The following is a 44,090-nucleotide window of genomic DNA, read 5'->3' on the forward strand; positions in this document are numbered from 1 at the left end:
CTTTTGGCGAGTGGCTGATGCCCTCAAGCAAGGCGCCGCGACGAGTCATAGCCAGCTATGGCGAGGAGCGGCAACGCAGCATGAGGGCATCAGACGCCGCCATAAGTGAGCAGAATGGGTGAGACGGGACACCTTACATTTTCGGCATGCCGCCGCCGGGCAACATTCCGCCCATGCCGCGCATCATTTTCGCCATTCCGCCTTTCGCGGTGAATTTCTTCATCATCTTTTGCATCTGCTTGTGCTGCTTGATCAAGCGACCGATGTCCTGCACTTGAGTGCCGGAACCCATGGCGATACGGCGTTTGCGCGAACCGCTGATCAGCTCAGGGTCGCGGCGCTCGGCCGGGGTCATGGAGTTGATGATGGCTTCCATCTGTTTGAATTGTTTCTCTGCGGCGTTCTGGGCATTGCCCATTTGCGACAGGTTGACGCCGCCGATGCTCGGCAGTTTGTCCATGAGGCCGCCGAGGCCACCCATGTTTTTCATCTGTTGCAGCTGATCACGGAAGTCTTCGAGGTCGAAGCCCTTGCCCTTCTTCAGCTTCTTGGCCAGTTTGTCGGCCTTGTCTTTGTCGAGGGTCGCTTCGGCCTGTTCGATCAGGCTGAGCACGTCGCCCATGCCGAGAATGCGCGAGGCGATACGCTCAGGGTGGAACGGATCGAGCGCTTCGCTCTTCTCGCCCATACCGATGAACTTGATCGGCTTGCCGGTGATGGCGCGAACCGACAGCGCAGCACCGCCACGGGCATCGCCGTCGACTTTGGTCAGGATCACACCGGTCAGCGGCAGCGCATCACCGAAGGCCTTGGCCGTGTTGGCCGCATCCTGACCGGTCATGGCGTCAACCACGAACAGGGTTTCGACCGGGTTGATCGCAGCGTGCAGCGCCTTGATCTCGCCCATCATCTCTTCGTCGATGTGCAGACGACCGGCGGTATCGACGATGACCACGTCGATGAATTTCAGTTTTGCTTCTTTAATAGCAGCTTGCGCGATGTCGACCGGCTTCTGGCTCAGGTCGGACGGGAAGAAGGTCACACCCACTTCACCGGCGAGCATTTCCAGCTGCTTGATCGCCGCAGGACGATAAACGTCCGCCGACACGACCATGACCGACTTCTTCTTGCGCTCTTTCAGGAAGCGCGCCAGTTTGCCGGCGGTGGTGGTTTTACCGGCACCCTGCAAACCGGCCATCAGAATGACGGCGGGCGGCACGGCGCTCAGGTTCAAGTCTTCGTTGGCCGCGCCCATCAGGCTTTCGAGTTCGGCCTGGACGATCTTCACGAACGCCTGGCCCGGCGTCAGGCTGCGCGACACCTCGGTGCCGACAGCGCGCTCCTTGACCGAATTGACGAAGTCCTTGACCACCGGCAGGGCGACGTCGGCTTCGAGCAACGCCATGCGCACTTCACGCAGGGTGTCTTTGATATTGTCTTCGGTCAGCTTGGCCTTGCCGGTGACATGGCGCAGCGTCTGCGAGAGACGGTCGGTTAAGTTTTCAAACATTGCGCGATCCTTTCAGGCCCTGTGTAGACCGGGATAATGGCGGCCCAGACCGGAATCAACATGTGCTCGGCGAGCCTGCGGCGTGGGCAGGTCGCGGATTATAGCGAAGACTGCGGCTGGCGGACACCTCGCCGTCAGCTTCCTGAGTCTTTCGTGCCATGGCGGTTCTATGCCAAACTCAGCCCCTTTCGGGCTTGCCTAACAGGATTTATGCTCCCCTTGTCACCCAGTTTGCTGACCACCCTCGCCGCCGCCCTTCTATACGCCGCTGCGACTCTCTATCAAGGCACGCGTCTGGCCGCCGGTGCCAAGGCGAACAAGCGCCTGCTGGTTTCCCTCGGCGTGCTCGCCGTGGTGGCCCAGTTCGCCAGCCTGTTCACGCATTTGCTGACGCCGATTGGCCTGGGCCTGGACTTTTTCAGCGCCTCCAGCCTGATCTCGGCGGCGGTGATCGCCCTGACCTTGATCGCCTGCTCACGGATTCCGGTGGAGAACCTGCTGGTGCTGCTGTTCCCGCTCGGCGCGGTCACGGTGTTGCTGGCGCAGTTCGCGCCGACCGGCACTGTGCAGATCATCGACGAAGAACCGGGCATCCTCGCGCACATTCTATTGTCGCTGCTGGCCTACGGCATGTTCACCATCGCGGTGTTCCAGGCCTTGCTGGTGCTGGTGCAAGATCACCAGCTCAAGCACAAACACCCGTCCGGACTGATCAAGAACTTCCCGCCGCTGCAAACCATGGAAAGCCTGTTGTTCGGTTTCCTCTGGGCCGGCTGGACGCTGTTGTCGCTGTCGCTGATCTCCGGCTGGCTGTTCGTCGAGAACCTGTTTGCCCAGCATCTGGTACACAAAACCTTGCTGGCGTGTCTGGCCTGGATCGTGTTCAGCGTGCTGCTGTGGGGCCGCAACCGTCTCGGCTGGCGCGGTCACAAGGCGATTCGCTGGACTCTCGCCGGTTTCTGCCTGCTGATGTTGGCGTATTTCGGCAGCAAACTGGTTCGTGAATACATCCTGCACATCTGACGGGCGGCATAAATGGACGGTTTGCCCATAGGGCCGATGCTCGCGGTATTTGTCCTGCTGATTCTATGGTCAGGGCTGTTTACCGCCGTCGAAATCGCGCAGCAGCATCTGCTCGCGCAACGCACCGCCTCGCGCGCCAGCGATAAACCGCTGGCGAAGCTGAGCTTCCCGCTCGACAGCCTGATTCTCTGCAACACCTTGTGCCGAGCACTCGCGGTGATCATCGCGACGTTGCTGGCGATTTTCCTCTGCGAAGAAAACGGCCCTTGGGCGGCCTGCCTGGGTGCCGGTGCGGTGTTGCTGGTGTTCGCCGATTATTTCCCACGCACCCTCGCCCAACGGTATCCGGATGCCGTGCTGGCCTTCGGCAATTCGTTGTTGGCGGTTCCGCTGAAGATTGTTTACCCACTGGCCTGGCTGTTCAGCCGTGTCAGCGTTTTGCTGGTCCGCCCGTTCGCGCGCAAGCCGCAAGTGGTGCAGCAGAGCGACGACGACGCGCCCGGCGATCGTCGTGATGACCCGGAGCACCCTGTTCACGCACACCCGGTTTCGGGAATTCATGCGCTGGACAACATCACCGTCAACGACATTCTGGTGCCGCGCAGTGACGTCGACGGCATCAACCTCGACGATTCGATTGAAGAGATCATCGAGCAACTGCGCCAGAACAAGCGCACGCGTCTGCCGATGTTCCACAGCGACATCAATCAGGTTGAAGCGGTGCTCAATACCCGCCAGATCAGGCATCTGCTGAACAACGGCGATCTGACGCTAGAGGCGTTGTTGGCGGCGAGTTACGAGCCGTATTTCGTCCCGGAAAGTACGCCTCTGCAATTGCAGTTGCTGAATTTCCACAAACAGCAGCGGCGCCTGGGCATGGTGGTCGATGAGTACGGCGAAGTGCTCGGCATTGTGACGCTGGAAGATATTCTTGAAGAGATCGTCGGCGAGTTCGAGAGTGAGCACAGCCTGGAGAACCCGCACATTCATCCGCAGGCTGACGGGCGGATGGTGATTGATGGCACCGCTTCGATTCGCGAATTGAACAAGTGCCTGGGCTGGCATTTGCCGAGTGATGGGCCGAAAACGCTGAACGGGTTGGTGACTGAGGCGCTGGAGACGATTCCCGAGAGTGCGGTTTGCTTGAAGATCGGGCGCTATCGACTGGAGATTCTTGAGACTGAGGAGAATCGGGTGAGCAAGGTGTTGATCTGGCATACCTCGTCTGTGCCTGCTTTGGTGCCGGCCCGATAGAAGATCAAAAGATCGCAGCCTTCGGCAGCTCCTACATTGGAATGCGTTCCAAATGTTCCAAATGCCCCAAATGTTCCAACTGTTCCAACTGTTCCAACTGTTCCAACTGTAGGAGCTGCCGAAGGCTGCGATCTTTTGCTCTTGTTCAATTGTTAGCCCCCTTCCTATAATCAAATCCGCTTACCCAAGCGTTGCCAAACCGCGTGCTTACCCCGCACCAGACCGGTTTCGGCCATTTCCGCTGTACTCCGGCGACTGTTCCTACCTGAAACAGCGACCGCGCCTCATCCCACATCCCTGGGTGTTCGACCATAATAATTCGCTCCAACGGAGCTCATGACTGTCAGGGATCACCGCATGACGACCAGTACCGCTTTCAGCGACACCGCGCCTGCCCAACCGACCAACTCCGCCACCCGCGTGGCGACGGCGAGTTTTATCGGCACCGCGATCGAGTTCTACGACTTCTATGTTTACGCCACGGCGGCTGCGCTGGTGATTGGGCCGGTGTTCTTTCCGCAGACGTCCGGCACGGCGCAGATGCTTTCGGCGTTTCTTACTTTTGGCATCGCTTTTCTGGCCCGACCGCTGGGCTCGGCGCTGTTCGGCCACTTCGGTGACCGCATCGGGCGCAAGTCAACGCTGGTTGCTTCGCTGCTGTTGATGGGCGTGTGCACGACGCTGATTGGCGTGCTGCCGGGTTACGCCACCATCGGTGCGTGGGCACCGATTCTGTTGTGTGTGCTGCGCTTTGGTCAGGGCCTGGGATTGGGCGGCGAATGGGGCGGTGCTGCGTTGCTCGCCACGGAAAATGCGCCGAAAGGTAAACGCGCGTGGTTCGGTATGTTTCCGCAACTCGGCCCGTCGATTGGTTTTCTCGCGGCCAATGGCTTGTTTCTGACTTTGGCCATGACCCTGGACGACGAGCAATTCCGCAGCTGGGGCTGGCGCATTCCGTTCCTGCTCAGTGCAGTACTGGTGATGGTGGGCCTGTATGTGCGCCTGAAACTCCACGAAACGCCGGTCTTCGCCAACGCCATCGCGCGTCAGGAACGAGTGAAAGTGCCGCTGGTTGAACTGTTCAGCCAGTATTGGGCACCGACCTTGTTGGGCGCGGCGGCGATGGTGGTTTGCTATGCGCTGTTCTATATCTCGACGGTGTTTTCCCTGAGTTACGGGGTTTCCACGCTGGGTTATAGCCGCGAGACATTCTTGGGATTGCTGTGCTTTGCCGTACTGTTCATGGCGGCTGCGACGCCATTGTCGGCTTGGGCCAGCGATCGTTATGGGCGTAAACCGGTGCTGATCATCGGTGGCGTGCTGGCGATTCTGTCCGGGTTCTTGATGGAACCATTGCTGACGCAAGGCTCGACCTGGGGCGTGGCGCTGTTTCTGTGCATCGAGCTGTTTTTGATGGGCGTGACGTTTGCGCCGATGGGGGCGCTGTTGCCTGAGTTGTTTCCGACGCATGTGCGTTATACCGGCGCTTCGGCGGCGTATAACCTGGGCGGGATTGTCGGGGCCTCGGCGGCGCCGTTCTTTGCGCAGAAACTGGTGGCGATGGGTGGTTTGAGTTATGTCGGCGGGTATGTGTCGGGGGCGGCGGTGCTGAGTTTGATTGCGGTGCTGTGCCTGAAAGAGACGCGGGATAACGATCTGAATCGGGTGGCCTGACAGACCGCCATCGCGGGCAAGCCTTGCTCCTACAGATCAGCGTCGCAACGCGACCTTATGTAGGAGCAAAGCTTGCTCGCGAATGCCGCGACCCGGTTTAGAGTTCTACGACAACAGCCTGAGCAGCACGGGTCGCCTTGGCACGCGCAGCCTCGATCGACTCATCCCGCGCCAGCGCCACGCCCATACGGCGCTGGCCATTCACTTCTGGCTTGCCGAACAGACGCAACGCCGTATCCGGCTCGCTCAACGCCGCACCCAGATTGGCGAACGCTGTCTGGGTCGACTGCCCTTCCACCAGAATCACCGCCGAAGCCGAAGGCCCGAACTGACGGATCAACGGCACCGGCAGGCCCAGAATCGCGCGAGCGTGCAACGCGAACTGCGACAGATCCTGGGAAATCAACGTGACCAAACCGGTGTCATGCGGACGCGGCGAGACTTCGCTGAACCACACCTGATCACCCTTGATGAACAGCTCAACGCCGAACAGGCCACGGCCACCCAGCGCCTCGGTCACGGCTTTGGCAACGCGCTCGGATTCAGCCAGGGCAATCGGGCTCATGGCTTGTGGCTGCCACGATTCCTGGTAGTCGCCCTTCTCCTGACGGTGACCGACCGGCGCACAGAACGTGGTGCCGCCGATATGGCGAACGGTCAGCAGAGTGATTTCGTAGTCGAAATCGATAAAGCCTTCGATGATCACCCGACCTTTGCCGGCGCGACCGCCCTCTTGCGCGTAATCCCAGGCTTTCTGCACGTCATCAGTGCTGCGCAGCAGGCTTTGGCCTTTGCCCGACGAGCTCATCACCGGTTTGACCACGCATGGAAAACCGAGGTCTTCGACGGCTTTGCTGTAGTCCTCGAAGGTGTCGGCAAAATGATACGGCGAGGTCGGCAGATCCAGCTCTTCAGCGGCCAGACGACGGATGCCTTCGCGGTTCATGGTCAGTTGCGCAGCGCGCGCGGTCGGGATCACGGTGAAGCCTTCGGCTTCCAGTTCGACCAGGGTGGCGGTGGCGATGGCTTCGATTTCCGGCACGATGAAGTGCGGCTTCTCGGCTTCGATCACCGCGCGCAGGGCGGCGCCGTCGAGCATGTTGATCACGTGGCTGCGATGGGCGACTTGCATGGCCGGCGCGTTGGCGTAGCGGTCAACGGCGATCACTTCAACGCCCAGGCGCTGCAGCTCGATCACCACTTCCTTGCCCAACTCACCACAGCCACACAGCAATACGCGGGTCGCGGTTGGCGACAACGGAGTTCCGATACGGGTCATCTCAGGTCCTCAAAGCAGCGGATCATCGAGGAAAGCGACGCCAGACGCGCTTTCCATGGGGAGAAAGCGCGGCATTTTACATGAACCCGAGGCTTTGGCTTCAGCTGGCGACGGCCTGTTTGCGATCGCGCCAGGCCATGATCAGCCAGACGACGGTCACACCGGCGAATTTCGACAGCAGTGCGGTGATGATCACCGGTGGCGTCATGGCGTCGATCATGCCGAAAAAGATGAAGGTATCGAGAGGAATGCTCAGCGCCGAGCTGATCCACAAGCGGTCGCGCAACGGACGTTTGGTGATGCTGAACACCAGCCAGTCGATGATCTCGGAGACCGCGAATGCCGTGGCGCTGGCCAATGCGATGGAGGGGTCGGAGGTGACGTAAGACAGCACCAGCGCCGCCAGCATCGCCGCGATTGCACCGTGACCGAAACGGATTTGCACCATGTCGCGCAGCACGAACACCAGACCGCCCCAGGCCGACCAGATGATGTCCAGGTGCGGCGCGGTGGAGAAGGCGAAGTTGATCAGCACGACACTGCTGATGTAGGCGATGAGGAAAATCATGGGGGCGACCTGGCAGATTGGCGCACAGATTACTGGAGCGGTAGATCAAGAGCCACCCCCTCACCCCAACCCTCTCCCCCAAGGAGGGCGAGGGGGAAAGGGAGCCGATCTTCATGATGTTCAAGACCTGAGTTCGACGCGGTATTTTCAGGTCGGCGTGACTCGTCCAAACGACCCGGTCAGTCCCCTCTCCCTCTGGGAGAGGGCTAGGGTGAGGGCATACTCATGCCGATCACGACTTCGACGACGGCATCATCCACACCAACCCACTCGCCTTCGCCCGCTCATGACACAACCCCAGCACCACCCGGCGCTCGTCATTGTTCATGCGGCTCCAGCGGGTAATCTCTTCCACCGTGCGCTGGCAGCCAGTGCAGATATCATCCTCATCCAGCGCACAAATATTCACGCATGGCGAGGCAACCGGTCTTTCTGGCGTGTTCATTCTTCCTGCTCAACCAGATCACGCGCATAACGCTGGGAGTTATGCACATAGTGCGCGGCGCTGGCTTCAAGCATCTTCTTCTGCGGCTCGGTCAGCTCACGTACAACCTTGCCCGGCGAGCCCATCACCAGCGAACCATCCGGAATTTCCTTGCCCTCACCAATCAGCGAGTTGGCGCCAATGATGCAGTTCTTGCCGATCTTCGCGCCGTTGAGAATCACCGCGTTGATACCGATCAGGCTGTAATCGCCAACGGTGCAGCCATGCAGCATGGCGTTGTGGCCAATGGTCACGCCGGTGCCGATGGTCAGCGGATAGCCCATGTCGGTGTGCATCACGGTGCCGTCCTGCACGTTGCTGTTCTTGCCGATCAGGATCAGTTCGTTGTCGCCGCGTAGCACAGCGTTGAACCAGACGTTGGCGCCCTCTTCCAGTTTGACCTTGCCTACCAGCACGGCATTGGGGGCGACCCAGCTCTGCGGGTGGGTCTCGACACGGGCGTCGCCCAAGCGGTATTTCATCTTGTTTTCCTCAGGGCTCACGGTGATGGCCATTCGAACGATGGCTTAGGTGTTAATAAAGCTTTTAGGCGGAGTATGCAGACTGATCTTGGCGTCATAGAGCAGATTGATCAACTCGACGATCATGATTGCGGTCAGGCCCCAGATCTTGAAATCGCCGTAGCGATAGCTCGGCACGTACCAACTGCGACCTTGATAGTCGATGCGATGGGTGTGTTCGCGGGGGTCTTTGCGGAAGAATTCCAGCGGCACGCTGAACACCGCAGCGATCTCGGCATCGTTGGGCTGATACTCGACGAAATCGGGGATTACGCCGACATAAGGCGTGACCTTGATGCCGTGCAGGGAGATCAGCGGGCTGAGCGGCCCGATGACTTCGACCAATCCTGGCGGCAGGCCGATCTCTTCTTCCGCCTCACGCAGGGCGGTGAAGATCAGATTCGGGTCTTCGGGATCGCGGCGTCCACCGGGGAAAGCCACTTCGCCGCCATGGGTCGAGAGCCCGCTAGCGCGCAGGGTCAGAACCAGTTCCGGTTGGTCACTGCGGGTGATCGGCACCAGAACGGCGGCCTCGGGGAAACGTTTGTCGGTCTCCAGCGTGCGCGGTGTGTGGTTGCTTACCCTATGCAGTAGCTCGTCCAGCATGAGTGTTCTCGATCGGTGCCTTACCCTGCATCATGCACCAATCATTGCAGCCGCCCAAGCCCCCGAATCTCGCCATGTCGCGAAACGACAACTTGCCGACCGACACCGCTGCACGCCAAGATAGGCGCAGCATTCAGGAAGCCCAGCATGAAATTTTGCAGCCACTGCGGTAACCCGGTCACCCAGCGCATTCCCGAAGGCGATTCGCGGCGGCGATTTGTCTGTGACAGCTGTCAGACCATTCACTACCAAAACCCCAATATTGTCGCCGGTTGCGTGCCGACCTGGGGCACGAAAGTGCTGCTGTGCCGCCGCGCCATCGAGCCGCGCCTAGGTTACTGGACGTTGCCTGCCGGGTTCATGGAGAACGGAGAGACCATCGAACAGGCCGCTATCCGCGAAACTGCCGAAGAAGCCTGCGCCCGCGTGCGTAACCTGAGCATCTATACGCTGATCGACGTGCCACACATCAGTCAGGTGCATGTGTTCTTCCGCGCAGAACTGGTTGATCTGGACTTTGCCGCCGGCCCCGAGAGCCTCGAAGTGCAACTATTCGACGAAGCCGACATTCCATGGGACGAGCTGGCTTTCAGGACGGTGGGGCGTACCTTAGAATGCTTCTTCGCTGATCGGCGGGTTGAGGTGTATCCGGTGCGTTCGGAATCGATTCCGCCGTTGGTGCAGCCGGTGATTGTCGGTTAGAAGATCAAAAGATCGCAGCCTGCGGCAGCTCCTACACAACACTTATCTGCGTCACTCCTTGGGGAATCGTTTCAATGCGCTGGTTGCTTGCCCTGTTCTGCCTGTCGTTCGTTAGCGTCTCCCAAGCGTCCTTCGTGACCACCGTGACGCCGGCGAATACCCCGCTTATCGAAAAAGTCCTGGTGCTCAAATCGGCGCATCAACTGCAGTTGATCGCCGACGGCAAACCGCTGAAGACCTATCGCATCTCATTGGGCAAGGGCGCGAAAAAAGGTCCGAAACTGATTGAAGGCGACAAGCGCACGCCGGAAGGCTTTTATTGGATCGACTGGCGCAAGACCAGCGACAAATTCAACCTGTCGATGCACATTTCCTACCCGAACATCAGCGACTCGGCCCGCGCCCGGCGTGAAGGCGTCGAGCCTGGCGGGATGATCATGATCCACGGCACACCGGATTCCGAAGAAACCCCGGAAGACCTGTTCCACACCCTCGACTGGACCGACGGCTGCGTCGCCATGCGCAATGTGGATATGCGCGAAGTGTGGAGCCTGGTGCCGGACGGCACGATGGTCGAAATCCGCCCTTAACGACTGACCGCTGGTCACTCGCAAAAAAATAAATCAAAAGATCGCAGCCTGCGGCAGCGCCTACAGAGGTGATACCACTTCAACGTGTAGGAGCTGCCGCAGGCTGCGATCTTTTGCGTTTACACCCCCACCTCTAATACCACTTAGAACCACCCTCCTCCAAAGCCTCGATCCACAAGGGTTTCCGGCGCTGTCACCACGTTGACATGGTATTCAAGTGGTATTAATTTTCGCTGCATTCACGGGCGACAACCACTCCAATACCCGCACCGGACACCGACATGAACGACCTTCAGGCCTTGCGCCCTGACGACCAACAAGCGACGCCGTTGTACCTGCAACTGGCGCGCAATCTGGAATCGGCGATTCATGCCGGCCAGTGGAAAGCCGAACAGGCGATGCCGTCCGAGCGCAACCTCAGCGAGTTGCTCGGCATCTCCCGCGTCACCGCGCGCAAAGCCCTCGAAGTCCTTCTCGATCAAGGCCTGATCCGTCGCCTGCAAGGCTCCGGCACCTTCATCACCCCACGCCTCGAACAACCGCTGTCGCGCCTGTCCGGTTTCAGCGAGATGCTGCGCTTGAAGGGTTTTGTACCCAGTTCGAAATGGCTGGAGCGCGAAATAACCCTGCCGACCCACGAAGAATTGATCCGCCTCAGCCTGTCGCCGAACGACAAGGTCGCGCGCATGAAGCGTCTGCGCAAAGCCGATGACACAGTTATGGCCATCGAGATGAGCACCCTGCCCGCCTCGATCATGCCCAAGCCACAACTGGTCGGCGATTCCCTCTACGAATACCTCGACGGCATCGGCAAACCGATTGTCCGCGCCTTGCAGCATATTCAGGCGATCAACGCCTCGGACGAGTTCGCCGCGCTGGTCGGCATCGCTCCCGGCACCGCGATGCTGCTGATGACCCGGGTCGGCTACCTCGAAGACAACACACCGATCGAAGTCACCGACACCTATTGCCGCAACGACTACTACGACTTTGTTGCAGAGCTTCGCCGCTGATCAGCAGCCAAGCCAAACGAGAGAAGCGAAATGTCTGAAGACAACATCCTCACCGCCAGCGGCTGGATTCGCGGCCGGCTGATCCACGAACACGGCAAAGTCGTGTCGATCGAAGGCGTGCCTTGCGATCCGGCAACCAATGACCTGCCGTATTTGCTGCCCGGTTTCATCGACCTGCACGTGCATGGCGGTGGCGGCAAAGACATCATGGAAGGCGCCAGCGCTTTCCAGACCATCACCAAAACCCACGTGCGTTTCGGCACCACCTCGCTGCTGGCCACCACCATGACTGCGCCGAGTGCCGAGATCTCCAGCGTGTTGAAGGAAGTCGGAGAGTTCTGCGAACAGCGTCCGAAAGGTGCCGCCCGAGTGCTCGGTGTTCACCTCGAAGGCCCGTACATCAACCCCGGCAAACTCGGTGCACAACCGAACTTCGCCCATACCGCGTTGATGGCCGAAGTCGAAGAATATCTGGCACTGGCGCCGATCCGCGTGATCACCATCGCTCCGGAAATCGCCGGTCACGACGGTTTGATCCGCGAACTCAGCAGCCGGGGCGTGCGCATGCAGATCGGCCACACCCTCGGCAGTTACGAGGAAGGCGTTGCTGCAATGGAGGCTGGCGCGACCAGTTTCACTCACCTCTACAACGCCATGAGCCCGTTGCATCACCGCGAGCCGGGCATCGTCGGCGCAGCACTGGCCCACGCCAAATTCGCTGAGCTGATTCCGGACTTGCTGCACGTGCATCCCGGCGCCATTCGGGTGGCCCTGCGCTCGATCCCTTGCCTGTATTGCGTCACCGATTCGACCGCTGCCGCCGGTATGCCCGACGGTGAGTACAAGCTCGGCAGCCACACCGTGACCAAATGCCTGGGCGGCGTGCGCCTGCCCGACGGCACCTTGGCCGGCAGCACACTGACCATGGATCAGGCGCTGCGCAACCTGGTGAAGATCGGTTTGCCGATCGCCGAGGCTTCGCAGCGTCTGTCGCAATTCCCCGCCGACTACCTCGGCATCACCGAACGCGGGCGCCTTGCACCAGGTGCCTGGGCCGACTGCGTGCGGCTCGATCGCTCACTCACACTGACCGCCGTCATGGTCGAAGGAGAAGACATTGACTTCAAAAATGCTTGAGGAGGCGCTGTCCTCGTTCGAGGCCGTGCAAGCCCAACTGCAACAGCTCGACCCGCAAATGATCGAGATCGCCGGGCGCCTGCGCCGTCAGCCGCCGCAAGTGGCGATGACCGTTGCGCGCGGCAGCTCCGACCACGCGGCGAGCTACTTCGCTTACCTGACCATGCAGCAACTGGGCGTGCCGGTAGCGTCGTTGCCGATGTCGGTGGTGACCATGCAGCAAGCGCCGTTGAAGGTCAGCGGTCAGGTCGCGTTCGCCTTTTCGCAATCGGGGCAGAGCCCGGATCTGGTCAACAGCCTGCGTCTGCTGCGCAAGCGTGGCGCGCTGAGCGTGTCGATGGTCAACGCCGCCGATTCGCCACTGGAAGCTGCGTGTGAGTTCAGCGTGCCACTGCTCGCCGGGACTGAAAGCAGCGTCGCCGCGACCAAGAGTTTTATCGCCACCCTCAGCGCCAGCGCCCGTTTGATCGCGCACTGGAAAGAGGACAGCGAATTGCTCGAGGCCGGTAACGCCCTGCCTGAAGGTTTGCGCGAAGCGGCAAAACAGGACTGGAGCGTGGCCATCGAAGCGTTGCGCGATTGCGAGCGTTTGATGGTGATTGGGCGTGGTGCCGGTTTCGCCATCGCTCAGGAAGCGGCGCTGAAATTCAAGGAAACCTCGGCGATTCAGGCCGAAGCGTTCAGCAGCGCCGAAGTGCGTCACGGCCCGATGGCGTTGATCGACGAACATTATCCGCTGCTGGTTTTCGCACCGCGCGGTGCTGAACAGGCTGGTTTGTTGAGCCTTGCGGCAGAAATGCGCCAACGCGGCGCCCGCGTATTGCTGGCCGCGCCGGATGACGTGAGCGAACGCGACCTGACACTGACCCGCGCCGAACACCCGGCGCTCGATCCGATTCTGGCGATCCAGAGTTTCTACGTGATGGCGGCAAGTTTGGCCGTGGCCCGTGGCATGGATCCGGATCAGCCGCGCCACCTGAGCAAAGTAACCCGCACGCACTGACACCCGTTGATCGATGCATAACCCTATCGGCGGACGCGAAAACCGCTGATTGATGCACAACCCTGTCGGCGGACGCGAAAACCGCTGATGGGTGCACAACCCAATCGGCGGACGCAAAACCGCCGGCTGATGCACAACTCTATCGGCGGACGCTAAACCGCCGATTGATGCACAACCTCTGTAGGAGCTGCCGAAGGCTGCGATCTTTTGATTTTGATTTACAAAAAACAAGATCAAAAGATCGCAGCCTGCGGCAGCTCCTACAGGGGATATCGAACCGAGATTTAACCGATGAGACCGAGCCATGCACAACAACAATAAAGAGCTGACCCTCAGCGCCCCGCTCAGCGGCCCGGTGCTCACGCTCGCCAAAGTCCCGGACGCGGTGTTCGCCAGCGGCGCCATGGGCGACGGCATCGCCATCGACCCGATCAACGACACGCTGTACTCGCCGTGCGCCGGGGTGATCATCCACGTCGCGCGCACCGGCCACGCACTCACCGTGCGTGCCGACAACGGCGCGGAAATCCTCCTGCATCTGGGCCTCGACACCGTTGAACTGAACGGCGAGGGTTTCTCGATGCTGGTCAAGGAGGGTGTTCGCGTAACCAAGGGTCAGCCGTTGTTGCGCTACGACCTGGACAAGGTCGGCCAGCAATGCAAAAGCCTCGTCAGCCTGTTGATCCTGACCAACAGTCAGGATTTCCAGGTACGCCCGATCACGCTTAAAGCGGTGAAAGTCGGCGAACCGTTGCTGCACATTGTGGCGCGCAATGGTTCGGCAGCGAGCGCCGAAGTCGTCGGTGGGCCAGAGGTTCAGGGTCATGTGTTGGTGGCTCATCGCGGCGGTTTGCATGCGCGCCCGGCAGCGCTGATTCGGCAGACCGCGCAAGGTTTCAAAAGCCAGTCGCAACTGCACTTCGCCGGTAAATCGGCGCCGTGCAACAGCCTGATCGGTTTGATGGGCCTGGCGGTTGGCGAGCAGGACGAAGTGCAGGTCAGCTGTCAGGGGCCGGATGCTGAGGCGGCGCTGCAAGCGTTGCTCACGGCGTTGGCCACGGCATTGCCGGATGATCATCACGCGGCGGCACCGGTCAGTGTTGCCCCTCTTAAACGCCCGGCCGAGGCTGGCGTGTTGCACGGGGTTTGCGCTGCGCCGGGATTCGTCGGTGGGCCGCTGTTTCGCTTGAACGCGATCAGTTTGCCAGCGGATGCGGGCAACCATGATCCGCTGCAACAACAGCAGCTTCTCGACACTGCGCTGACTCAGGTACGCAGCGAAATCGACGGCACCCTCGCCCAAGCGAAGAAGCACAAGAATGCCGACGAAGAAGCAATCTTCGCCGCGCATTTGGCGTTGCTGGAAGACCCGGCGCTGCTCGACGCGGCACAGCAATCCATCGAACAAGGCACTGCGGCGACTCACGCCTGGAGCCAGTCGATCGACGTGCAGTGCGAAGTCTTGCAACACACCGGCAGCGCGCTGCTGGCTGAGCGCGCCAATGATCTGCGCGACCTCAAACAACGCGTGCTGCGTGCGTTGCTCGGCGAAGCATGGAATTACGACGTGCCGGCCGGCGCCATCGTTGCCGCGCATGAGCTGACGCCATCGGATCTGCTGCAACTCAGCTCGCAAGGCGTCGCCGGTTTGTGCATGGCCGAGGGTGGCGCGACATCGCACGTCGCAATTCTCGCTCGCGGTAAAGGTCTGCCGTGCATGGTGGCGCTGGGTACGGCGCTGCTTGATCAGCCGCAAGGTCAATCGGTGGTGCTCGATGCCGATGGCGGTCGTCTGGAACTGACGCCAACTACTGAACGCTTGGCTGAAGTTCAACAGGCGCAAATCGATCGCCAGCAACTTCGCGACGCGCAGCAGGCCAAAGCTCACTTGCCAGCAGAAACGCGAAATGGCGTGCACATCGAAGTCGTCGCCAATGTCGCCTCCAGCGCTGAAGCGGCAGATGCATTTGCCAACGGCGCCGATGGCGTCGGTCTGCTACGCACCGAGTTTTTGTTCGTCGACCGGCAGACTGCTCCGGACGTGGAAGAGCAACGCAGCGCCTACCAAGCTGTGATCGATGCGATGGGCGATAAGTCAGTCATCATCCGCACCATCGACGTCGGCGGCGACAAGCAACTCGATTACCTGCCGCTGCCGATCGAAGCCAACCCGGTGCTCGGTCTGCGCGGCATTCGTCTGGCTCAGGCCCGTCCGGAAATCCTCGATCAGCAACTGCGCGCGCTGCTGCAAGTCAGCCCGCTGCGTCGCTGCCGAATCCTGTTGCCAATGGTTACCGAAGTCGACGAACTGCTGCACATTCGCCAGCGCGTAGAAGCGCTGTGCCTGGAGATGAACATCGCTCAGCGTCCAGAAATCGGCGTAATGATCGAAGTCCCCGCCGCCGCATTACAGGCCGAACAACTCGCCGAACACGCTGACTTCCTCTCCATCGGCACCAACGATTTGTCGCAATACACCCTGGCCATGGATCGCGATCACGCCGGTCTGGCCGCCCGCGTCGACGCCCTGCACCCGGCGCTGCTGCGCCTGGTCGCCATGACCTGCGAAGGCGCGGCGGTGCACAAGCGTTGGGTCGGCGTCTGCGGCGCCCTCGCCTCTGATCCGCTGGCCACGCCAGTGTTGATCGGTCTGGGCGTTACCGAATTGTCGGTCAGCCCGGTGCAGATCGGTGAAATCAAGGATCGCGTGCGCCAGGTGCACGAAGCCGAATGCCAGCGCCTCAGTCGCGACCTGCTCAAGTTGAGCAGCGCCGCCGCCGTGCGCCACGCCTGTCACCAACATTGGCCTCTGCGCTAACAAAAACAACAAGGACAAACGCCATGTACCAACTCTTTATCGAAGGCCTGCAACGCCTCGGCCGCGCGCTGATGCTGCCGATCGCGATCCTGCCGATTGCCGGCCTGCTCCTGCGTCTGGGTGACACTGACCTGCTGAACATCGCGATCATCCACGATGCCGGCCAAGTGATCTTCGCCAACCTGGCAATGATCTTCGCCATCGGCATCGCCGTCGGTTTTGCCAAGGACAACAACGGCACCGCCGGCCTTGCCGGGGTGATCGGTTACCTGGTGATGATCTCAACGCTGAAGGTGCTCGACTCGACCATCAACATGGGCATGCTCGCCGGCATCGTCGCCGGCCTGATGGCCGGCGCGCTGTACAACCGCTTCAAGGACATCAAGTTGCCGGAGTATCTGGCGTTCTTCGGTGGCCGGCGGTTTGTGCCGATTGTTACCGGGTTTGCAGCGGTCGGTCTGGGCGTGGTGTTCGGCTACATCTGGCCGCCGATCCAGCACGGCATCAACGCTTTCGGCGCCTTGATGATGGAAAGCGGCAGCATCGGCGCGTTCGTGTTTGGCGTGTTCAACCGCCTGCTGATCGTCACCGGCCTGCACCACATCCTCAACAACATGGCGTGGTTTGTATTCGGCAACTTCACCGACCCGACTACCGGCGCATTGGTGACGGGCGACCTGTCGCGCTACTTCGCCGGCGATCCGAAGGGCGGCCAGTTCATGACCGGCATGTTCCCGATGATGATCTTCGGCCTGCCGGCGGCGTGCCTGGCGATGTACCGCAACGCCCTGCCGGAACGCCGCAAAGTCATGGGCGGGATTTTCCTGTCGATGGCGCTGACTTCGTTTTTGACCGGGGTGACTGAACCGATTGAATTCGCCTTTATGTTTCTGGCACCGCTGTTGTATCTGCTGCATGCGTTGCTGACCGGGTTGTCGATGGCGATTACCAATGCGCTGAACATCCATCTGGGCTTCACCTTCTCCGGCGGCTTTATCGACATGATTCTCGGCTGGGGCAAGTCCACCAATGGTTGGCTGGTGTTTCCGGTTGGGTTGGCTTACGCGGTGATCTACTACTTCGTCTTCGACTTCTGCATTCGTCGCTTCAATCTGAAAACGCCGGGGCGTGAGGATGTGGCCGTTAGTGAAAAAGCCGTACTGACTGAAAACGAACGGGCCAGTGCTTACATCAAGGCGTTGGGCGGCGCTGAAAATCTGCTGACGGTTGGCGCCTGCACCACGCGGTTGCGGCTGGAGATGGTTGATCGCAACAAAGCTTCGGATGCTGATCTGAAAGCGCTGGGTGCGATGGCGGTTGTGCGACCAGGTAAAGGTGGGAGTTTGCAGGTTGTGGTCGGGCCGATGGCGGACAGCATTGCGGATGAGATTCGTCTGGCGATGCCTGCATTGGGGCGTGCTGTTTTGGTTGAAACCGCTGTTGTTCATGAGCCGAAAGTTATGGCCGTTGCCGGTTCCGAGGCGCAGCAATGGCTGAATGCATTGGGCGGCGGCGACAATGTGCTGCAACTGGATTGCATTGCGATGACACGAATTCGCCTGCAATTGGCGGATGGCAAGGCGTTGTCCGAGGCGCAGTTGAAGGATCTGGGGTGTCACGGTGTCAGCCAGTTGGATGGCGGGGTCTGGCATTTGCTGGTGGGGGATAAAGCGGCGAGTTTAAGTGGGGCGTTGGAAGCGCTGGTCAACCGCAGCGAGGTCAGTGCCAAAGTCTGACCCCACACATCACCCATGTAGGAGCTGCCGCAGGCTGCGATCTTTTGATTTTGCTTTTTACAATCATAAGCAAGAGCAAAAGATCGCAGCCTCGTTTCACTCGACAGCTCCTACAGGGAAGCTATCTATCCGAAGAGTCAGGTCGGCCATCAGGCCATCAGGCCGTCATCGCTGGCGAGCCAGACTCGCACAGGTTGCGCATTGTTCTCCTTGTGGGAGCAAACCTGCTGGCGATGAACGATGACGCGGTCGTCAGGTTTGTGGATCGACTCGATCCAGTGCGCGGTTTACTGCGAGTTCGGCGAGCATGATGATTTGCTGGATGGCCAGTGCGGTGCTGCGTTGCAAGCCGCCTAGCTCGGTTGCGAAGTTGCTGGCCATGGCGTTGGCTGAGGCCAACGATTCACAGGCGTGGGCGAGCAGGCTTTCGGTGTCGACGCTGGGGTGGACGAGGAACATGGTGCTCGGTTGTCGGGGTTTGGCGGGTTCAGGGCTGAGGTAGAAATCGAGGGCGCGTTTGATGGCTTCGCGGTTTTTTGCCAAGTCTTCGGCCCGGATGGCGGCTTCGAGTGGGGTGGTGGTTTCGGGGGGTGGATCGGGGATCAGTTTGTCCATCGAACAAGTCCTTTAAGTTTGCAGCCACTTGCTCCCGATCTCACTCGAAGAAGAGGTGGCAGCCATGTACGGAGTGAGATCACCGATAGAACCCCAAAACCGGCCGGACCGAAGTCCGCCCGCACATAGCCGCCATAAGGAATTGCTGACAGCGTTAGCTGGCCGCAATTATGGGGGCACTTGTCTGGGGATCCAAATCGGGTATCTCACCTCCCGGTCGCTGAATTGGCAGCGACAGGCAAAGACTAGAGAGCGCGCGTCCGACGGACAACCTGAAAACCTTGTGGGAAGACTCTGTTATTTCTACACATATCTAAACAGACCAAAGCAAACCCTCACCCTAGCCCTCTCCCAGAGGGAGAGGGGACTGACCGAAGTGTTTGGTGGATCTACGCCGACGTGAAATACCGAGTCGAATTCAGATCCTGAAACAGATCAAGAGCCCCTCACTCCCCCCTCTCCCAGAGGGAGAGGGGACTGACCGAAGTGTTTGGTGGATCTACGCTGACGTGAAATACCGAGTCGAATTCACATCTTGAAAAGCCCACAAATCGGCACCCTCTCCCCCCGGAGAGGGCTGGGGTGAGGGGCAGCTCCAGCACAAATCAAAAGTCGAACCCCGTGCTCCTCACCACTCAATAGGCCGAGTGTCAGCTCGCCTGCTCTTGATCTTGATACACAGGCCCCGTCGGCAGGCTGAGTGGAGGGATTTATCCGGGGGTGGGAGCGCAGCGACCGTTTGGCGCAGCCAAATGCATCGAGAGGAGGTGCAGCGAAGCAAACCGTAGGCGATGCGCCCGGATGAATTGCGGAGCGAAGGAACCCCGAGCTTTAGCGAGTGGGCCGAACGTTGGGGCAAGCCTTTTTGGTTACTTTTGAGGCGTTTGTCAAAAGTGACCCGCCGTAAGGGCGGAACCCTAAGTAGCCATTACCGCAGCAATGGATTGTACTCGGTCAGTCAGAACATTATTGCCTGAGCCGGCGCCTTCGCGAGCAGGCTCGCTCCCACATTAAAAACACCATCACCCGGAAAATCGTAAGCAACAAAAAACCCGCAGACAATCACTCATCTGCGGGTTTCTTGTTTCAGCAGCAAGGAAGATCAGAAATCGTCCAGCCGCCACACCTCATAAGCCGGTGTCTCGTAGGGATGACTAAGCTTCAAAGCCGCCACAACAGCAACAATCAACTCATCCACCACCACAAGCTCAACCTTCCATTCCTCAACCCGCTCAACCTGCCCCGCCTCGCCAATAAACGGCTGACTCCCGTCCAAAGGTCGAAACTGGCCCAGACCAAGCACCTGCCAGGCACAGTGGTCATAGTCACCGATCCGCCCACCACCGGCAGCGAACACAGCCCCTTTGACCACCTCGACATGACTGTCAGGAACAAAAAAGGCGAGCTTGTACACAGGCCTTAGTTAACCCAGACCCGCGCGTTACGGAACATACGCATCCACGGTGCATCTTCGTTCCAGTCTTCCGAACGCCACGAGTTCTGCACGGCACGGAACACACGCTCCGGGTGCGGCATCATGATCGTCACACGGCCATCACGGCTGGTGAGACCAGTAATCCCGCGCGGCGAACCGTTCGGGTTAGCCGGATACTTCTCGGTGACCTTGCCATGGTTGTCGACGAAACGCATCGCCACGCAACCCGACAGATCGGCTTCCAGCAGTGCTTCTTCGCTGGAGAACTCGGCGTGACCTTCACCGTGAGCAATGGCGATCGGCATACGCGACCCGGCCATGCCCTGCAGGAAGATCGAGTTCGATTCCTGAATCTGCACCATCGCCACGCGCGCTTCGAACTGCTCGGAGCGATTGCGCACGAAGTGCGGCCAGAACTCGCTGCCCGGGATCAGCTCGTGCAGGTTGGACATCATCTGGCAACCGTTGCACACGCCAAGGGTGAAGCTGTCGTTACGCTCGAAGAAACCCTGGAACGCATCGCGGGCACGGCTGTTGAACAGCGCCGACTTGGCCCAGCCTTCACCGGCGCCGAGCACGTCGCCGTAGGAGAAACCACCGCACGCCACCAGACCTTTGAACTCGTTCAGGTCGACACGGCCGGCGAGAATGTCGCTCATGTGTACGTCGATCGCGTTGAAACCAGCGCGGTCGAACGCAGCGGCCATTTCCACCTGACCGTTGACGCCCTGCTCACGCAGCACGGCAACCTGTGGGCGAATGCCTTTCTTGATATAAGGCGCGGCGATGTCCTGGTTGACGTCGTAGCTGAGCTTGACGCTCAGGCCCGGATTGTCTTCTTCCAGCAGCACGTCGAATTCTTGCTCGGCGCAGTCGGCGTTGTCACGCAGACGCTGGATCTGGTAGCTGGTTTCAGCCCAGGTACGTTGCAGCAGACGACGCTGGCCTTCGAACACGGTGTCACCGTTGAAGGTGATGTTGATCTGGCCATTGTTGATCGGCTGACCGATCACCGACACGCAGTCGCCCAGACCGGCCGCGCTGAATTGCGCGAGGATGTCTGGCGTGGCGTCCTGACGAACCTGAATCACCGCACCCAGTTCTTCGTTGAACAGGATGGCGGCGATGTCGGCGGTGGTTTCTGCCAGACCGTCGAGGTTCAGGCTCAGACCGCAGTGGCCGGCGAAGGCCATTTCCACCACGGAGGTCAGCAGACCACCGTCGGAACGGTCGTGGTACGCCAGCAAGTGACCGTCGGCGTTGAGGCCCTGAATCACCGCGAAGAAGGCTTTCAGGTCTTCAGCGTCATCAACGTCCGGCGCGTGTTTGCCGAGTTTGCCGTGGGTCTGAGCAAGGATCGAAGCACCCATACGGTTCTGACCGCGACCGAGGTCGATCAGGATCAGGTCGGTGGTGCCCTTGTCCATGCGCAGTTCCGGGGTCAGGGTCTGACGGATGTCAGCCACTGGCGCGAAACCGGTCACGATCAGCGACATCGGCGAGGTCACGGTTTTTTCTTCGCCGTTATCGTTCCAACGGGTGGCCATGGACATCGAGTCCTTGCCCACCGGAATGGTGATACCCAGCTCAGGGCACAGTTCCATACCGACCGCTTTCACGGTGTCGTACAGACGCGCGTCTTCGCCCGGGTGGCCGGCAGCGGACATCCAGTTCGCCGACAGTTTGATGTCGGAGATCTTGTTGATGCGCGACGCGGCAATGTTGGTCAGGGTTTCGCCGATGGCCATGCGGCCCGACGCCGGGGCGTCCAGCAGAGCCAGCGGAGTGCGCTCGCCCATTGCCATCGCTTCACCGGTGTAAACGTCGAAACTGGTGGCGGTGACGGCAACGTCGGCCACCGGAACCTGCCATGGGCCGACCATTTGGTCACGGGCCACGAGGCCGGTGATGGTGCGGTCGCCGATGGTAATCAGGAAGCTCTTGCTCGCCACGGCCGGGTGATGCAGAACGCGTTCGATGGACTCGCTGATGTCGAGGTTCGACGGATCGAAGTCATCGCCCATTTCAGCTTCGCGAACCACCGAGCGGTGCATGCGCGGGGCCTTGCCCAGCAACACTTCCAGTGGCATGTCCACCGGGTTATTGCCGAAGTGGCTGTCGGTCACGGTCAGTTGCGGCTCGGCAGTCGCCTCACCCACTACGGCAAACGGGCAGCGCTCGCGTTCGCAGATCGCCTGGAAGCGCGCGAAGTCTTCAGGGCCGACGGCCAGAACGTAACGTTCCTGGGATTCGTTGGACCAGATTTCGTGCGGGGCCATGCCCGGCTCGTCGTTGGGAATGTTGCGCAGTTCGAAACGGCCACCGCGGTCGCCGTCGTTGACCAGTTCCGGGAAGGCGTTGGACAGACCGCCCGCGCCGACGTCGTGGATGAAGCTGATCGGGTTTTTGTCGCCCAGCTGCCAGCAACGGTCGATGACTTCCTGGCAACGACGCTCCATTTCAGGGTTTTCACGCTGTACGGAAGCGAAGTCGAGATCCGCCGAGCTGGTGCCGGTGGCCATGGAGGAAGCCGCGCCGCCACCCAGACCGATCAACATCGCCGGGCCGCCGAGGACGATCAGCTTGGAGCCCACGACGATCTCGCCTTTCTTGACGTGTTCTTCGCGGATGTTGCCCATGCCGCCGGCCAACATGATCGGCTTGTGGTAACCACGAACTTCGTCACCATGCGGGGTGGTGATCGACTGTTCGAAGGTACGGAAGTAGCCAGTCAGGGCCGGACGACCGAATTCGTTGTTGAACGCGGCGCCGCCGAGCGGGCCTTCGATCATGATGTCCAGGGCGGTAACGATGCGCTCAGGCTTGCCGTACGGCACTTCCCACGGCTGTTCGAAGCCCGGGATTTGCAGGTTCGATACGGTGAAACCGGTCAGGCCAGCCTTTGGCTTGGCGCCACGGCCGGTTGCACCTTCGTCACGGATTTCGCCGCCGGAACCGGTCGATGCACCCGGGAACGGAGCAATCGCGGTCGGGTGGTTGTGGGTTTCAACCTTCATCAGGATGTGCACCGGCTCCTGCACCGCGCCGTACTGGCGGGTCTCAGGGTTCGGGAAGAAACGGCCGGCGACGTTGCCGACGATCACCGAGGCGTTGTCCTTATAAGCCGACAGAACGCCTTCGCTGTGCATCACGTAGGTGTTCTTGATCATGCCGAACAGGCTTTTTTCCTGGTTCTCACCATCGATATCCCAACTGGCGTTGAAGATCTTGTGACGGCAGTGTTCGGAGTTGGCCTGAGCGAACATCATCAATTCGATGTCGTGCGGGTTGCGCTTCAAGCCGTTGAAGGCGTCGACCAGATAGTCGATTTCGTCTTCAGCCAGGGCCAGGCCCAGCTCGGTGTTGGCTTTTTCCAGAGCAGCGCGACCGCCACCGAGGATGTCGATCGCGGTCAGCGGCTTCGGTTCGGCGTGGCTGAACAGACCGGCGGCCTGTTCGAGGTTGGCCAGCACGATTTGCGTCATGCGGTCATGCAACACGTCGGCAATCTGCTGGGCTTCGGCGTCGCTGAACTGACCGGCAACGTAGAAGGCGATACCGCGTTCCAGACGCTGGATCTTGCTCAGGCCGCAGTTGCGGGCGATGTCGCTGGCCTTGCTCGACCATGGCGAGATGGTGCCGAAACGCGGCAACACCAGAAACAGACGACCGGTCGGCTCTTGTACCGGAACGCTTGGGCCGTACTTCAGAAGGCGCGCTAGCACCTGCTGTTCGTCGCCGGTCAGGACGCCGGTGACTTCGGCGAAGTGAGCGAATTCAGCATACAGGCCACTGACAGCTGGAACCTTCTGGCTCAGTTGCTCAAGGAGTTTGCTGTGGCGAAAGGCAGAAAGGGCAGGAGCGCCGCGCAGGATCAACATCTTCGGGACAGCCTCGGGAAGGGGTGTGCTTTGAGGCCGTGCATTCTAGCCTAAACCGCCCTCAACATCACCCGAAACGCTACGCACGGTTGCACTCGGGTATCAATCTGTGTTTCCGACTCCGGAGTCAGGTAAATCAGCGATTTGAGACCTGCTTATTTTTACTGTAACAAAAACCCGCGAAGCCCCGTGCTTGCTGGGTTTCGTGCGATTTTGTGACGACCAACAGAGTCATCCTGCACTGTCGAGATATGGCGCCAGTGGCCGTTTGCGTATACTGCGCACATGTTTTTCCCAACGGCTTTGCGTCCGCGGTACGCCAAATGGCTGATCGCAACCGGACTCTTCCTGATGCTCAGTGGCTGTGTTGATAAACCCAACACGCTGGAGCGCATAAAGGAGGATGGTGTGCTGCGCGTAATTACACGCAACAGCCCCGCCACCTACTTTCAGGATCGCAGCGGTGAAACCGGCTTCGAATACGAGCTGGTGAAGCGCTTCGCCGACGATTTGGGGGTCGAGCTGAAGATCGAGACCGCTGACAACCTCGACGACCTTTTCAATCAGATCGGCAAACCCAACGGCCCGGTACTCGCCGCCGCCGGTCTGGTCAGCAGCGAGCATCGCAAGCAACAGGTGCGTTTCTCCCACTCTTATTTAGAAGTCACCCCGCAGATCATTTATCGCAACGGCCAGTCGCGCCCTACCGACGCCGGCGATCTGGTCGGCAAGAAGATCATGGTGCTCAAGGGCAGCACCCACGCCGAGCAACTGGCGGAGCTGAAAAAGAAATTCCCCGGCATTGAATACGAAGAATCCGACGCGGTTGAAGTGGTCGATCTGCTGCGCATGGTCGATGAAGGCCAGATCGACCTGACCCTCGTCGACTCCAACGAAGTGGCGATGAACCAGGTGTACTTCACCAACATCCGCGTCGCCTTCGACCTTGGCGATGCCAGCAACCAGAGTTGGGCCGTGGCCCCGGGCGAAGACAACAGCCTGCTCAACGAGATCAACGCGTATCTGGACAAGGTGCAAAAGAATGGCACCCTGCAACGCTTGAAAGATCGCTACTACGGCCACGTTGACGTACTCGGTTACATGGGCGCGACCACCTTCGCCCAGCACTTGCAGCAGCGCCTGCCGAAGTACGAACAGCACTTCAAGAATTACGCGAAGAAAGAGAAAGTCGACTGGCGCCTGCTCGCGGCGATCGGTTATCAGGAATCGCTGTGGCAGCCGACGGTCACCTCGAAAACCGGAGTGCGCGGGCTGATGATGCTGACGCAGAACACCGCGCAGGCGATGGGCGTGTCGAACCGACTTGATCCGAAGCAGAGCATCATGGGCGGGGCGAAATACCTGGCTTATATGAAGGATCAGCTCGACGATTCGATCAAGGAACCGGATCGCACCTGGTTCGCCCTGGCGGCGTACAACGTCGGCAGCGGTCACCTCGATGACGCGCGCAAACTGACGGCCAAGGAAGGGTTGAACCCGGACAAATGGCTGGACGTGAAGAAGATTTTGCCGCGCCTGTCGCAGAAGCAGTGGTACAGCAAAACCCGTTACGGCTATGCCCGGGGCGGCGAACCGGTGCATTTTGTGGCGAACATTCGTCGTTATTACGACATTCTGACCTGGGTGACGCAGCCGCAGCTTGAGGGCGACCAAGTGGCTGAAGGCAATTTGCATGTGCCGGCCATCGACAAGTCAAAACCCGCGCAAGAACCTGCCCCTCTTTAAAAGCAAAAGATCGCAGCCTTCGGCAGCTCCTACAGGGTTATGTGTACACCTGTAGGAGCTGCCGAAGGCTGCGATCTTTTGATCTTAGCCCTTGAGAGCAGCAGCCAGTATCAGCGCTTTCATCTCGGACACAGCGGACTTGAAGCCCACGAACAACGCATGCGCCACCAGCGCATGGCCGATGTTCAGCTCGTTAATCCCTTTGATCGCCGCCACCGCCTCCACGTTGTGGTAATGCAGGCCATGACCGGCATTGACGATCAGCCCCTGCGCCAGACCAAACGCCACGCCATCCGCAACGCGCTGCAGTTCTTCAGCCACTTCCGTCGGCGTTTCAGCATCGGCATAACGCCCGGTGTGCAGTTCGATCGCCGGTGCGCCAACGCGCTTCGATGCTGCAATCTGCCGCTCATCAGCATCGATGAACAGCGACACTTCGCTGCCAATCTTCGACAGACGCTCAACCGCAGCCTTGATCCGCTCTTCCTGCCCCGCTACATCCAGACCACCCTCGGTCGTCAGTTCCTGACGGGTTTCCGGCACCAGGCAGATGTGCGCCGGACGGATACGCTCGGCGAACGCCATCATTTCTTCGGTGACGCCCATTTCGAAGTTCATGCGGGTCTGCAGCACGTCTTTAAGCAAGAGCACATCGCGCTCCTGAATGTGCCGGCGGTCTTCACGCAGGTGCACAGTGATGCCATCAGCGCCCGCCTCTTCCGCGTCCAGCGCAGCCTTGACCGGATCCGGGTAGCGCGTACCACGGGCCTGACGCAGGGTGGCGACGTGGTCGATGTTCACGCCAAGAAGAATGCGATTGCTGGTGGTCACGGGTGCGCGCTCCTGAAGAAAAAGATTCGGCGCACAGCATACACGGGGCTAGGGCTTGCGAAACAGCTCGCGACTGACGAGGGGGCGACCGCCCAAGTGAACGGCGAGGGCTTGGCGCATCAGGCGCTTGGCTGCGGAGAGTGCGCCCGGTGCAGTCCAGTCGGCTTCGGCCATGGCGAGCAATTCGACGCCGTTGAACAGGCCGGGTTGCAGCAGGAAAACGCGCTCCAGGCCGGCATCCACTTGCAGGCGATAGAGGCCGTCTTCGACTATCGGTTCGCCGTGGATATCGGTGTTCAGCGAGAAGCCATAACCGAGATCATCCAGCAAACGCCATTCGAAGGAACGCAGCAGCGGCTCCAGCGGACGGCCTTCGGCCAACGCCAGCAAGGTCGCGGCGTAGTGATCGAAAACGCCCGGGTGCGGGTCTTCGGCGGGGAGCAAACGGATCAGCAGTTCATTGAGATAGAGTCCGCTGAACAGCGCCTCACCATTGAGCCACGCCGAGGTGCCGGCACTTTCCATGCGCCCGACATTCTTCAGCTCGCCCTTGCCGCGAAACTCGACTTCCAGCGACACAAACGGCCGCGCCAACGTCCCGGCCTTGCCCCGCGCACTGCGCAACACCGCCCGCAGCCGACCTTGCGGCGTGAGGAAATCCACCAAGGCACTGGTTTCGCGATAGGCGCGAGAGTGCAGGACGTAGGCGGGTTGGGCGGGAGGTGGGGTTTGCGACATAAACATTGTTTCCCGATCAGGGATTGCAAAAAAGATCGCAGCCTTCGGCAGCTCCTACAGGTGTACGTCATGTAGGAGCTGCCGAAGGCTGCGATCTTTTGATCTTCGAATCGCTTACAGGTCGCCGTAACCCAGCGAACGCAGTGCACGCTCGTCGTCGGACCAGCCGCCCTTCACCTTCACCCACAGGTTGAGCATGATCTTGGAGTCGAACAGCAGCTCCATGTCCTTGCGCGCTTCGGTGCCGATGCGTTTGATGCGCTCGCCCTTGTCGCCAATGATGATCTTCTTCTGACCGTCACGTTCAACGAGGATCAAGGCGTGGATGTGCAGGGTTTTGCCCTGCTGCTTGAACTCTTCGATCTCGACAGTGATCTGGTACGGCAGCTCGGCGCCCATCTGGCGCATGATTTTCTCGCGCACCAGTTCGGCGGCGAGGAAACGGCTGCTGCGGTCGGTGATCTGGTCTTCCGGGAAAAAGTGATCGTTCTCCGGCAGGTGATCGGCGATGACTTTTTCCAGCGCGTCGAGGTTGTGGCCGTGTTGTGCGGAAATAGGAATGATCTGCGCGTTCGGCAGTTGTTCCTGCAACCAACTCAGGTGCGGCATCAGCTCGGCTTTGTCTTCGATGCGATCGGTCTTGTTCAGCGCGACGATCAGCGGGCCGGTCACGTACTGCACGCGTTCCAGCACCATCTGGTCTTCATCGGTCCACTTGGTGCGGTCAACGACGAAGATCACCACGTCGACGTCTTTCAACGCGGCCGAAGCGGTTTTGTTCATGTAACGGTTCAGGGCCTTTTCGCCACCCTTGTGCATGCCCGGGGTGTCGACGTAGATCGCTTGCACGTCACCCTCGGTTTTGATCCCGAGCATGTTGTGGCGAGTGGTCTGCGGCTTGCGCGAAGTGATCGCGAGCTTCTGGCCGAGGATGTGGTTCAGCAGCGTCGACTTACCGACGTTGGGACGGCCGACGATGGCAACATAGCCACAGCGAGTTGCGTTTGTATCAGTCATTGCCATTCTCCACGCCCAGGGCAATCAGTGCTGCAGCGGCCGCTACCTGTTCGGCAATACGACGGCTGACACCCTGACCTCGGCTTTTTTCATTCAGTAAGACAACTTCGCACTCGACGAAGAAGGTTCGGCAGTGCGGCTCGCCCTGGATATCCACCACTTCATAGCGTGGCAGATCGCAACCGCGCGATTGCAGGTGTTCCTGCAGGCGGGTTTTCGGATCCTTGTTGGTGTCGACCAGCGTCAGACCTTCGAACTCGCCAGCGAGCCAGGCCAGGACGCGTTCGCGCGCCATGTCCATGCCGGCATCGAGGTAGATCGCGCCGATCAAGGCTTCGAGGGCATCGGCCAGAATCGATTCGCGACGGAAACCGCCGCTCTTCAGTTCACCGGAACCCAGTCGCAAGTAGTCGCCAAGGTCGAAACCGCGCGCCAGTACGGCCAGCGTCTCACCTTTTACCAGACGTGCGCGCAAACGCGACAATTGGCCTTCGCGGGCCAGCGGGAAGCGATCGAACAGCGCCTCGCCAGCGACGAAGTTGAGGATGGCATCGCCGAGGAATTCCAGGCGTTCGTTGTTGCGCCCGGCAAAACTGCGGTGCGTCAGGGCCAGCAGCATCAGCTCCTGATCCTTGAAGGTGTAACCGAGCTGTCGCTCGAGACGGCTTAATGAGGCGCTCACGGTTTACCCACGCTGTGTTCAAAGCTGGATTCCACCGCCATCGCCGGGATACGGCGCGGGCCTGGGACAATTAACGCTGTGTTCAAAAATTACATCCTGAATATCGTTGGCTTCATGCCCCGGAGCCGATTGTGTCGACGCCAGAAATGCATTCGGCGCTGTGTTCAACAGCGCCGTGTGTGATTACTTGATCAGGCCAACCCGCGAGAAATTCGGCAGGTGACTGAGTTTCGGTTCCGGCCAGCTCATCCAGACCGCGAAGGCCTTGCCGACGATATTCTGGTCGGGAACCATGCCCAGCAGATCCTTGGGAATCTTTGGATCATCCCAGTAGCGACTGTCGTTCGAGTTGTCGCGGTTGTCGCCCATCATAAAGTAGTGCCCGGCAGGCACTGTCCACGAACGATCCGGGGTGGCGCGGTAGCGGCTCATTTCCTTGCGGATCAGGTGCTCGGCAGCGCCGAGTTTTTCCTTATAGAGCTCGGCACTGCCCAGGGTGCCCGGCTCGGAGCCGATCATCTGTTCAGCAATCGACTCGCCGTTGACGAACAAATGCTTGTCAGCGGTGTAGCGAATCGTGTCGCCCGGCAGACCAACTACACGCTTGATGTAGTTGACGTTCGGGTCGCTCGGGTAGCGGAACACCATGACATCGCCACGCTGTGGGTCACCGACTTCGATGATTTTCTTGTCGATCACCGGCAGGCGGATCCCGTAAGAAAACTTGTTCACCAGAATGAAGTCGCCGACGTCCAGGGTTGGCTTCATCGAACCGGACGGGATCTGGAACGGTTCCACGAGGAACGAACGCAGCACCAGCACGATGAACAACACCGGGAAGAACGACTTGCCGTATTCAACCAGCAGCGGCTCTTTGTTGAGTTTCTCGACCACCACGACATCTGGCTGACCGACACTGCCCTGATAAGAGGCAATGGCGGCACGCCGACGCGGTGCAAGGATCAACAGATCAAGCAACGCCAACAGGCCGCAGACGAACACGGCGATGACCAGCAACAGCGGGAAATTTAGTGACATAGGACCTAACTATCCAACCTGAGCACTGCAAGGAAGGCTTCTTGTGGAATTTCCACGTTGCCGACCTGCTTCATGCGTTTTTTACCGGCCTTCTGCTTTTCAAGCAGTTTTTTCTTACGGCTAACGTCACCGCCGTAGCACTTGGCCAATACGTTCTTTCTGAGCGCCTTGACGGTTGTCCGTGCCACGATCTGACCGCCAATGGCGGCCTGGATCGCCACGTCGAACATCTGACGAGGAATCAGTTCTTTCATCTTCTCGGTCAACTGGCGACCTTTGTAGTGCGAGTTGTCACGGTGCACGATCAACGCCAGAGCGTCGACCTTGTCGCCGTTGATCAGCACGTCCAGTTTCACCAGATTAGCCGATTGGTAACGATCGAAATGGTAATCCAGCGAAGCATAGCCGCGGCTGGTGGATTTGAGACGGTCGAAGAAGTCGAGCACCACTTCGTTCATCGGCAAGTCGTAAGTGACCTGCACCTGATTGCCGAGGAACAGCATGTCGACTTGTACGCCACGCTTCTCGATGCAAAGGGTGATGACGTTACCCAAGTGTTCCTGCGGCACCAGGATATTGGCGCGCACGATTGGCTCGCGCATGTCTTCGATCGACGACACATCCGGAAGCTTGGATGGGTTGTCGACGTAAATTGTTTCACCGGTCTTCAAAACCAGTTCGAAAATTACCGTTGGCGCGGTGGTGATCAGATCCAGGTCGTACTCGCGCTCGAGGCGCTCCTGGATGATTTCCATGTGCAGCATGCCGAGGAAACCGCAACGGAAGCCGAAGCCCAGTGCGTCGGAGCTTTCCGGGGTGTATTGCAGCGACGAGTCGTTGAGGGTCAGCTTCTGCAATGCTTCGCGGAAATCCTCGAAGTCGTCGGAACTGACCGGGAACAGACCGGCGTAAACCTGCGGCTGGATGCGTTTGAAGCCAGGCAGCACTTCAACGTCCGGGGTCGAACTCAGGGTCAGGGTGTCACCGACCGGTGCACCGTGAATGTCTTTGATGCTGGCGATGATGAAGCCCACTTCGCCGGCCTTCAGGTCAGCAGTAGCGGTGTGCTTCGGGTTGAACACGCCAACGCTGTCGACCAGATGGATCTTGCCGGTGGACTTGACGAGGATCTTGTCGCCCTTCTTCACGCGGCCATGACGCACACGCACCAGGGAGACAACGCCCAGGTAGTTGTCGAACCAAGAGTCGATGATCAACGCTTGCAGCGGATCCTCGATGTTGCCGGTCGGCGCAGGAATGGTGTGCACCAGACGCTCGAGCACTTCGTCGACACCCAGGCCGGTTTTGGCGCTGCAGGTGACGGCGTCGGTGGCATCGATGCCGATGATCTTCTCGATTTCGTCTTTGACGCGATCAGGATCAGCCTGTGGCAGGTCGATCTTGTTCAATACCGGCATGACCTCAAGGCCCTGCTCGATGGCGGTGTAGCAGTTGGCCACGGACTGGGCTTCAACGCCTTGACCGGCGTCGACCACCAGCAGTGCACCTTCACACGCGGCCAGGGAACGGCTGACTTCGTAGGTGAAGTCGACGTGGCCCGGGGTGTCAATGAAGTTCAGCTGGTACTTGATACCGTCTTTGGCGGTGTAATACAGGGTGACGCTGTGGGCCTTGATGGTGATCCCGCGTTCACGTTCCAGATCCATGGAATCCAGTACCTGGGCTTCCATTTCACGCTCGGCCAGGCCGCCGCACATCTGGATGAAGCGATCGGCCAGCGTCGACTTGCCATGGTCAATGTGGGCGATGATGGAGAAATTGCGGATATGACTCAAATCACTCACGGATCAACACTCAAAAAGGCTGCAGGCATAGCCCGCCGAAAAATAGCCGGGAATTGTACCTGATACACGGCGCAAGCGTCACGTTCACCTGTCACCCGGATTGCATGCAAAAACGCCCCGGTCTGTCGACCGAGGCGTTTTGGAGGTTAAAACACTGGCAAAACCGGCGGCATCAACCGGCCCGTCTCAGCAGCCAGACACCGAGCAGCGCACACACGCCGGCCGGCACCAGCACCGCAAACAGCGGCGAGAAACCGAACACCAGGCTCGAAGGGCCGAGCAAATCCTGGACAATGCGGAAGGTGAAGCCGACCAGCACACCGGTGAACACACGCTGACCGAGGGTCACGGAACGCAGCGGGCCGAAGATGAACGAGATCGCCATCAACACCAACGCAGCAGTCACCAGCGGCTGCAACACCTTGACCCAAAACGCCAGCCAATAACGGCCGTTGCTCAGGCCTTGTTCAGACAGATAGTGGATGTAACCCCACAGACCGCTGATCGACAGCGATTCCGGTGCCATCACTACCGTGCTGAGCAACTGCGGGCTCAGGGACACGTCCCAACGCTCGGCCGGCACATTGACCACTTCGGTTCTGCGCTCATGGAAAACCGTGGTGGTGACATCGCTAAGCTGCCAGTGATCTTTATCGAATTCGGCTTTTTTGGCGAAGCTCGAACTCAGCAGATGACGCTCTTTGTCGAAGTGATAACGGGTCACGCCGTACAGCAAACCGTTGGGTTGAACGGCGTTGATGTGGATGAACTCTTCACCCTGACGGTGCCACATACCGTGCTTGGCACTTTGCGCATCGCCGCTGCCCTGGGCCAGCGAGCGATTGGCCTGAGCCATGCTTTCGGTGGCCGGCGCGACGTATTCGCCGATCAGCAAACCGGCCAGCATCAGCACCAGCATCGGCTTCATCACCGCCCAGACAATGCGCCCGATCGATACACCAGCGGCGCGCATGACCGTCAGTTCGCTGCTGCTGGCCAGACTGCCGAGACCGATCAGACAGCCAATCAGCGCGGCCATCGGCAGCATTTCGTAGAGACGGCGCGGCGCGGTGAGCATCACGAAGCTCAGCACATCCATCAGTGTGTAGGTGTCGCTGACGTCGCTCATTTCATCGATAAAAGCGAACAACGTCGCCAGGCCCAGAATGATCGCCAGCACGGCGATGATCGCCATGAACACGCTGCTGCCGATGTAGCGGTCGAGTTTAACCACGAGCCACCTCCAGCGCAGCGCTGCGACGGCTGGCCATCTTCAGGCGCAAAGGCTCCCAATAAAGCAGGCCGAGACCGATAAACAGGAAGATCGCGTGCACCCACCACAACCCGAGGGTCGGCGGGATCTTGCCTTTTTCGAGGGCGCCACGGGCGGCAATCAGGATGGTCAGGTAAGCCATATAAAGAAGAATCGCCGGCAGCAGCTTGAGGAAACGCCCTTGACGCGGATTGACCCGCGACAGCGGCACCGCCATCAGGGTCACGATAAACACCAGCAGCGGCAGGGAAAGACGCCATTGCAGTTCGGTTTTGGAGCGGATGTCATCACTTCCAAGCAAGGCTGAGGTCGGCATGGCGTCACGGTCGGTGACTTCTTCACTGACTTCAGGCTTGGGCAGCTGCACACCGTAGGTCTCGTAATGCACCGCACGATAATCCGCCTGACCCGGGCTGCCGTCATAGCGGTAACCGTTTTTGAGGATCAGGTAGCGGGTGCCGTCCTTGCGGCTCTCTTGGAGACCTGACTCGGCCACCAGAATGGAAATCCCGCGATCCTTCTTGTCGGCACCGAGGTTTTTCTGCGAAATGAACACGCCGCCCAGATTGATCCGGTCGTCGGTCAGGGTTTCCGTGTACGTCACCCGCGTACCGTCGCGCAGCGCCTGGAAGCGACCCGGTTCGAGGGTATCGAATTCGGTCAGCGCGTCCTGCTTGTTCAGCAGCAACTGAAACTGGTTGGCGCCTTGCGGGGCCAAGCCTAGGCTCAGCCATGCCACCACCAACGCCACCAGGGTCGCCGGAAACAGGGTCATGCGAAACAGCTTCTGCTGGCTCATGCCGGTGGCCGAGAGCACGGTCATTTCGCTTTCGAGGTACAGGCGACCGTAGGCCAGCAGGATCCCGAGGAACAGGCCCAGCGGCAGAATCAGTTGCAAGAACCCCGGCAGACGAAAGCCCATGATCAGGAACAACGAGCCCGGATCGAGCTGGCCGGCAGCGGCCTGAGCCAGATATTTGATGAAGCGACCGCTCATGATGATGACCAGCAGCACGGCACTCACGGCGCTGAGGGTCAGCAGGACTTCGCGGGACAGATAACGGAAGACGATCAAACCAGACACTCCTGGGTTGTCAGGCTAAGGCGGCCAAACAAGCAAACACACCGACCGGCCCGCAACGCAGAGCCGTCGGAAAAAGATGCGGCATTATCCTGTGATTGGGGGCGCCTGTCACTGCGCACACTCATCCATGTCTGTAATCCGTTGCAGATCGTACAACCGAGGGTTGTCAGGCGCGGGGAGCGAGGTTCAAACTGCGGCCCTTGTCGCAGGCTTTGGCCTGCGCCTCTTCTATTTATAAGTAGGCGACTGCGGACACCGTCGAACGCCTGCGTGTTGACCATTCATTCAGGGATCCGGACATGGAACTGGTTGTAAAAAGCGTTAGCCCAGAAACGTTGAAAACCGCCACCCTGGTGGTTGCCGTCGGCGAAGGCCGCAAACTCGGCGCCGCCGCCAAACAGGTCGACGAACTGAGCGGTGGCGCGATCAGCGCCGTCCTCAAGCGTGGCGATCTGGCCGGCAAAGTCGGTCAAAGCCTGCTGCTGCACAGCCTGCCTAACCTCAAAGCCGAGCGCGTGCTGCTGGTCGGCGTGGGCAAGGATGAAGAACTGGGCGACCGTCCGTTCCGCAAAATCGTTGCCGGCATCCTCAATACTCTGAAAGGCCTGAACGGCAGCGACGCCGTGCTGGCGCTGGATGAAGTTATTGTTAAAAATCGCGACAGCTACGGCAAAACCCGTTTGCTGGCGGAAACCCTGGTGGACGGCGAATACACTTTCGACCAGTTCAAGAGCCAGAAAGCCGAACCGCGCGCACTGAAAAAAATCACCCTGCTGACCATCAAGGCTGCCCAGGCTGAAGTGCAGCGCGCCGTGAATCACGCCACCGCGATCGCCAACGGCATGGCCTTCACCCGTGATCTGGGCAACCTGCCACCGAACATCTGCCACCCGACCTTCCTTGGCGAACAAGCCAAAAACCTGGGCAAAGAATTCAAGGATCTGAAGGTCGAAGTCCTCGACGAGAAGAAGATCAAATCTTTGGGCATGGGTTCTTTCTACGCCGTCGGCCAAGGCAGCGAGCAACCGCCACGTCTGATCGTCATGCAATACAACGGCGGCAAGAAATCCGAGAAGCCGTACGCACTGGTCGGTAAAGGCATCACTTTCGACACCGGCGGCATCAGCCTGAAGCCGGGCGCCGGCATGGACGAGATGAAGTACGACATGGGCGGCGCTGCCTCGGTGTTCGGTACCCTGCGCGCCGTGCTTGAGCTGAAACTGCCGATCAACCTGGTGTGCATCCTCGCTTGCGCGGAAAACATGCCGAGCGGCAACGCGACCCGTCCAGGCGACATTGTCACCACCATGAGCGGCCAGACCGTGGAAATCCTCAACACCGACGCCGAAGGCCGTCTGGTGCTGTGCGATGCGCTGACCTACTCCGAGCGCTTCAAGCCACAAGCAGTGATCGACATCGCCACCCTGACCGGTGCTTGCGTCGTCGCACTGGGGGCGCACACCTCGGGTCTGCTGGGCAACAACGACGAACTGATCGGCCAACTGCTCAGCGCCGGCCAGGCTGCTGACGACCGCGCCTGGCAGCTGCCGCTGTTCGATGAGTACCAAGAGCAACTGGACAGCCCGTTCGCCGACATCGCCAACATTGGCGGCCCGAAAGCCGGCACCATCACCGCCGCGTGCTTCCTGTCGCGCTTCACCAAGAACCTCAACTGGGCGCACCTGGACATCGCGGGCACCGCATGGACCAGTGGCGGCAAGGACAAGGGCGCCACTGGCCGTCCGGTGCCATTGCTGACCCAGTACCTGCTGGATCGCGCCAAAGCCTGAACCCGCTGATGGGCGGCGGCGTCACTCTCGGGTGACGCCGCTTGCCGCTCTGGAACCGCAATGACCAAAGTCGATTTTTACATTCTGCCCAGCGCCGACCCTTCGGCTCGCCTGGACTTCGCCTGCAAGCTCACCGAGAAAGCCTGGCGCATGGGTCACCGCATCTATCTGCATTGCAGCGATGCCGCCCAGCGTGACGATCTCGATGCGCGCCTGTGGGCGTTCAAGGGCGAAAGCTTCGTGCCGCATGGCCCTGCCGACAGCGAACCGGACGGTTTAATCGTGCTGGGTGTGGGTGATGACTGCGGTCAGCATCAGGATTTGCTGGTCAACCTCGACCTGAAAGTCCCGGCCTTCGCCAACAAGTTCGCCCGGGTGGCGGAAGTGGTGGTCGAAGACCCGACGATTCGTGCCGCGGCGCGGGAGAGTTTTCGCTTCTACCGCGAACAGGGCTATCCTCTGCAAGATCACCGTTTACAGCGACTCTGAGCATTCCAATGGACACTCCGAAACCGCAGCAAAAGCCGACACACCTGCTCGACGATCTCGAATCGATCCGTCAGTTGCTCGGCGACGACAACCTGCAACCACCGCTGTTGACCGATACGGTCGATGAAGGTGAACAGGAACAGATTCCGATGTTGTTCGAAGCTGTGGGTAATGAACCGCAAGCCGTCGAACCGCAACCTGCGCCAACACCCGCACCGTCCGCGCAACCTGCGGCAGCGGTGAATAAAGGCCCGGACGCCCTGCTCCACCTCGACAGCGAACTGCGCGCCGCTGCGCAATTGATCATGCAAGACGTGATCGACGACTTCGCGCCGCACATCGAAACCGAAATCAAACGGCGCCTCGATGCGCGGATGGAACGGCTACTCAGCCAATACGAATAAGCTTTCAGACCGTATTTGCCCTGCGGAACTTATCCAGAATTTTCGCGTGCCGGGGAGTGGCGACCATTGCCCCTCCTCGCCCCACAAATTCTTGTGCCCAGTGTTCCGGAACAACGGTATTGGTAGAGCCGTAGAACTCGAACAGCTCATGGCTATTCTCCAGAATGCTCCACCGCCCCTGGTGCACCATCGCTATCGGAAACGGGCCTGGCCGCGCCACTGCACCGAGATAACCATTGTCGGCCTGGACTTTTTCAAACTCGTTTTTCCACATATAAGAAACGAAGTTCACTTGCGGCCCATGACGAACAACATTCATCGAGACGTCTTCGAATGACCTCGCCGGGTCAGATGCCGCAACGCCAAGATTGATCAGATCCTTAATTTCTGTCTCATCGACACTTCCCGATTCAGGGACATGCCCCTTGTCGCCGCTGAAACGAATGATGTCATGCATGTCGTAATCGCCCGTATAAGGCGTGACGATCTTGAACTTGATCCAGGAATCAACCAGTTCGTGCTCTACGGGGCTTTGCAAATTGATGTCGTAAGTCGTGTCTTCAAAACTTACGTTATTGCGCGCATAAACACCCTGCAGGCCCGCCTTGTTCCACTTGCCCACTCGCCCGGCAAACCCACTGCTCTCGGCCCTCTGAAGCATGGCGCCAGCCTGTTCACCATAAACGCCCATCAGCGAACTTTGCTTTATGGTTTTTTCAAGAATGTTATGCCCTTTGGCGGCCGCGCCTTCACCCAGCGCATTGAGTGTGTAACTGCCTGATTCACGAACGCTCAGGGCAATATTTTGCACCCTTGAAATTCTTTCAAAGACAGGCATATGCCGAGGATGAACAAAGGTCTCACCCACGCGCCGGGCTGCCTCCCGCCCCTCTTTCAATAACCCGTTACTGTCGCGGAACGTGACCGGGTTGTTGCCGGCCATGACATACAGGTTCATCCCGTCAATCGTTCCGCCCGGATCAGCACTCAACCAGCGTCCAATCCACGGCTGGTAGTAGCGCCAGCCATAGTAGTAAAGCCCCGTCGCATCGCGCTCCTTGCCTGAATACCTGACGGTTTTGAAACTCGCCTCCACTGCATTTCTCGCCGTCCAGACTGCCGTACCGCCGTAAGGAAAGTATTCTTCGCGGCTGATCACTTTCCCCTGCGCATCGACTTCCAGCCCGCTGCTGCCGATCAGATCATCATGGCTGTAACGCAATTGATCGTTACTGATGTCTTCTGGTCTTCCGCTCTCCCAGTGCAATACCCGCACCGACGACTGACCGCTACCTCCCACGCTGATGACCTGTAAACGCTGCGCTTCAGTGCCGTTGATTTTCATAGTCCTTAGCTCCAGCGCGGGCAGGTAAATCACCTGCTGCTCCCGCGTGGTGCTGATGGTGTTCTGGGTAGTGATCTTCAAGAGCCGTTGACTGCCGCCGTCATAGCGGTAGCTCTCGACGTCATCTTTTGCGCCACCTCGCTCAACCGGAGTGACCTTCAGAATTTCGTTGCGGGACGTCCAGGCCAGCGGTTGACCGGGTTGCAGGATTGTTTGCTGGCCGCCTGCGGTGAACCAGCCGTCCACTTCTCGCGGATCAGTGCAAAGGAGACTTGTCACGCCGCGATTGCTGCGGTGACTGACCGTAACGGTTGTGGTGTGGCAGTGATCGGACACTGGCGCGCAGTGGCGAATCCGCGTCAGATTGCCCGCCTCGTCGTAGCTGTAAGTGCGCGTATAAGCCGTGTAAGTGGCACTGTCGAAACCGGATACGACAGGAAAGCCACGCTGCCGGCCGGCATTCGCCATCTCACGTCCGGTGGCGCTGACCAATTGGTAGAGACTGTCATAGACGTAAGTGTTCTGCGGCACGACTGCCTGATTACGCCAGAAGCAGGTTTCTTCTGCATCGTTATGTACGCCGAGCACATTACCGACCGGGTCATATTGATATTTCAGATCTTGCAAGACTTTCGCCCCGGACACGTGACCGACCGGTCTTTGTACATTTATCCCCAGCAAGCGTTGCGTCTCTTCCTCGTATCCCCAACGAGTCACCACGCCATTAGCGTGTTCTTCGCGCAGCGTTTGGCCGGCCGCCGAGTAAGTCAGGGACTTCACAATATTTTTCTCGAGCCGATTTTTCAGGGTTAGCCAACGGCTCGTAAGCAGACCGGTCACGTCATATGCCATGCGCTGTCGGTTGCCCGCAGCGTCCGTGGTGGTCTGCTCCGTGCCCGTCGCATCGGTGGTGGTCTGGTGGGTGAAGCCCTTGGCCGCCAGCAAGGCATCCCAAGCCTGAGCGTCTTCGCCCTTCCAATCGGCAACGGCGTCCGGGTCATCGGCGTGCGCCAGCAGACGACGAGTAACGGACAGCGCTACGCCGCTTAGCGCCAGACTGTCGACTCTGACCAGACCCGCCGTGTCGTAGTGGCTCACGCATTGCCCGGCCAGGTTCTGAGACGCTTCAAGGTCACTGTTCCCCGCATATCGCCAGCGCTCACTGATTCGGCGGACACCCTCTGCGTTCTGCTCGACAAGGCTAACCGGGCGTCCTCGCAGATTATTGCTTTCGTATTGAAAGATTCGGGTCACGGCATGCCGATTGATGTCTGCGCCATCGTCACCGGAGCGAATGTTGCTCACCACCCTGAACGACCGGCCAGCCGCGTCATTCAGCGTCACGACAGTGCCATTGTCGACGCCTTCCTGGCACAGCACAGTGCCGGAAAGGCTCGTGATATGGATGAAGTTGGCCAACCCTGCCTCATTCAAACGCGGGTCAGCGCTTCGAACGTTGATGCCGCGCGCATCGAACTGATGACAGGTAATGCGTGCCTGGGTGACCGCTGGCGATTCGGGATGGCGGTGATAATTCACTTCCCGCACCGACAGACCACGGGCATCACAGGCCATGACCGACGGCGTATAGGTATTCAGTGAAGTCTCGGACAGTTTCATTCAGTCACTCGAAGTCAAAGAGGCGCCGGCAGATACCCTGCGATTCACCGCCCGCCAGAACGTCACAATGGGTATAGGCGTACAACTCATTGCGCGCACGGACAGACACTCGATCCGCACCCGCTCGCCCTCGGCCCCATGCCCCGCTATACTCGTCGGCTTTTCCTGAATTAATGCCAATAGGGTCCCGCCGCGCATGGATAAGACCTACCAGCCGCACGCCATTGAAACTTCCTGGTACAACACCTGGGAGTCCGAGAACTACTTCGCCCCGCAAGGCGCGGGCGACTCCTACACCATCATGATCCCGCCGCCGAACGTCACCGGCAGCCTGCACATGGGTCACGGTTTCAACAACGCGATCATGGACGCCTTGATCCGTTTCCGCCGCATGCAGGGTCGCAACACCCTGTGGCAGCCGGGCACCGACCACGCCGGTATTGCCACGCAGATGCTGGTGGAGCGTCAACTTGAAGCCCAGGGCCAGAATCGCCACGATCTGGGTCGCGAAAAATTCCTCGAGAAAGTCTGGGAATGGAAGGATCAGTCCGGCGGCAACATCAGCCGTCAGATCCGCCGTCTCGGCTCGTCCGTGGACTGGAGCCGCGAGCGCTTCACCATGGACGACGGTCTCTCGGAAGCGGTTAAAGAAGCGTTCGTGCGTCTGCACGAAGACGGTCTGATCTATCGCGGCAAGCGTCTGGTCAACTGGGACACCAAACTGCACACGGCGATTTCCGACCTCGAAGTGGAAAACCACGACGAGAAAGGTTTCCTATGGAACCTGAAGTACCCGCTGGCCGACGGTGCGAAAACCGCTGATGGCAACGATTTCCTGATCGTCGCGACCACCCGTCCGGAAACCATGCTCGGCGACTCCGCCGTTGCGGTTAATCCGAACGATGAGCGCTACCAGGCCCTGATCGGCAAGTTTGTCGAGCTGCCACTGGTTGGCCGCCGCATCCCGATCATCGCCGACGATTACTGCGATCCTGAATTCGGCACAGGCTGCGTGAAAATCACCCCAGCCCACGATTTCAACGACTACGAAGTCGGCAAGCGCCACAACCTGCCGCTGCTGAACATCTTCGACAAGAACGCCAACGTGCTGCCGGCAGCCCAGGTGTTCAACCTCGACGGCACGCTGAACGACAGCATCGACGGCGCGATTCCAGCTGAGTACGCCGGTCTTGAGCGTTTTGAAGCGCGCAAGCAGATCGTTGCTGCGTTCGACGCCGCCGGCCTGTTGGTCAGCGTCAACGACCACGGCCTGAAAGTGCCGAAAGGCGACCGCTCCGGCACCATCATCGAGCCGTGGCTGACCGACCAGTGGTACGTGTCGACCAAGCCTTTGGCCGAGCCTGCGATTGCTGCCGTTGAAGACGGTCGCATCCAGTTCGTACCGAAGCAGTACGAAAACATGTACTTCTCGTGGATGCGCGACATTCAGGATTGGTGCATCAGCCGCCAGCTGTGGTGGGGCCACCGGATTCCGGCCTGGTATGACGAGTCGGGCAAAGTCTATGTCGGTCGCGACGAAGCCGAAGTGCGTGCCAAAAACAATCTTGGCCCGGACGTGGCGCTGCAACAGGACAACGACGTTCTCGACACCTGGTTCAGTTCCGGTCTGTGGACGTTCTCCACCTTGGGCTGGCCGGAAAAAACCGAGTTCCTGAAGAAATTCCACTCCACCGACGTGCTGGTGACGGGCTTCGACATCATTTTCTTCTGGGTTGCCCGGATGATCATGCTGACCATGCACCTGATCAAGAACGAGGACGGCACGCCGCAGGTACCGTTCAAGACCGTTTATGTACACGGTCTGGTGCGTGATGGTCAGGGCCAGAAGATGTCCAAGTCCAAGGGCAACGTCCTTGACCCGCTGGACATCATCGACGGTATCGAGCTGGAAGACCTGGTGCAGAAGCGCACCTCCGGCATGATGCAGCCGAAACTGGCGAAGAAGATCGAGAAGCAGACCCGCGACGAGTTCGCCGACGGCATCGCCAGCTACGGCACCGACGCCCTGCGCTTCACCTTCTGCTCGCTGGCTTCGACCGGTCGCGACATCAAGTTCGACATGGGCCGCGTTGAAGGCTATCGCAACTTCTGCAACAAGATCTGGAACGCCGCGCGTTATGTTCTGGACAAGGGCGAAGACTGCGGCCAGAACGGCGAAGCTTACGAACTGTCGCTGGCGGATCGCTGGATCATCTCGCAACTGCAACGCACCGAAGCCGAAGTGACCCGTCAACTCGATCAGTTCCGTTTCGACCTGGCGGCGCAAGCGCTGTACGAGTTCATCTGGAACCAGTACTGCGACTGGTACCTGGAACTGTCCAAGCCAGTGCTGTGGGACGAGAACGCGCCGGTTGAACGTCAGCGCGGCACTCGCCGTACGCTGGTTCGCGTATTGGAAGTGGCGCTGCGTCTGGCGCATCCGTTCATGCCGTTCATCACTGAAGAAATCTGGCAGCGCATCGCGCCGCTGGCCGGTATTCAGGGCAAGACGATCATGCTACAACCTTGGCCAGTGGCCAACGAAGAGCGCATCGATCCGGCCGCCGAGAACGACATCGAATGGCTGAAGGAACTGATGCTCGGCACGCGCAACATCCGTGGCGAAATGAACATCGGCCCGGGCAAGCCACTGCCGATCTACCTGAAGAACGTCAGCGCTGAAGACCAGCGCCGTCTGACCGAGAACGAAGCGCTGCTGAAGAAACTGGCGCGTCTGGAATCGATCACCGTTCTGCAGGCTGGCGAAGAAGCTCCGCTGTCCGCCACCGCGCTGGTTGGCGAGATGGAAGTGCTGGTGCCGATGGCCGGTCTGATCGACAAGGGCGCCGAGCTGGCGCGTCTGGACAAGGAAATCTTGCGTTTGCAGGGTGAAGTTCAGCGTGTTGGCGGCAAATTGTCCAACGCCGGATTCGTTGACAAGGCCCCGGCCGAAGTCATCGAGAAGGAACGCGCCAAACTGGCCGAGGCTGAACAAGCCCTGGCCAAACTGGCCGAGCAACACGCGCGGATTGCCAGCCTGTAACGGCAAATCGCATTGAAAAAGGGAGGCCCAAGTGGCCTCCCTTTTTCATTCCCGCCACACCACAAATCCCCGTAGGAGCAGAGCTTGCTCGCGAAAGCGTCCTGTCAGGCACTGCAACTTTGTCTGACACGGCCTCTTCGCGAGCAAGCTCTGCTCCTACACGGATTTGCGTTATCTGGGAGCGGATGTGGGACAATACCCGCCACTTTCAGCCATACCCGAATCGACCACGCCCATGAACGCCCCCCGCACACCCAAACCTGCGCGCAAAAAGCCCGACTCCGCGACCCCGGCCAAGACCGTCGAGCCGCGTGAAAAGGCCAGCCTGCACCCGCGCAATCGCCATCAGGGTCGTTACGACTTTCCGGCACTGATCAAGACCACGCCGGAACTGGCGAAGTTCGTGATCACCAACCCGTACGGCAAGGAAAGCATCGACTTCGCCAGCCCCGACGCGGTGCGCGTGTTCAACCGGGCGCTGCTCAAGTCGTTCTATGGCATCCAGCATTGGGACATCCCGGCAGATTACCTCTGCCCGCCTGTGCCGGGCCGTGCCGATTACGTGCACTTCCTCGCTGACCTGCTGGCGAGCATGAACGACGGTAAGGTGCCGCGCGGCGCGATCGTCAACGTGCTCGACATCGGCATGGGCGCCAACTGCGTGTACCCGCTGATCGGTAACAGCGAATACCGCTGGCACTTCCTCGGTTCTGAAATCGACCCGACGGCCGTGGCTGCCGCCAAAGCAATCGTTCAGTCCAACGACTTGAACAAGGTGATCCAGTTGCGTTTGCAGGAAAACCGCAAGCACATCCTGATCGGCCTGCTTGAGCCGGGCGAGCGCTTTGACCTGACCATGTGCAACCCGCCGTTCCACGCCTCGATGGACGAAGCGACCAAGGGCAGCGAGCGCAAATGGCGCGCCCTGGGCAAGGCCGATCCGAAACGCAAACTGCCGGTGCTGAACTTCGGTGGCCAGTCGGCCGAGCTGTGGTGTGAAGGCGGCGAAGCGCGTTTCGTGACGCAACTGATCGCCGAGAGCGCGAACTTCCAGCACAAAGTGCTGTGGTTCAGCACGCTGGTGTCGAAGGCGTCGAACCTGCCAGCCATCGAAACCGCGCTGAAAAAGGCCGGCGTGCTGGAAAGCCAGGTCGTGGAGATGTCGCAGGGCCAGAAGCAGAGCCGTTTCGTGGCGTGGACGTTCCAGACCAAGTCCGAGCAGCAAATCTGGCGCCGCGAGCGCTGGGTTCGCTAACGCACCGCAGATCCCCTGTGGGAGCGAGCCTGCTCGCGAATGCGGTATATCAGTCGAGATTTAGGGTGACTGACCTAGCGC

34 protein-coding genes are annotated in these 44,090 nt (G+C 59.7%); 16 read left to right on the forward strand and 18 right to left on the reverse strand.

The features are described 5' to 3' along the window. Positions 1-133: 133 nt before the first annotated feature. Positions 134-1,510, reverse strand: coding sequence for a signal recognition particle protein (ffh, locus tag QMX93_RS12900; RefSeq protein WP_053117442.1), 1,377 nt, complete (start codon positions 1,508-1,510; stop codon positions 134-136). Positions 1,511-1,720: 210 nt separating this feature from the next. Here ffh and ccsA point away from each other — a divergent pair, with 210 nt between their 5' ends. From ccsA to QMX93_RS12915, 3 genes are all read left to right on the forward strand, one after another. Next, positions 1,721-2,533, forward strand: a complete 813-nt coding sequence (gene ccsA / locus QMX93_RS12905) for a cytochrome c biogenesis protein CcsA (protein WP_159813843.1) — start codon at positions 1,721-1,723, stop codon at positions 2,531-2,533. 12 nt (positions 2,534-2,545) lie between these two features. Beyond that, the gene (locus QMX93_RS12910; protein ID WP_282356410.1) at positions 2,546-3,787 is read left to right on the forward strand and encodes a transporter associated domain-containing protein; all 1,242 of its coding nucleotides are present in this window, start codon (positions 2,546-2,548) and stop codon (positions 3,785-3,787) included. 357 nt (positions 3,788-4,144) lie between these two features. Beyond that, a complete protein-coding gene (locus QMX93_RS12915) occupies positions 4,145-5,461 on the forward strand; it encodes an MFS transporter (RefSeq protein ID WP_053117433.1) in 1,317 nt (438 codons plus the stop codon). Between the two features lie 97 nt (positions 5,462-5,558). Here QMX93_RS12915 and purT read toward each other — a convergent pair whose 3' ends face one another. The 5 genes from purT to QMX93_RS12940 all read right to left on the reverse strand — a co-directional run bounded on the left by purT (position 5,559) and on the right by QMX93_RS12940 (position 8,919). Next, entirely contained in the window at positions 5,559-6,740 is a 1,182-nt protein-coding gene (gene purT, locus QMX93_RS12920; RefSeq protein ID WP_007908992.1) for a formate-dependent phosphoribosylglycinamide formyltransferase, read from the reverse strand. Positions 6,741-6,840: 100 nt separating this feature from the next. Continuing rightward, positions 6,841-7,308: a VUT family protein gene (locus QMX93_RS12925; protein WP_053117431.1), complete on the reverse strand. Its 468-nt coding sequence runs from the start codon at positions 7,306-7,308 to the stop codon at positions 6,841-6,843. Between the two features lie 232 nt (positions 7,309-7,540). Continuing rightward, complete coding sequence (locus QMX93_RS12930; RefSeq protein WP_282356412.1) at positions 7,541-7,753, reverse strand: DUF1289 domain-containing protein; 213 nt, start codon at positions 7,751-7,753, stop codon at positions 7,541-7,543. Beyond that, positions 7,750-8,274 carry a gamma carbonic anhydrase family protein gene (locus QMX93_RS12935; RefSeq protein ID WP_007954617.1) on the reverse strand — a complete coding sequence of 175 codons (525 nt, stop codon included), beginning with the start codon at positions 8,272-8,274 and terminating at the stop codon, positions 7,750-7,752. The genes QMX93_RS12930 and QMX93_RS12935 overlap by 4 nt, the downstream gene beginning before the upstream one ends. A gap of 45 nt (positions 8,275-8,319) precedes the next feature. Beyond that, positions 8,320-8,919: a CoA pyrophosphatase gene (locus tag QMX93_RS12940; RefSeq protein WP_282356415.1), complete on the reverse strand. Its 600-nt coding sequence runs from the start codon at positions 8,917-8,919 to the stop codon at positions 8,320-8,322. Between the two features lie 147 nt (positions 8,920-9,066). On the opposite strand from QMX93_RS12940, the gene QMX93_RS12945 reads away from it, so the two are divergent. The 7 genes from QMX93_RS12945 (at position 9,067) to nagE (ending at position 17,918) form a co-directional block, all read left to right on the forward strand. Next, entirely contained in the window at positions 9,067-9,621 is a 555-nt protein-coding gene (locus tag QMX93_RS12945) for an NUDIX hydrolase (RefSeq protein WP_053117425.1), read from the forward strand. A 74-nt stretch (positions 9,622-9,695) separates the two neighbouring features. Then, positions 9,696-10,211: a L,D-transpeptidase family protein gene (locus QMX93_RS12950; RefSeq protein WP_008081650.1), complete on the forward strand. Its 516-nt coding sequence runs from the start codon at positions 9,696-9,698 to the stop codon at positions 10,209-10,211. A gap of 281 nt (positions 10,212-10,492) precedes the next feature. Continuing rightward, on the forward strand, positions 10,493-11,224 hold the full coding sequence (locus QMX93_RS12955) for a GntR family transcriptional regulator (protein ID WP_053117422.1): 732 nt from the start codon (positions 10,493-10,495) through the stop codon (positions 11,222-11,224). Positions 11,225-11,254: 30 nt separating this feature from the next. Continuing rightward, a complete protein-coding gene (nagA, locus tag QMX93_RS12960; RefSeq protein WP_282356416.1) occupies positions 11,255-12,361 on the forward strand; it encodes an N-acetylglucosamine-6-phosphate deacetylase in 1,107 nt (368 codons plus the stop codon). Next, entirely contained in the window at positions 12,342-13,364 is a 1,023-nt protein-coding gene (locus QMX93_RS12965; RefSeq protein WP_282356418.1) for an SIS domain-containing protein, read from the forward strand. Before nagA ends, QMX93_RS12965 begins: the two co-directional genes overlap by 20 nt. A gap of 304 nt (positions 13,365-13,668) precedes the next feature. Further along, positions 13,669-16,182 carry a phosphoenolpyruvate--protein phosphotransferase gene (gene ptsP, locus QMX93_RS12970; RefSeq protein WP_282356419.1) on the forward strand — a complete coding sequence of 838 codons (2,514 nt, stop codon included), beginning with the start codon at positions 13,669-13,671 and terminating at the stop codon, positions 16,180-16,182. Between the two features lie 23 nt (positions 16,183-16,205). Next, positions 16,206-17,918, forward strand: coding sequence for an N-acetylglucosamine-specific PTS transporter subunit IIBC (gene nagE, locus QMX93_RS12975; protein WP_282356421.1), 1,713 nt, complete (start codon positions 16,206-16,208; stop codon positions 17,916-17,918). Positions 17,919-18,170: 252 nt separating this feature from the next. Here nagE and QMX93_RS12980 read toward each other — a convergent pair whose 3' ends face one another. The 3 genes from QMX93_RS12980 to purL form a co-directional block, all read right to left on the reverse strand. Beyond that, positions 18,171-18,533 carry a DUF6124 family protein gene (locus tag QMX93_RS12980; RefSeq protein WP_053117409.1) on the reverse strand — a complete coding sequence of 121 codons (363 nt, stop codon included), beginning with the start codon at positions 18,531-18,533 and terminating at the stop codon, positions 18,171-18,173. A 1,102-nt stretch (positions 18,534-19,635) separates the two neighbouring features. After that, a complete protein-coding gene (locus QMX93_RS12985) occupies positions 19,636-19,947 on the reverse strand; it encodes a YqfO family protein (RefSeq protein ID WP_282356422.1) in 312 nt (103 codons plus the stop codon). A gap of 5 nt (positions 19,948-19,952) precedes the next feature. Then, positions 19,953-23,849, reverse strand: coding sequence for a phosphoribosylformylglycinamidine synthase (gene purL, locus QMX93_RS12990; protein WP_282356423.1), 3,897 nt, complete (start codon positions 23,847-23,849; stop codon positions 19,953-19,955). 285 nt (positions 23,850-24,134) lie between these two features. On the opposite strand from purL, the gene mltF reads away from it, so the two are divergent. Continuing rightward, positions 24,135-25,595, forward strand: coding sequence for a membrane-bound lytic murein transglycosylase MltF (mltF, locus tag QMX93_RS12995; protein ID WP_282356424.1), 1,461 nt, complete (start codon positions 24,135-24,137; stop codon positions 25,593-25,595). Between the two features lie 84 nt (positions 25,596-25,679). Here mltF and pdxJ read toward each other — a convergent pair whose 3' ends face one another. The 8 genes from pdxJ to lptF all read right to left on the reverse strand — a co-directional run bounded on the left by pdxJ (position 25,680) and on the right by lptF (position 34,054). Continuing rightward, positions 25,680-26,426, reverse strand: a complete 747-nt coding sequence (gene pdxJ / locus QMX93_RS13000) for a pyridoxine 5'-phosphate synthase (protein ID WP_008083632.1) — start codon at positions 26,424-26,426, stop codon at positions 25,680-25,682. A gap of 48 nt (positions 26,427-26,474) precedes the next feature. Further along, a complete protein-coding gene (gene recO / locus QMX93_RS13005; protein ID WP_282356426.1) occupies positions 26,475-27,164 on the reverse strand; it encodes a DNA repair protein RecO in 690 nt (229 codons plus the stop codon). Between the two features lie 114 nt (positions 27,165-27,278). After that, positions 27,279-28,181, reverse strand: a complete 903-nt coding sequence (gene era / locus QMX93_RS13010) for a GTPase Era (protein WP_007909024.1) — start codon at positions 28,179-28,181, stop codon at positions 27,279-27,281. Beyond that, on the reverse strand, positions 28,174-28,863 hold the full coding sequence (gene rnc, locus QMX93_RS13015; RefSeq protein ID WP_053117395.1) for a ribonuclease III: 690 nt from the start codon (positions 28,861-28,863) through the stop codon (positions 28,174-28,176). The genes era and rnc overlap by 8 nt, the downstream gene beginning before the upstream one ends. 183 nt (positions 28,864-29,046) lie before the next feature. Next, the gene (gene lepB, locus QMX93_RS13020) at positions 29,047-29,901 is read right to left on the reverse strand and encodes a signal peptidase I (protein WP_053117392.1); all 855 of its coding nucleotides are present in this window, start codon (positions 29,899-29,901) and stop codon (positions 29,047-29,049) included. A gap of 5 nt (positions 29,902-29,906) precedes the next feature. Beyond that, entirely contained in the window at positions 29,907-31,706 is a 1,800-nt protein-coding gene (gene lepA, locus QMX93_RS13025; protein WP_016986097.1) for a translation elongation factor 4, read from the reverse strand. A 172-nt stretch (positions 31,707-31,878) separates the two neighbouring features. Then, a complete protein-coding gene (gene lptG / locus QMX93_RS13030; RefSeq protein WP_282356429.1) occupies positions 31,879-32,940 on the reverse strand; it encodes an LPS export ABC transporter permease LptG in 1,062 nt (353 codons plus the stop codon). Continuing rightward, a complete protein-coding gene (gene lptF, locus QMX93_RS13035; RefSeq protein WP_053117386.1) occupies positions 32,933-34,054 on the reverse strand; it encodes an LPS export ABC transporter permease LptF in 1,122 nt (373 codons plus the stop codon). Before lptF ends, lptG begins: the two co-directional genes overlap by 8 nt. A 308-nt stretch (positions 34,055-34,362) precedes the next feature. Here lptF and QMX93_RS13040 point away from each other — a divergent pair, with 308 nt between their 5' ends. From QMX93_RS13040 to QMX93_RS13050, 3 genes are read left to right on the forward strand one after another with little or no spacing between them, the layout of a single operon-like run. After that, positions 34,363-35,853: a leucyl aminopeptidase gene (locus QMX93_RS13040; RefSeq protein WP_159813864.1), complete on the forward strand. Its 1,491-nt coding sequence runs from the start codon at positions 34,363-34,365 to the stop codon at positions 35,851-35,853. Positions 35,854-35,913: 60 nt separating this feature from the next. After that, positions 35,914-36,342: a DNA polymerase III subunit chi gene (locus tag QMX93_RS13045; RefSeq protein WP_053117380.1), complete on the forward strand. Its 429-nt coding sequence runs from the start codon at positions 35,914-35,916 to the stop codon at positions 36,340-36,342. Positions 36,343-36,350: 8 nt separating this feature from the next. Beyond that, a complete protein-coding gene (locus tag QMX93_RS13050; protein ID WP_282356431.1) occupies positions 36,351-36,746 on the forward strand; it encodes a DNA polymerase III subunit chi in 396 nt (131 codons plus the stop codon). A gap of 4 nt (positions 36,747-36,750) precedes the next feature. Here QMX93_RS13050 and QMX93_RS13055 read toward each other — a convergent pair whose 3' ends face one another. Further along, positions 36,751-39,711, reverse strand: a complete 2,961-nt coding sequence (locus QMX93_RS13055; RefSeq protein ID WP_282356432.1) for an RHS repeat domain-containing protein — start codon at positions 39,709-39,711, stop codon at positions 36,751-36,753. Positions 39,712-39,907: 196 nt separating this feature from the next. Between QMX93_RS13055 and QMX93_RS13060 the strand changes: the two genes are divergently transcribed. Together QMX93_RS13060 and rlmF are read left to right on the forward strand one after the other, a co-directional pair. After that, positions 39,908-42,754 (forward strand): valine--tRNA ligase, encoded by a 2,847-nt coding sequence (locus QMX93_RS13060; protein WP_282356434.1) that lies wholly within the window; start codon positions 39,908-39,910, stop codon positions 42,752-42,754. A gap of 235 nt (positions 42,755-42,989) precedes the next feature. Beyond that, positions 42,990-44,009, forward strand: coding sequence for a 23S rRNA (adenine(1618)-N(6))-methyltransferase RlmF (gene rlmF, locus QMX93_RS13065; RefSeq protein WP_150729529.1), 1,020 nt, complete (start codon positions 42,990-42,992; stop codon positions 44,007-44,009). Positions 44,010-44,090: the final 81 nt, after the last annotated feature.

This window comes from Pseudomonas sp. PS01303 (assembly GCF_029959385.1).
GTDB classification, from domain to species: Bacteria; Pseudomonadota; Gammaproteobacteria; order Pseudomonadales; family Pseudomonadaceae; genus Aquipseudomonas; species Aquipseudomonas rustica.

Coding starts and splice junctions, on each gene's coding strand:
- ffh (WP_053117442.1), bottom strand. CDS start 1,510: ATGTTTGAAAACTTAACCGACCGTCTCTCGCAGACGCTGCGCCATGTC.
- ccsA (WP_159813843.1), top strand. CDS start 1,721: ATGCTCCCCTTGTCACCCAGTTTGCTGACCACCCTCGCCGCCGCCCTT.
- QMX93_RS12910 (WP_282356410.1), top strand. CDS start 2,546: ATGGACGGTTTGCCCATAGGGCCGATGCTCGCGGTATTTGTCCTGCTG.
- QMX93_RS12915 (WP_053117433.1), top strand. CDS start 4,145: ATGACGACCAGTACCGCTTTCAGCGACACCGCGCCTGCCCAACCGACC.
- purT (WP_007908992.1), bottom strand. CDS start 6,740: ATGACCCGTATCGGAACTCCGTTGTCGCCAACCGCGACCCGCGTATTG.
- QMX93_RS12925 (WP_053117431.1), bottom strand. CDS start 7,308: ATGATTTTCCTCATCGCCTACATCAGCAGTGTCGTGCTGATCAACTTC.
- QMX93_RS12930 (WP_282356412.1), bottom strand. CDS start 7,753: ATGAACACGCCAGAAAGACCGGTTGCCTCGCCATGCGTGAATATTTGT.
- QMX93_RS12935 (WP_007954617.1), bottom strand. CDS start 8,274: ATGAAATACCGCTTGGGCGACGCCCGTGTCGAGACCCACCCGCAGAGC.
- QMX93_RS12940 (WP_282356415.1), bottom strand. CDS start 8,919: ATGCTGGACGAGCTACTGCATAGGGTAAGCAACCACACACCGCGCACG.
- QMX93_RS12945 (WP_053117425.1), top strand. CDS start 9,067: ATGAAATTTTGCAGCCACTGCGGTAACCCGGTCACCCAGCGCATTCCC.
- QMX93_RS12950 (WP_008081650.1), top strand. CDS start 9,696: ATGCGCTGGTTGCTTGCCCTGTTCTGCCTGTCGTTCGTTAGCGTCTCC.
- QMX93_RS12955 (WP_053117422.1), top strand. CDS start 10,493: ATGAACGACCTTCAGGCCTTGCGCCCTGACGACCAACAAGCGACGCCG.
- nagA (WP_282356416.1), top strand. CDS start 11,255: ATGTCTGAAGACAACATCCTCACCGCCAGCGGCTGGATTCGCGGCCGG.
- ptsP (WP_282356419.1), top strand. CDS start 13,669: ATGCACAACAACAATAAAGAGCTGACCCTCAGCGCCCCGCTCAGCGGC.
- nagE (WP_282356421.1), top strand. CDS start 16,206: ATGTACCAACTCTTTATCGAAGGCCTGCAACGCCTCGGCCGCGCGCTG.
- QMX93_RS12980 (WP_053117409.1), bottom strand. CDS start 18,533: ATGGACAAACTGATCCCCGATCCACCCCCCGAAACCACCACCCCACTC.
- purL (WP_282356423.1), bottom strand. CDS start 23,849: ATGTTGATCCTGCGCGGCGCTCCTGCCCTTTCTGCCTTTCGCCACAGC.
- mltF (WP_282356424.1), top strand. CDS start 24,135: ATGTTTTTCCCAACGGCTTTGCGTCCGCGGTACGCCAAATGGCTGATC.
- recO (WP_282356426.1), bottom strand. CDS start 27,164: ATGTCGCAAACCCCACCTCCCGCCCAACCCGCCTACGTCCTGCACTCT.
- era (WP_007909024.1), bottom strand. CDS start 28,181: ATGACTGATACAAACGCAACTCGCTGTGGCTATGTTGCCATCGTCGGC.
- lepB (WP_053117392.1), bottom strand. CDS start 29,901: ATGTCACTAAATTTCCCGCTGTTGCTGGTCATCGCCGTGTTCGTCTGC.
- QMX93_RS13040 (WP_159813864.1), top strand. CDS start 34,363: ATGGAACTGGTTGTAAAAAGCGTTAGCCCAGAAACGTTGAAAACCGCC.
- QMX93_RS13045 (WP_053117380.1), top strand. CDS start 35,914: ATGACCAAAGTCGATTTTTACATTCTGCCCAGCGCCGACCCTTCGGCT.
- QMX93_RS13050 (WP_282356431.1), top strand. CDS start 36,351: ATGGACACTCCGAAACCGCAGCAAAAGCCGACACACCTGCTCGACGAT.
- QMX93_RS13055 (WP_282356432.1), bottom strand. CDS start 39,711: ATGAAACTGTCCGAGACTTCACTGAATACCTATACGCCGTCGGTCATG.
- QMX93_RS13060 (WP_282356434.1), top strand. CDS start 39,908: ATGGATAAGACCTACCAGCCGCACGCCATTGAAACTTCCTGGTACAAC.
- rlmF (WP_150729529.1), top strand. CDS start 42,990: ATGAACGCCCCCCGCACACCCAAACCTGCGCGCAAAAAGCCCGACTCC.